This is a genomic window from Pseudomonas sp. CFBP 8771, assembly GCF_014841695.1.
Classification (GTDB): Bacteria; Pseudomonadota; Gammaproteobacteria; order Pseudomonadales; family Pseudomonadaceae; genus Aquipseudomonas; species Aquipseudomonas baltica.
Map to the genome: position 1 here is coordinate 969145 of NZ_JACYUJ010000001.1, position 54121 is coordinate 1023265.

The 54121-nt window shown below is 52.5% G+C and carries 50 protein-coding genes and 4 pseudogenes; 28 read left to right on the forward strand and 26 right to left on the reverse strand.

Annotation, left to right across the window (positions count from 1 at the left end; genetic code table 11):
• The first annotated feature begins 28 nt into the window (after positions 1 to 28).
• Positions 29 to 847, forward strand: a complete 819-nt coding sequence (locus tag IFT80_RS04280; RefSeq protein ID WP_192136830.1) for a WYL domain-containing protein — start codon at positions 29 to 31, stop codon at positions 845 to 847.
• Between the two features lie 51 nt (positions 848 to 898).
• Positions 899 to 2425: a phosphorylase family protein gene (locus IFT80_RS04285; protein WP_192136831.1), complete on the forward strand. Its 1527-nt coding sequence runs from the start codon at positions 899 to 901 to the stop codon at positions 2423 to 2425.
• Positions 2426 to 3042: 617 nt separating this feature from the next.
• Here the strand turns inward: IFT80_RS04285 and IFT80_RS04290 are convergent.
• Positions 3043 to 4005: a hypothetical protein gene (locus IFT80_RS04290; protein WP_192136832.1), complete on the reverse strand. Its 963-nt coding sequence runs from the start codon at positions 4003 to 4005 to the stop codon at positions 3043 to 3045.
• Between the two features lie 349 nt (positions 4006 to 4354).
• Between IFT80_RS04290 and mauJ the strand changes: the two genes are divergently transcribed.
• From mauJ to IFT80_RS04305, 3 genes are all read left to right on the forward strand, one after another.
• Positions 4355 to 5695, forward strand: coding sequence for a methylamine utilization protein MauJ (mauJ, locus tag IFT80_RS04295; RefSeq protein ID WP_192136833.1), 1341 nt, complete (start codon positions 4355 to 4357; stop codon positions 5693 to 5695).
• Between the two features lie 380 nt (positions 5696 to 6075).
• Entirely contained in the window at positions 6076 to 7281 is a 1206-nt protein-coding gene (locus IFT80_RS04300; RefSeq protein ID WP_192136834.1) for a HEPN domain-containing protein, read from the forward strand.
• Positions 7282 to 7496: 215 nt separating this feature from the next.
• On the forward strand, positions 7497 to 7883 hold the full coding sequence (locus IFT80_RS04305) for a hypothetical protein (protein ID WP_192136835.1): 387 nt from the start codon (positions 7497 to 7499) through the stop codon (positions 7881 to 7883).
• Positions 7884 to 8474: 591 nt separating this feature from the next.
• Here IFT80_RS04305 and IFT80_RS04310 read toward each other — a convergent pair.
• From IFT80_RS04310 to IFT80_RS04320, 4 genes are all read right to left on the reverse strand, one after another.
• Positions 8475 to 9041 carry a hypothetical protein gene (locus IFT80_RS04310; RefSeq protein WP_192136836.1) on the reverse strand — a complete coding sequence of 189 codons (567 nt, stop codon included), beginning with the start codon at positions 9039 to 9041 and terminating at the stop codon, positions 8475 to 8477.
• The gene (locus IFT80_RS04315) at positions 9038 to 9637 is read right to left on the reverse strand and encodes a hypothetical protein (protein WP_192136837.1); all 600 of its coding nucleotides are present in this window, start codon (positions 9635 to 9637) and stop codon (positions 9038 to 9040) included. Before IFT80_RS04315 ends, IFT80_RS04310 begins: the two co-directional genes overlap by 4 nt.
• Before the next feature lie 786 nt (positions 9638 to 10423).
• Positions 10424 to 10642, reverse strand: coding sequence for a hypothetical protein (locus tag IFT80_RS21615; protein WP_122389409.1), 219 nt, complete (start codon positions 10640 to 10642; stop codon positions 10424 to 10426).
• 541 nt (positions 10643 to 11183) lie between these two features.
• On the reverse strand, positions 11184 to 12740 hold the full coding sequence (locus tag IFT80_RS04320; protein WP_052507215.1) for a hypothetical protein: 1557 nt from the start codon (positions 12738 to 12740) through the stop codon (positions 11184 to 11186).
• A gap of 431 nt (positions 12741 to 13171) precedes the next feature.
• On the opposite strand from IFT80_RS04320, the gene IFT80_RS04325 reads away from it, so the two are divergent.
• The 4 genes and pseudogenes from IFT80_RS04325 to tnpC all read left to right on the forward strand — a co-directional run bounded on the left by IFT80_RS04325 (position 13172) and on the right by tnpC (position 16263).
• Positions 13172 to 13873 (forward strand): toll/interleukin-1 receptor domain-containing protein, encoded by a 702-nt coding sequence (locus IFT80_RS04325; RefSeq protein ID WP_080898799.1) that lies wholly within the window; start codon positions 13172 to 13174, stop codon positions 13871 to 13873.
• A gap of 139 nt (positions 13874 to 14012) precedes the next feature.
• Positions 14013 to 14345, forward strand: coding sequence for an IS66-like element accessory protein TnpA (gene tnpA / locus IFT80_RS04330; RefSeq protein WP_054096639.1), 333 nt, complete (start codon positions 14013 to 14015; stop codon positions 14343 to 14345).
• Positions 14342 to 14677: an IS66 family insertion sequence element accessory protein TnpB gene (gene tnpB / locus IFT80_RS21620; RefSeq protein ID WP_042561913.1), complete on the forward strand. Its 336-nt coding sequence runs from the start codon at positions 14342 to 14344 to the stop codon at positions 14675 to 14677. Before tnpA ends, tnpB begins: the two co-directional genes overlap by 4 nt.
• A 61-nt stretch (positions 14678 to 14738) precedes the next feature.
• Positions 14739 to 16263, forward strand: a pseudogene (tnpC, locus tag IFT80_RS04340) (IS66 family transposase).
• Between the two features lie 25 nt (positions 16264 to 16288).
• Here tnpC and IFT80_RS04345 read toward each other — a convergent pair.
• The gene (locus IFT80_RS04345; RefSeq protein WP_044393711.1) at positions 16289 to 17251 is read right to left on the reverse strand and encodes an arsenic resistance protein; all 963 of its coding nucleotides are present in this window, start codon (positions 17249 to 17251) and stop codon (positions 16289 to 16291) included.
• A 91-nt stretch (positions 17252 to 17342) separates the two neighbouring features.
• On the opposite strand from IFT80_RS04345, the gene IFT80_RS21835 reads away from it, so the two are divergent.
• The 4 genes from IFT80_RS21835 (at position 17343) to IFT80_RS04365 (ending at position 21010) form a co-directional block, all read left to right on the forward strand.
• Entirely contained in the window at positions 17343 to 17777 is a 435-nt protein-coding gene (locus tag IFT80_RS21835; protein WP_080898798.1) for a MerR family transcriptional regulator, read from the forward strand.
• A gap of 500 nt (positions 17778 to 18277) precedes the next feature.
• Positions 18278 to 19264, forward strand: a complete 987-nt coding sequence (locus IFT80_RS04355; protein WP_192136838.1) for a hypothetical protein — start codon at positions 18278 to 18280, stop codon at positions 19262 to 19264.
• Positions 19265 to 19509: 245 nt separating this feature from the next.
• Entirely contained in the window at positions 19510 to 20079 is a 570-nt protein-coding gene (locus tag IFT80_RS04360) for a hypothetical protein (protein WP_192136839.1), read from the forward strand.
• A gap of 136 nt (positions 20080 to 20215) precedes the next feature.
• Positions 20216 to 21010, forward strand: a complete 795-nt coding sequence (locus tag IFT80_RS04365; protein WP_192136840.1) for a hypothetical protein — start codon at positions 20216 to 20218, stop codon at positions 21008 to 21010.
• A 1323-nt stretch (positions 21011 to 22333) separates the two neighbouring features.
• Here the strand turns inward: IFT80_RS04365 and IFT80_RS04370 are convergent.
• The 4 genes and pseudogenes from IFT80_RS04370 to IFT80_RS04385 form a co-directional block, all read right to left on the reverse strand.
• Positions 22334 to 23484: pseudogene (locus IFT80_RS04370) on the reverse strand (IS3 family transposase).
• 134 nt (positions 23485 to 23618) lie between these two features.
• Entirely contained in the window at positions 23619 to 24077 is a 459-nt protein-coding gene (locus IFT80_RS04375) for a hypothetical protein (RefSeq protein ID WP_192136841.1), read from the reverse strand.
• Positions 24078 to 24129: 52 nt separating this feature from the next.
• Positions 24130 to 24447 (reverse strand): hypothetical protein, encoded by a 318-nt coding sequence (locus tag IFT80_RS04380; RefSeq protein WP_342214330.1) that lies wholly within the window; start codon positions 24445 to 24447, stop codon positions 24130 to 24132.
• Positions 24448 to 24732: 285 nt separating this feature from the next.
• A complete protein-coding gene (locus tag IFT80_RS04385) occupies positions 24733 to 25404 on the reverse strand; it encodes a hypothetical protein (RefSeq protein ID WP_342214331.1) in 672 nt (223 codons plus the stop codon).
• A 70-nt stretch (positions 25405 to 25474) separates the two neighbouring features.
• On the opposite strand from IFT80_RS04385, the gene IFT80_RS04390 reads away from it, so the two are divergent.
• Positions 25475 to 25921 carry a helix-turn-helix domain-containing protein gene (locus tag IFT80_RS04390; RefSeq protein ID WP_192136843.1) on the forward strand — a complete coding sequence of 149 codons (447 nt, stop codon included), beginning with the start codon at positions 25475 to 25477 and terminating at the stop codon, positions 25919 to 25921.
• A 123-nt stretch (positions 25922 to 26044) separates the two neighbouring features.
• Here IFT80_RS04390 and IFT80_RS04395 read toward each other — a convergent pair whose 3' ends face one another.
• The 3 genes from IFT80_RS04395 to IFT80_RS04405 form a co-directional block, all read right to left on the reverse strand.
• Positions 26045 to 27103 (reverse strand): DUF4238 domain-containing protein, encoded by a 1059-nt coding sequence (locus IFT80_RS04395; RefSeq protein WP_192052849.1) that lies wholly within the window; start codon positions 27101 to 27103, stop codon positions 26045 to 26047.
• A 297-nt stretch (positions 27104 to 27400) separates the two neighbouring features.
• On the reverse strand, positions 27401 to 28348 hold the full coding sequence (locus tag IFT80_RS04400) for an FRG domain-containing protein (RefSeq protein ID WP_192052847.1): 948 nt from the start codon (positions 28346 to 28348) through the stop codon (positions 27401 to 27403).
• Positions 28349 to 28399: 51 nt separating this feature from the next.
• Entirely contained in the window at positions 28400 to 29563 is a 1164-nt protein-coding gene (locus tag IFT80_RS04405; RefSeq protein ID WP_192136844.1) for a restriction endonuclease, read from the reverse strand.
• 393 nt (positions 29564 to 29956) lie between these two features.
• On the opposite strand from IFT80_RS04405, the gene IFT80_RS04410 reads away from it, so the two are divergent.
• Positions 29957 to 30433, forward strand: coding sequence for a hypothetical protein (locus IFT80_RS04410; protein WP_192052844.1), 477 nt, complete (start codon positions 29957 to 29959; stop codon positions 30431 to 30433).
• A 126-nt stretch (positions 30434 to 30559) separates the two neighbouring features.
• The gene (locus IFT80_RS04415; RefSeq protein WP_192053413.1) at positions 30560 to 31030 is read left to right on the forward strand and encodes an SH3 domain-containing protein; all 471 of its coding nucleotides are present in this window, start codon (positions 30560 to 30562) and stop codon (positions 31028 to 31030) included.
• A gap of 236 nt (positions 31031 to 31266) precedes the next feature.
• On the opposite strand, the gene IFT80_RS04420 is transcribed toward IFT80_RS04415, so the two are convergent.
• Positions 31267 to 31515 (reverse strand): CsbD family protein, encoded by a 249-nt coding sequence (locus IFT80_RS04420; protein ID WP_192051357.1) that lies wholly within the window; start codon positions 31513 to 31515, stop codon positions 31267 to 31269.
• A 191-nt stretch (positions 31516 to 31706) separates the two neighbouring features.
• Between IFT80_RS04420 and IFT80_RS04425 the strand changes: the two genes are divergently transcribed.
• The gene (locus IFT80_RS04425; protein ID WP_192051355.1) at positions 31707 to 32294 is read left to right on the forward strand and encodes an acyl carrier protein phosphodiesterase; all 588 of its coding nucleotides are present in this window, start codon (positions 31707 to 31709) and stop codon (positions 32292 to 32294) included.
• Positions 32295 to 32516: 222 nt separating this feature from the next.
• On the forward strand, positions 32517 to 33092 hold the full coding sequence (locus IFT80_RS04430) for a TetR/AcrR family transcriptional regulator (RefSeq protein WP_192051353.1): 576 nt from the start codon (positions 32517 to 32519) through the stop codon (positions 33090 to 33092).
• A 20-nt stretch (positions 33093 to 33112) separates the two neighbouring features.
• Here IFT80_RS04430 and IFT80_RS04435 read toward each other — a convergent pair whose 3' ends face one another.
• The 3 genes from IFT80_RS04435 to IFT80_RS04445 form a co-directional block, all read right to left on the reverse strand.
• On the reverse strand, positions 33113 to 34000 hold the full coding sequence (locus IFT80_RS04435; protein ID WP_192051351.1) for an EamA family transporter: 888 nt from the start codon (positions 33998 to 34000) through the stop codon (positions 33113 to 33115).
• Between the two features lie 95 nt (positions 34001 to 34095).
• Positions 34096 to 35268, reverse strand: coding sequence for a cystathionine beta-lyase (gene metC, locus IFT80_RS04440; protein ID WP_192051349.1), 1173 nt, complete (start codon positions 35266 to 35268; stop codon positions 34096 to 34098).
• 544 nt (positions 35269 to 35812) lie between these two features.
• Positions 35813 to 36502 (reverse strand): GntR family transcriptional regulator, encoded by a 690-nt coding sequence (locus tag IFT80_RS04445; protein ID WP_192051347.1) that lies wholly within the window; start codon positions 36500 to 36502, stop codon positions 35813 to 35815.
• Between the two features lie 186 nt (positions 36503 to 36688).
• On the opposite strand from IFT80_RS04445, the gene IFT80_RS04450 reads away from it, so the two are divergent.
• The 7 genes from IFT80_RS04450 (at position 36689) to IFT80_RS04480 (ending at position 42976) form a co-directional block, all read left to right on the forward strand.
• Positions 36689 to 37879 carry a mandelate racemase/muconate lactonizing enzyme family protein gene (locus IFT80_RS04450; RefSeq protein ID WP_192136845.1) on the forward strand — a complete coding sequence of 397 codons (1191 nt, stop codon included), beginning with the start codon at positions 36689 to 36691 and terminating at the stop codon, positions 37877 to 37879.
• A 154-nt stretch (positions 37880 to 38033) separates the two neighbouring features.
• A complete protein-coding gene (locus IFT80_RS04455; RefSeq protein WP_122797578.1) occupies positions 38034 to 39413 on the forward strand; it encodes an MFS transporter in 1380 nt (459 codons plus the stop codon).
• Between the two features lie 364 nt (positions 39414 to 39777).
• Entirely contained in the window at positions 39778 to 40332 is a 555-nt protein-coding gene (locus IFT80_RS04460) for an OsmC family protein (RefSeq protein ID WP_192052840.1), read from the forward strand.
• 91 nt (positions 40333 to 40423) lie between these two features.
• Positions 40424 to 41197 carry an SDR family NAD(P)-dependent oxidoreductase gene (locus tag IFT80_RS04465; RefSeq protein WP_192051342.1) on the forward strand — a complete coding sequence of 258 codons (774 nt, stop codon included), beginning with the start codon at positions 40424 to 40426 and terminating at the stop codon, positions 41195 to 41197.
• 93 nt (positions 41198 to 41290) lie between these two features.
• Positions 41291 to 41881, forward strand: coding sequence for a TetR/AcrR family transcriptional regulator (locus IFT80_RS04470; protein WP_192136846.1), 591 nt, complete (start codon positions 41291 to 41293; stop codon positions 41879 to 41881).
• 3 nt (positions 41882 to 41884) lie between these two features.
• Positions 41885 to 42583, forward strand: coding sequence for a DsbA family oxidoreductase (locus IFT80_RS04475; RefSeq protein WP_192136847.1), 699 nt, complete (start codon positions 41885 to 41887; stop codon positions 42581 to 42583).
• A gap of 63 nt (positions 42584 to 42646) precedes the next feature.
• The gene (locus tag IFT80_RS04480; protein WP_192051340.1) at positions 42647 to 42976 is read left to right on the forward strand and encodes a thioredoxin family protein; all 330 of its coding nucleotides are present in this window, start codon (positions 42647 to 42649) and stop codon (positions 42974 to 42976) included.
• A gap of 33 nt (positions 42977 to 43009) precedes the next feature.
• Here IFT80_RS04480 and kefC read toward each other — a convergent pair.
• The 8 genes and pseudogenes from kefC to IFT80_RS04520 form a co-directional block, all read right to left on the reverse strand.
• A pseudogene (gene kefC / locus IFT80_RS04485) lies at positions 43010 to 44833 on the reverse strand (glutathione-regulated potassium-efflux system protein KefC).
• A pseudogene (gene kefF, locus IFT80_RS04490) lies at positions 44834 to 45354 on the reverse strand (glutathione-regulated potassium-efflux system oxidoreductase KefF). It abuts the pseudogene before it with no gap.
• 109 nt (positions 45355 to 45463) lie between these two features.
• The gene (locus tag IFT80_RS04495; RefSeq protein ID WP_122797573.1) at positions 45464 to 45682 is read right to left on the reverse strand and encodes a tautomerase family protein; all 219 of its coding nucleotides are present in this window, start codon (positions 45680 to 45682) and stop codon (positions 45464 to 45466) included.
• A gap of 30 nt (positions 45683 to 45712) precedes the next feature.
• The gene (locus IFT80_RS04500) at positions 45713 to 46819 is read right to left on the reverse strand and encodes an alkene reductase (RefSeq protein ID WP_122797572.1); all 1107 of its coding nucleotides are present in this window, start codon (positions 46817 to 46819) and stop codon (positions 45713 to 45715) included.
• Between the two features lie 42 nt (positions 46820 to 46861).
• Positions 46862 to 47194, reverse strand: a complete 333-nt coding sequence (locus IFT80_RS04505; RefSeq protein ID WP_007252395.1) for a carboxymuconolactone decarboxylase family protein — start codon at positions 47192 to 47194, stop codon at positions 46862 to 46864.
• A 444-nt stretch (positions 47195 to 47638) separates the two neighbouring features.
• The gene (gorA, locus tag IFT80_RS04510; RefSeq protein WP_192136848.1) at positions 47639 to 48997 is read right to left on the reverse strand and encodes a glutathione-disulfide reductase; all 1359 of its coding nucleotides are present in this window, start codon (positions 48995 to 48997) and stop codon (positions 47639 to 47641) included.
• Positions 48998 to 49324: 327 nt separating this feature from the next.
• Positions 49325 to 50077 (reverse strand): alpha/beta hydrolase family protein, encoded by a 753-nt coding sequence (locus IFT80_RS04515; protein ID WP_192051332.1) that lies wholly within the window; start codon positions 50075 to 50077, stop codon positions 49325 to 49327.
• A gap of 595 nt (positions 50078 to 50672) precedes the next feature.
• Positions 50673 to 51128, reverse strand: a complete 456-nt coding sequence (locus tag IFT80_RS04520; RefSeq protein ID WP_192051330.1) for a helix-turn-helix domain-containing protein — start codon at positions 51126 to 51128, stop codon at positions 50673 to 50675.
• Positions 51129 to 51286: 158 nt separating this feature from the next.
• Between IFT80_RS04520 and IFT80_RS21750 the strand changes: the two genes are divergently transcribed.
• From IFT80_RS21750 to IFT80_RS04530, 3 genes are read left to right on the forward strand one after another with little or no spacing between them, the layout of a single operon-like run.
• Positions 51287 to 51682 carry a DUF6957 family protein gene (locus tag IFT80_RS21750; protein WP_342214196.1) on the forward strand — a complete coding sequence of 132 codons (396 nt, stop codon included), beginning with the start codon at positions 51287 to 51289 and terminating at the stop codon, positions 51680 to 51682.
• 42 nt (positions 51683 to 51724) lie between these two features.
• The gene (locus IFT80_RS04525; RefSeq protein WP_192051328.1) at positions 51725 to 52195 is read left to right on the forward strand and encodes a hypothetical protein; all 471 of its coding nucleotides are present in this window, start codon (positions 51725 to 51727) and stop codon (positions 52193 to 52195) included.
• Between the two features lie 2 nt (positions 52196 to 52197).
• Complete coding sequence (locus IFT80_RS04530; RefSeq protein WP_192051385.1) at positions 52198 to 52341, forward strand: hypothetical protein; 144 nt, start codon at positions 52198 to 52200, stop codon at positions 52339 to 52341.
• Between the two features lie 546 nt (positions 52342 to 52887).
• Here IFT80_RS04530 and IFT80_RS04535 read toward each other — a convergent pair.
• The gene (locus IFT80_RS04535) at positions 52888 to 53646 is read right to left on the reverse strand and encodes a hypothetical protein (protein ID WP_192051327.1); all 759 of its coding nucleotides are present in this window, start codon (positions 53644 to 53646) and stop codon (positions 52888 to 52890) included.
• Positions 53647 to 54121 lie beyond the last annotated feature (475 nt).

Sequence of the window (54121 nt, forward strand, 5' to 3'; positions counted from 1 at the left end):
AGGAGCACGTTGGGGACAGGAACGCCGATTGGAATTTATCGACTACCGACTGCGGTGGGATGGCCAGATCAACCGAAGCAGCCTCACTGACTTCTTTGGCATATCAGTGCCACAGGCATCATTGGATATCACGGAGTACGGCAAGCTTGCCGAGAACAACCTGGAGTACGACACCCGGGCGAGGGTTTATAGGGCGACCGACACATTCAAAGCGGTTTTCCGATCCACCTCGGTCGAGCGCTACCTGGATGATTTGCTTCGCGTGGCCGTGCAGCCAGAGATCCCATATGGAAACTTCTTGGGTTGGCAGTCCCCTGTAGCCGCAGTACCCAAACTGGGCCGTCGACTAAACGCAGGAGTTGTTGGGGAGATCCTGCGCGCAATTCGCGAAAAGGGTTTCGTAGAGGTCTTCTATCAGTCACTGACAGACCCTGAAGGTGGCGAGCGGCGACTTTCGCCTCATGCTTTGGTGCATGACGGGAACCGCTGGCACGTCCGGGCTTACTGCCACAAACGTCAGGCCTTCCGGGACTTCTCTTTGACCCGTATCAAGTATTGCAAATACGGCGGGCAAGATCGGGAGCGAGCTGATGATGACTTCGCGTGGAACACCATCGTGGATGTCGTTCTCGTCCCGCACCCTGGCCTTAGCTCGGCGCAGCGCCAACTGATTGAGGCCGACTTCCTGATGGAACAGGGCGAGATGCATATCGCATGTCGTCGCGCTCTGCTTATGTACCTGCTGTTCCAGCTTAACCTGAATGACGATCAGGCTGGCCAGAAGCCCGAAGTCATCCAGCTCGCCCTCAAAAACAGGGACGAGATCAGGGCACTCCTCCAGTATTAACCCATAAAAATTTAGCCAACACTTAACACCTCAGCTACCGGAATTGTCACGATGGCAAACCTTGAAAATGATTTCATTCTGATCACGGGCAGCATCTCTCACAAAACGGAGAAGCGTTTCGTCGATCGCGCCCACGCCTTCACCCGGGCGCTCACTAAAAGCATCTTGGACGCTAATGGCGGACTTGTTGTATACCTTGCCGGTGAACCCAAAAATGATGATGGTGACCTGCTTACCTTCGATTGGACGGTAGCTAACGAGGCAAGCGCGCTTGCCTCGAATTACACACCGGCACGCCAGATGAAGATCGTCACATCTCTCAAAGCCATGTCGGAGAAGATGTCCGAAGAGCAGCGGATGTTCATTCGGCGACTGCAGGCCAAGAAGTTCGCAGAGATCATCTATATCGATGATGACCTTGTGACCGGTGGCAATATCGGGGATGAGCAAGTCGAAGTGGCCACTGCGATGATTGCCATCGGTGGAGGCCGTGGGGTATCCGATCGGGCGCAAAAAATGCGCAGAAAACGCCTACCCGTTCTGCCCTTCGACTTGCAGGTCGGAGGCTTCAGCGATGATGGTGTCGGGGCGATCGGCTTGCATAAAGCGTTCTTCAGTGACCCACTGTCGATGTTTCCAATCACTGGGGAGCAAGTGAAAGGGGAACTGGGGACACTTTCTTTGCAAGAACCTATTTTCCCGCTGGAAGAGCTGGCAGAGATGACGGTGGGGCTATTCCAAGCAGAAAGAGAAGCTGAACAAGCCTCCCGGACTCCAGATGTTCTGATTTTGACTGCCCTGTCAGTTGAACTGGCCTCAGCCAAGCTTGCCTGCGGGATTCAGGATGAGACGCCGCATCGGCGCTCTGCGAACTACATCCACTATTGGACGACGATCCTGGACAGACACGATGGCCCTGTTTCGTGTGCGATCGCTTCGCTAGGTTCGGCAGGTAATGTGAACGCCGGCAACATAACCACCCAGCTTTTTTCAGAGCTGAAGCCAAAAAAAGTGCTGATGATGGGCATCGCTGGCGGGCTGCGAGGGAAGATGACCTTGGGTGAGGCCATCGTATCGGAGCGTGTTGTGTATTACGAAAGCGCTGCCGCGTTGGCAGATGGCGTCCTGGCGGCGCGCCCTGAGATGCAACGGCCTGGAATGGCGACGCTTCAGGATCTCAGCACCTACTTCTCTTCTCCATCACTCTCCGACCGCTTGCAGGAGCGCGCAAAGGCGCTAGGTGTGAGCATGCCGAAAGAGTCCGCAGCTGGCGAAGTCGCACCAAAATTCAAAGCTTCCACTGCAACGATCGTGTCCGGGGAAAAACTCATTAGGGACTCCGAATTCTTCGCACGGCTACGACAGATCCACGATAAAGCCTGTGTCGCGGAGATGGAGGCTTATGGTGTCGTGGATGCCTGCGAGAAACAAAACGTCCCGGTCTTGGTCGTCCGAGGAATCAGCGATTTCGGCGACGACAAAAAGGATGATCTTTTCCACAAAGTTGCGTCCGATGCTGCTGCCATTGTGGTCGTTGACTACATCATTCATGGCTGGAGTCGGGCTCCAGGTCACTGAATACCAGGCCCAAAATGTCGAGCCCCCTATATGAGGCGTTCGGTGCGAAAGCACGTCGGTGACGTATCTTCCGCCACTATCCATACTTAAGTGTTGATGGTGGCTCGGGGCTGGAGGCATCTGACTTTAGTAAGGAGCCCTCACCCCTTACGTGCGAAAATAAAGGACGGATAGGTGGACGCATCAGCGTTCTCATTGTACCGACGCTCATACAGCCGCTCCCCCGCAAACGCCTGCGGGCCAGCGACGATGAGGGCATTCTCTGGATTTGTACTCACCCATAGGGCGCGTCCTCCAGGCATGAAACCGACGAGGTTAGCCTCCGAGGTGTCCCCTACAAGCAGCTTCCCTTCTCCTGTCAGATAGCCTCGTAGCACGCCAAGTCCGATGTTGTGAACCGCCAGGGGCTCCCACTTTACGTCCTTGGGCTCGGTGATACCTCTTCATTGCCTTAGGCACGGCGCCGGTGGCGTCGTATCATTCGGCCGCTCGAGCTGGACTGGACAGTTGTTATCACTAGGCACGGGAAAACCAGTCTGTACTTTGGCTCGCGTCTCTGAACCTGCACCCCACGCTGAGCCCTGAGTAACCCCCCAAGGCCCACAAGGTAGGCAAAGCTAAACCTCGTTACGATTTTGCTGGAGAATTGTACGCTCCCCGATTTGCCTGATCATCTCGTTAAATTCTTTTCTGGCTTGAATCGCCTCTAGGGTAGCCTGCATCTCCAAATCTACGAGATTGGCAGCCGGATCAATAACATACGTCTGCGCTTCTCTGTATTTCAAGATTGCTGGCAGAATCAAATAGGCCGGATAAAAACGAAGCGTTCCATTTCCAGCTTTCTGTATCATACCCACCCACCGCGTCTGCTCAGCGTTAGGTTCTACATTTGTAACAACTCCACCGCTCACCCCATTCATCTCTTCATGAGTGTATTCACGCTCAAACCTGAGGTAGGGGTTTCCGTTCTCCATTGTGGAGAAACCAGGATAGGTAAAACGATGAAGGTTGGTGGTAAAGTCATGCTCGCCATTTTCAGCAGGCATTACATGATTTTCCTCGATGGGATACCCTGCTGCTAGGAATATCAATCCTTCCTGGAATTCATCTCGCCTCAGGTAACCAAAACTATCTGGGGTATCAAAGTCCAAGAAGTGTTCGGGGTATCCCCCTGGCATCGGTTGCCCCATCTCTACCAGCACAATATCCTCATCATCAATCCATGGGATATCGCTCTTAATCAACGAGCCGATTTCCCAACCTCGAATTGGATACAGGAGCTTGCTCACGTCATCCCACTGACTTTCCGCTAAGGCGTTGGTGAAAAATGGCGACTCATTCTGAGGCTCCGAGTAATGAGCTTTTATAACATGCTGCGCCGTAAGAAGAAAAAATTTCTCCTCATATTTTATCAACAGCCCCGTGCCGCCAAAGTTATAAAGTACATCTGCAAAGAAAAATCCCCGCCTCTCCAGCTCTTCATTGCAGTGGGTGAATATAAGCCGCCTAGACGCTTGAATCATATTGCCTTGTATAGCCCTGGATATAAAGCCATCAGGCTCCGGCCAACTGATTGACATCTCTCCACTCCCTCAATCTAAGCTAATAACATAAATTTAAATTTCAGTGACGCACTTACTCATATCGACGCGCACACATCATCCTTTGTAACGACCAAGCAATCAATGCTCTAATCCAGCCATCAAGCTATAGGAATCAGCAAACGAGTCATCACCTCTAGAGATACTCATATGAAGCTTAACTTTTACTATTTGCCGCTCCCCTATTACATATTGACTCAGCACGACTATGCCCATTTGTCCATTAGATAACTTGCTTTCGCTCGAAGCAAGCACATCGCCCCGCTGATGGATATTGAATACAATCTGGAGTGGCGCACCGCTGCCACCAACTTTTAGGAGCTCTTCAATGCTGGCGACCGACGATCCTTTCGAACTGGCCGAGCGGTACCAGAACCAGCGAGGGCAATGGGTGGTAGGTGGACTAGAGCCCCAGGTTTTCTGGCCAAACCGTCCTCAAATCGTCAGATTCGAGGGTCTTGATTTCCTCCTGCAGCCAGCAGTAATCGACGGCCAGCACCGTAGCCTCCCGGCGATTGCGATTCGAGCAAACGGCTATGGGCTATCTGTAAATGAGGGTCGTGCAGCTGTCATGCGCTTGGCGACGGCTATCGCTTGGCGCGAAGGCAAAAAGGTTGACATTGTCATGTGGGGAGGCGGTAGCAGCCCATTCCGCGTGGGCAGGATGCTGAACAACGCTATCACCGAGTATTTCTCAGACGAGAACCTTCATGTTCCGCAGAGCGATGAGGCTCGGAAGGCGCTGGCCTACTACCGTGAAGGGCTGTCACTCGGCAATCCCTTTTACTCGTTTCTAGGTTTCTATAAGGCTTTCGCACGCTCTCTTCCAAATGGCCGGGAACGAGGGCCATGGATCGAGCAGACATTGCCCCAAATGACGGATAGAGATGCGATCTCTCGGCGTGAAGAGCTGGAGGCGCATGGCGAAAATATCTCCCAATACCTGGCCACACAAGGACGCCATGCGATCGCTCATGCTGAGCGCGAGGATATCGTCGATCCAGACGATCCAGATGACCACCAACGAATCCATTTCGATAATCCGCTGATGCGCCATCTCGCGGAGCTGGCAATGGATGAACGGCTTGGTGTACGGCCTCCCTCGTCATATGAGCGCGATCACCTTTACGAGCTGGAGGGTTTTCGAACCCTGTTCGACAACGAGCAATTGGAGGCACTTCGGAGAGGTGAGCTTGCCGAGGGCCGCGAGTACATACTTCCAGATGACTTCTACGTAATGGCTCGAAAAGGTAAGTCGTGTGTTCACCTCGGTGGAATGCGCATGACAGACGGAGGGATGAACGAAGGAAGGCTTGGCGTCAAACTCGAATCTCCTAATGGCAAAGTGGCGATTGAATTTTGGATGGACTTCAGAAATGAGCGGCTCATTATCGACCCCATCCGAGGATGCGTATTGCTTAACACAAGGCGCGAGAGCCGGAGCGACATTCAGGCCGAGATTGCTCTTGAGCAGTTCAAATTCTTCATGTACTGCAATGGCTCGGTGGAGATTTGGTCTTCCGACCGAGAGCACCGAATGGGCAAATCAGAAGCCTACATGTTGCCCGTCAATTGGAGCCCAGATTTCACTGGCCACCAACAAAGCCTTATTGGGCTGCAGGAGCTCTTGAAGGACGTGCCCGAAACGGGAGACGAGGCTGCCGGTTGATCAGGCAACGCAGGGCCAAGCCGCACGCACCGAGCTTCTTGATATGACCCGGGGCACGCCAGAACTTTTTCGGCAGTAAGACCTCGCTTCATTGCCCTCGAAGGACAACACCTTCCAGCGGGTTGCCTCTGAAGCTGCAGCGATTGTGGCGAGAGACTATGCGAAATACTGATGGAGCCGCCGCTGACAGGCCCCAGCTTTTGTGTTTACAGATGATTTTCACTAAGAAGCGCCCTCCGCTGGGTGAGACCTACCCGGCCGTTCTGTAAATCTCGAAATTACATCGCGTCAACCTGTAACGACCAGATGATATGGTTACGGCGGGAGCCTAGTAGGCAAGCGAACGGCAATTGAAGGATGATCAGCAAGGGAGTGTTGCGATGAGTTTTACAGAAAAAATGAGCGCCATGATGGAGCTCTTGAGGCTGATCAACACCGATGACCTGATCAAGGAAACATCGTATAAGTCTTGGACATCGCTAGACGGCACATCGATTGTTGCAACGGATAGCAATACCTATTTTATAGTGCTCGAGCTTTTAGCAATCGAAAATTCGACAATAGCAAGTAGATTCAGTCGCAAGACTATTTACAAGTTCATTGAAGACCGCTTACCAAAAATCAAACGTTCTGGAGAGATCCCCGTTTCCGCTGAGGTATTTTTTTTAGAACTCCTGGAGCAACAACCGACGTCGATGACGATCACAGTTCCCATTTCGGGCATTCGCCTAGACGATGGCATACGTGAGTTCGAGCTGGCGTGCTTTAATTTTGGATATTTGCAAGATTTGGAAATGCCTTTGGCCAACCAGAAAGGCATTTACATCAGCACGATTATAAGCGAAGTTTACGATAAAGAAATCGCTTATGAAAAGGCCGAAAACGCATTCCTTAACTTTGGCAAGCTGATCGTTTTTCTGGCGGGAAAACAGGACAAAAGCATATTGATTGAGACCGGGCTTCCGCTAAAGCCAGATATGTCTCATGAGCTAATGTATGTGAGCACTAACTCTTATCAAATTCGCGACGCCAAAGGTTTTATGTCGACGGGCGATATCCGGAACAAAACGATAGAGAAAATTCCGGTAAACAATCCGTTCTTTACTTCGCGTGAAGAGCTAGGAAAGCTTTGGGGGCTATACGAACGCAAGCATACAGGCGCTAAGCTTCAGGATCTGGAAGCAAGGATTTTGAATACTGCCCTCGCCCTAGGTGAGTCGGCGTCAACCAAGGACATGCGCAACTCAATACTCTACACCTGTATAGCACTGGAAGTTTTGTTCTCCCACAATGACGCATCGCTCTTCCAGAAAAGCATTGGTCAAAACGTTGCCGACCTGTTTGCATTTATCGTAGCGAAGGATGTTAGCGGACGGAAGCACGTTGCGAAGCTAACCAAGAAGGTTTATGGGATGCGGTCAGCGATTGTCCACGGTGGGGATAAGGAATTGTCTAACGACAACATTACTGTAAACCACTTCATGCGTGGTGCGCTTACAGAGCTTTTGACTGCCGAGCGCTTCAAAGATACAAAGCGACTTTCCACTATCTACGACATGATGCAAGACGCTCAATACTCTTACTGAGGTCAATTAACGTGAGCGTAGCTATCGTGCGCTCACGTTTATCAAATAATCCAGAATCTTTCTACCCAGCATCTCCTTACGTAAGTGCGGCTAAATTTTTAAGGGTATGCCTAGAGGTTACGCTTTTTCGTCGGAAACGCTTCCCCCCCGAGCTGCTCATCACCTTGACCTCCCTGGTCATCTTTAATTTCCCGACTACATCCAGAGGAAATGAGATGACCAATTCATCCTTGCCTAGCCTCCAAAAACACACGTTGTCTGACCCTGCAAGCCGCACGATGGTCACGTGGATTGTGTGGCGAGAGCTGTCCGACGATGGGAACAGCACGTACAAAGCAAGCATCCATGACGACAGTCTTGATCTGCTTCTGGTCGGCTTTCTAGGGCAAGATTTAGAGCTTACGCATGACATGCTCTTGTTTAACGATGAGTGGGCGCCAGAAAATATCTGCGGGCTTGCCCGTGCTGGCGAACCCGAGGCGGAGGCGGAGCATGCGCAAAATGTCTTATGGATGTCTTTGACGATGACTTGGATTTGTGGCGAGAGTCGGCTACCGGTTGCAAATCGATTCCAAAGAAGCTGGTGCTGTCCCGTGAGGTGAACATAACGTTTGCGTGCCCTGCCGGGACGGCTGTCGTAAATCAGGCCCGGCGATGCTCGCCGTTGTCCTGACCCTGCCGGGCTTCCATCCTCACGTCCGCGCGCTCCGCTTGCATAGAGATCGAGGTCACTAGCTAGCTTGGACATTCCCTGCGGCTACCACATACTAGCTTCCATCCATCGTGGAGTGAGGTTACGCAAAAAATGGCATGGTCATTTTGGAAGGACAAACGCCCTGCCTGGATACAGGCGGAGGAACGAGATTTCATCAGAGCAGCCAACAGCCTGAAGACATTGCAGGTGACACCACGAGGCGGCATGAGGATTGACCCCGAAGAACTGAGGGATCAGATCCTCGCCGCACGAGAATTGTACAAAGATTTGGTTGAGAAATAGTGATGCTGGATCTCCTGCCTATGCTGTAGCTGTAGCTGAATCCTGCCCGTGTCGCAAGACGCGTGGTGACCTAACGAACGAGGTTCGGCAGGATTCGAATGGTGACCTCTGCGATACCGAGCACCTGCGCCACTACTACCCCCAGCTAGGCCCACACTGGTGAATCCTATTCACCAGTCAAGTACGTCGTAAATGCTTAGGGTTTCCAGGCACTATATCCTGCCTCGAGCAAGCGTACTCGGGGGCACTGCTTTGGAGGCTGCTGTCTAACTTCGAGCAGCTTCTCTTGCAACCAAAACGCATCCTGCGGTGAAAATGAGTACCACGTCTCCTCAAGCTCAAGTTCGAACCCACCCTCTTCAATCGTTCGAACGCCTACTACGATGCCTGCGCCTTCTGTACCTTCAAAGAGCTCAGGACTTGCATTCTCTACGTGTACAACACCTACGGCACTGAACTGCCATGCACCACACGATAATCGATACTTCCTGGCGAGCGAGCCGTCGTACCGTACTGCAGCAGTCGCGCTTTCAACATCCGTCTGCTCCGCGATAGCCAAAGCTTCGGACAAGCAAAAGGCGATCTCTTCCGCAACCTCTGCACTGACGTCTACCCCTTCAGACTCAAATTCAATTCTCGCACCTCTCCGATTAGTGCCTGCAACACGGCATTCATAGCGCTCATCGGATTCCCGGCCGCGCCAGCAGAGAAAGTCGCGTTTGAAATCTAGTACACCAGCGGTATCTACGTTGGATGAGCTCACTGATAGTTCCTTCCGTTCTTCTTAGATTCTTTTTCTGTTTGTTCTATCTGTGCAAGCAGATAGCCTCCAACGCATAACTGCTCGATTAGCCAGGACGCTTCGTCAAAGCAGAAGGTGTACACCCAGTCCTCGATACCCAAAAATGGAAGGCAAAGCTCATCATTGAACCCTACGAATAGCTTGTAGGAATCACGCGTACCGGGATATCGGAAAGATCCAGAAGCACCAAAGAGCACAAGGTCAGAGTCGTAATCATAGCCGTATAGTCGATCGCATCCGCTCGCCGAACTTCTCGATAAAATCAACTGGTAGAAAATCTTACAAAAATCGAGTTTGAGCGGAAGCCCAATTTTTACTTGGCTGGCGGCGCGTTCAGTACTGATTTTCAATAAGGTGGCAAGGCTGTCCGCAAGCTCTCCACATTGTTGCGCTGTAAAGGAGTATTCAGAATCGTCCAAAATACACGTGACGACGTTCCCGGTTAACTCAATCGAGGCTGTGAATACCCTTTCTTCAGTGAACGCCCGACACATCATTGAACGTTCAGCTTTGAAGATTGTGCTGATCGGCAAACAACTTTTATCCAACACCCGCATATACCATGCACCTAAATACAAATTTAAACGGCTCGTCGCTTAAAAAACTTTAGGAGAAACTAAAAATATTTATTCTGATGTCGCGTATCACGTAAAAATGCCTGGAAAAATTGCAGTGCGCGCCCTTCGGGACGGCTGTCGTGAACCAAGCCACCGCCAAGTCGGCGTCTTGTCCCGGTGGGCTTCCATCCTCGCGCCTCGGCCTCGCGGCCAGCGCGCTCCGCTTGCCATAGATTCCCAGCCGGCAATCGATAGTAGTGTGGGTTGATGTTGGCCTGGGCGATAGATGTGATCCAGTACCGCAGTAAAACAGGGAGCGGGGGTACCACCGCAAGGAAGGTGATATGTGGGTCGGCGATCAACTGCAGGCAGGCGAAATGCCAATATCTTACGCGAAACGTTTATTTGCGCCAGCCCTCAAGTTTTCTTAAGAACTTCCGTTTAACAATTAAGCGGCTTATTTATGAGAGAAAACGCATGAGCATAAAACTACCACCAAACAGATTTTATACTTTCAAGGATCCTTCGCTCGACAATGGATCGCTTGAGATTACGTATGCTGTATTCACTCGACCCGGCACACCTGAAGTTGGAACAATAGACGAGACGAATAGCTATGGGGTCTTCTTGAACAGGGAGCTCGACGGCATTATTTCCTTGGACATCGATGACTGCCGTTTTAGTTTGACGCAGAAACAAGCGAGTGTGTTGGCCTCAAGACTTACAGAGCTAACACAGGTTGATGAATGAATACCTGCGCTTCTCAGTGCTAGAGCCTTCAGCATCCTAGGATAGTCGCCGGCCGAATCCAGTCTCACCCCGGAGCTGTTCCTCAACGAACTCTATCGACGAATTTAGCTCGTCCTGTATTTCTTTGAAGACTGAGTCGAGGTCAGGATGATTGCCTGACGACCGCAGCTCAGCCACTAATCTGGATAGCTCCCGTCCCTTGGCCATGGGCATCTGGATGTTGCAGTACACAGTCTCTTCGTCGTGACGAGTCATAGATCCTCCGGTCTGTTTGGGGCGCCATTTCTTGCTTCTTGAGACAACAAATATTTTGAGCTTGAAGATTGGAAAACGTTGACCGTTGGTGCTGTGCGCGCCCTTCGGGATGGCCGTCGTGAACCGAGCCGCTCGCCATGGCGGCGTCTCGGCCCAGTGGGTTTCCATCCTCGCGCCTCGGCCTTGCGGCCTGCGCGCTCCGCTTGCCATCTGAGAGCCATTTAATTCTTGAAAACCTTCATCGTTTGGCGGCTGCCAGTAGGATGGATAGGTTCTGGGGCATAGCAACAAACCTATCTTTCGATAGCAATGTGCTTTTTGCACATGGCTGTCGGCCTTGAATTCGAGAGGTCGGCGAGGAATAGACCCAATGCAGAAGCACCAAGCACAAAGCCCTTTGAGGAGCTTTAAACATAGATCTTATTTATGTCAAACGGCGGGGTATGCAGTCCAGTTCTCAGAAAGTCACGCGCCTTGGCCGGATTAAACTTTTTCTTGGAAATCGTTTCTTTTGTCACCTTAGGGTAAACAGCCCGAAAGATCATTTTTTCCGATTCGCTCTCCTAGCTTTTTTTTGGCTTTTATTTTTTGATTTTTTAGTAGTTGGTCGCGGTCGTTTGCTCAAAGTTTGGTTGAATACGAAGGTAGCGTCATCGCCAAGTTGACGATCACCTACAGCCGGAAACTGATAGCTTGTTTTTTCAGCCGGGACAGTGGAGTCCGCATAGATCCCAAGCGTAGCTCTCAGGTTTTCGACCTCTACCCGCTCCTCCTCGGTGTACTCGTCGCGGATGAAGACGCATAGATCCTCGGAGCCTCCTTCGTAGTTTTTGAGTGGGTGATCAAAGCCGAGTGCAATGATGGTCTTAGCACCAGGGAACCTCAGCTTTGCGCACTGAGCGTATGACAACAACAGCGCGCTTCGGTATTGCCTATATTCCGCACCGGGCTGCCCTGCAGGCTTGGGGCACGCCAGGAAAATGTAAAGTATATCGGGTGCTTGCTGGGTAGTTAAAGTGCGAGCCCTGCGTACATATTCCCCCGCCTTAGCTAGCTTCATCATCTCCAAGAAATGGCGGGACAGTTCGCGCCTCATGAACCTGGTCTCACCCGCCATCAATCGCAAAGCGAGTTCGGTTTCATGATTCGCTTGTTCAGCGCCAAAATTAGTAATGGTGGGGTCGCCTACCGTGATAAATTTTTCGATTAGCGCGTCCCAAAATCCACTCACTCTATTTTGGTGGTGCATCTCCCGATACTCCGGGAGTGATAACAGTTGAGGGTAAAGCGTCTCGTCAAAGCTGACATGGTTAGGGACACCCTCCATCTCCGGTAGGAATCCATGCTGATTGTCATCAGTGTGTTGTAGGTAAGACGCAATTAATTGCTCTTCACCTGCACTCGTTACCACTGTATTCGGATTGAGCAGGAATGCCTTGCGCGTTCCTAGGTAATCGATGAAATCTTTGACCGTGCTCATCTCGTGCATCAGCACTTCCAGCGAGATCTCGTCGAAGATGTGAACAAACTCTTTACTGGGGTCTAGCGGCCCTGTAGTAAACGGAAGCTCTGCATAGGCATTGTGATCCAAGCCGGTCTGGATCATGTGTGAGCCAACGCTGCCTGAGAAATGCTTCGCACAAGCTTCAGCACTCCCCCGTGTCACAGCCACAAGGTGATAACGCACCCTTGGTATGTCTGGAATCTGCACAGGCAGTGATCGGGTGCATTTTGAGTCCAAAAACACCCTATGAGGAAACCGCTCCAACCAGCTTTTGGCACCATATAACTGCTTCGCAGAACTTGTAATGGCGCGTTTGTACCAGCGCTTCCAAGCAACCGCAGTGTCAGCCTCCGACTGATATGTAATGTGCTTGTCGGAAAAAATGATGACGTCCTCACCGAACACCACCATTACATCGGCAAATTCCTTCGCGCTCCCCTTCCCTTGGCGCATGTCTTGGTCAGTATGCAGATTGGCATGTGCCCACAAACTTAAGAAGGATTTCCGGCATAGCCTCATCAGTAATCGCTCGGAGTCGTTGACACCCTCCGCATCTGATATGTCGAAAACACCTGATCTTTCCGAGCTGGACATCGCGACACTCCCTAGTTATCTAAAATCTATCAAAATTCGAGGCTTGGCGTAATGGCGATCTGGTACCCGACGAAGCGATACCCCTGCCGAAAAAAGGGAAGCGCGTGCAACGGCTGGGTGTCGTCACGTTCGGCTGACTGGGCAGGCTTGAGCAAGCAAAGTCAGCTGTACGCACTCCGATTTTTGAAAGCAGGTGATTTGTAGAGAAAATGACGCCAGCTATCGATTCACATCAATGCTCCGAGCGCACCTAATCCCAAGGTTGCATGGCAGATTAATATCAGTAATCCTTCAGTCTAGGCGCTTCAAAAATGCATGACTTTCTAGCGCTGAACCTTATGGGATTGTCCCGCTAATGCCACTGACCTTGCCGTTGACTGAGGCAGGGCACGTACAAGGCGCACGTTTGCGCTTGGGGAGCCAGAATCGATATGGCGACATGCACCGCACCGAGTAAGGGTCACCGCTCCGCAAGCGCGGCAGCCAATTGTCCTGCGTGTAGAAACCGTTATGGCGGCTATGGAGCACGCTCGTATTCTTCCCCCTCCTACTCTTCTCCGTCATCGTCCTCTTCATCTAGCGGCGGTGGGGGGCGGACGTCACGTGCACTGCCCAGTGGGGTTCCGGAAATCTACCGTCGTCCGCTATCTGAGGTACCAAGCCTCGTCCGCAGCGAGGTTCCAGCTCCGGCGCAGTCGAACGGACAAACCTATGACGTGTTCATATCTCATGCGTCTGAGGACAAGGACGAGTTTGTCAGGCCGTTGGCCAATGCGTTAGTTGCAGTTGGGCTCAAGGTATGGTTTGACGAAATGACCCTTCGTATCGGGGACAGCTTGCGCCAAAAGATTGATAAGGGCTTGGTTAGTAGCCGCGTTGGACTTGTGGTTCTGTCCCCAGCGTTTATCAAGAAGGGTTGGACGAACTACGAATTGGACGGGATCGTTACCCGCTCAGTGTCAGGCGAACAGATCTTGCTGCCGATTTGGCACAACATCACCAAGCAGCAAGTGATGGATTTCAGTTCTTCGATCGCGGACAAGGTGGCGCGCAGCACAGCGGTGCACACCATTGATGAGATCGCTGCTGAGATCGCAGATTTGCTGAAGTCTAATGGTGCCCAAGCATCCTAACGCCAACGCATCCACAGGGCAGGCCTGGAGATAATCGGTAACCGTCCGGCCAAGTCATCTACCCAGCCCTGCAAAGCGAAGACATGGTGTGCACTTAAATTAAGTGGACACCAGTTCTAGCCTTTCAAGCGGGTATTTCATGCAGCCAACACGCCGTTCCTATTCCAAATCCTTTAAAGCCCAGATCATTCAAGAGTGCGCCCAACCGGGCGCTTCGATTGCCAGCGTCGCGCTCGGTCATAGCCTCAACGCAAACCTCGTCCACAAATGGATTCGGCTGCAAGCGCAGAAAATCCCGGCGCCGCCACCTGCATTTATTCCGTTAGCCATGCCGCTGGCCGGGGCGAACTCCCATCCAGCATCATCGAATATCTGCGTTGAAATACAGCACCCGCGCGGCATCATCAAAGTGAACTGGCCCACTGAAAGTGCTGCCGCCTGCGCGACTTTTCTTCGAGATATTCTGCGATGATTCGCATCGACTCTATCTGGCTCGCCACCGAACCGATGGACATGCGCGCAGGCACCGAAACGGCGCTAGCCAAGGTGATCGCGGTGTTCGGTGCGGCGCAGCCGCACTGCGCTTATCTGTTCGCCAACCGCCGCGCCAATCGCATGAAAGTGCTGGTGCATGACGGCTTCGGAATATGGCTGGCGGCGCGCCGGTTAAACCAAGGCAAGTTCCACTGGCCTGGCATTCGCCATGGTTCTGAGATGGAACTGGATGCCGAGCAACTTCAGGCATTGGTGCTGGGGCTGCCATGGCAACGCGCAGGTTCTGGAGGCTCGATCATACTGCTTTAACGGCTGCCATTAGCCTATCGGTCTATCGTCGCGAAACGCCTGCTCTGGCAAAGTCCGGCGTATGACTTCTTCGCCCAATCGACCAACTGTCTCCCACTCAACTGCGCGTCCTCGCAGCGCAGTTGCTCTCGCAAGTCGACACTATGGGCAAGAAAATCAACCGTGATCAAACAGTCATTGAGAAACTGACCCATGAGATCGCCCAGCTCAAGCGTTTGAAGTTTGCCAAGCGCAGCGAGCAGATGAATCCTGAACAGGCCAGCCTGCTAGATGACCTGATCGATACTGATATCGCGGCGATTGAGGCCGAGCTTCAGGCGTTGCAAATAGCACCAACGGCGACCGAGGAAAAGCAAAAGCCCAAGCGCACGGCATTGCCGGCAGAATTTCCGCGAACGTTGATCCATCACGAACCGGACAACACTCACTGCCCATGCGGCTGCGCCCTCAAGCGCATCGGTGAGGACGTTAGCGAGAAGCTGGACTACACGCCCGGCGTGTTCACCGTCGAGCGCCATGTCCGTGGCAAGTGGGTCTGCGATAACTGCGAAACGCTGATCCAGGCACCGGTTCCGGCGCAGGTCATTGATAAGGGCATCCCGACTTCGGGCCTGCTCGCACAGGTCATGATCGCCAAGTTTGCTGACCATCTGCCGCTTTACCGTCAGGAATCGATCTTCGGTCGAGCGGGCCTGGCGATTCCACGTTCAACCTTGGCTCAATGGGTTGGCGTGACCGGAGTTCAGTTGCAGCCGCTGGTCGATGCGCTGCGCGAAGTAGTGCTTGGGCAACAAGTCATCCACGCAGATGAAACACCGGTGCAGATGCTCATGCCGGGAACAAAAAAAACCCATCGCTCCTATGTGTGGGCCTACGCTACCAGCCAGTTCTCGGATGTGGCAGCGGTGGTTTATGACTTCAGCTCCAGTCGCGCCGGAGAGCATGCTCGCAACTTCCTTCAGGACTGGAAGGGCAAGTTGGTCTGCGACGATTTTGGCGGCTACAAGGCCAGCTTTGAACTCGGCGTGACAGAGATCGGCTGCATGGCCCATACACGGCGCAAGTTCTTCGAACTGCACGCTACGAATAAAAGCACGCTCGCCGAGCAAGCCCTGCGCTATATCCAGTTGTTGTAAGAAATCGAAAGAGAAGTCAGAGACCTGGAGCCGGATTTACGGCGCCGAATACGGCAAGAAAAAGCCGTACCGGTGATGGATAGGCTGCATGCCTGGATGATCGCGCAGCGTGATCTTGTGCCCGAAGGTTCGGCCATCAGCAGAGCACTCGATTACAGCCTTAAACGCTGGGCAGCGCTGTCGCGCTACCTCGATGACGGGGCGGTTCCCATTGATAATAATTGGGCGGAGAACCAGATCCGGCAATGGGCTCTTGGGCGCAAGAACTGGCTCTTCGCCGGGTCGCTACGCAGCGGAAAACGGGCTGCGGCGATCATGAGCTTGATCCAGTCAGGGCGGCTGAATGGCCATGATCCGTACGCCTATCTAAAGGATGTTCTCATGCGCCTGCCGACGCAGCGCGCGAGTGAGATTAACAAGCTGCTGCCGCACATGTGGGCGCCTGTTTAATCGCGCAGGGTGTCTGCCCTGGCATCTACATTTTGCGCCACACCAAAGCAGGAATTGCTCGGATGTAAATTAGTTCGCTGACCAACTCAATCAGCGTTTGAGTAATGACTGCTGCCGCAGCGAGCCCTCTGATTTCCTCGGGCAAGGCCAGTGCCAATGGCAGAACCACTAATGAGTTTCGTGTCGAGCTGCTGAAAGCTACTGATCTTGCCGTGCTGGCCGGTAACTTAAACGCCCGAGCCACCAGCGCACCTACCACTGGTGCCAAGAGCATGAAACCAATGTAGGCGGGAATAACAGGCAGCAGCCTGTCCATGTCTCTGACCACCGTTGAAATCTGAGAGCCGATCACTACGACCAATACAGCCGCCATAGCCGGTACAGGCATCCAGGCCCATGCGTTGTTCCAGCTTTCAACGATGCGTGATCTCTTTGCCCCGGCAGCTGTTGCTACCGCTAAGACCAAAGGCAAAGCGATCAGCATCACAAAGGCCTCAACAAATGGGCCTATAGAAATGACCACTGCTGAGTCGTTACCCAGCATGAAGGTCAGGTACACCGGCAGCAGCACAAGCTGCATCAAAAGAAGCAATGGGGTGGCCGCCAGAGTGAGTTTGGAGTCGCCTTTGCCGATGTGGGTAAAAACCACCACATAGTCGATACAAGGCGTCAGCAAGACCAACAGGGCACCCACTAAAATCGCCGGGTGATTGGTTATCCCCATAGTCAATGCCCAAACCAGCAAGGGGATGGCCACGAAGTTGGCTGTGAGCAGCGCCGCCATGAAACGCTTATTTGCGAGGCCATTACGGAGATCCAAGAACGGGATCTGTAGAAACATGGCGTACATCAGCACTGCGATGGTGGGTGTCACCGTCGACCCTAATGCTTCAGACGCATTGGGGGCGAGCAGGCCTCCGAGGGCCGCGACAATGACCGCGATGAAGTAAATGGGAATCTGGTTCGTCTCTAGCTGTTCTCTGTCCACAAAATGCCCTTCAAGCGCGTGAAGTTATTTTCTGAAGACAGGTTAATATCTGTAGCTACTACAGGTTCAAGAAAATGCTTGGAGAATTTGCATGTCAGGAATCGGGGCGCTGTCGAAATCAACGGGTTGCCACATTGAAACGATTCGCTACTACGAGAAAATAGGCCTTCTACCTCCCGCCCTGCGGTCGGCTGGGCGGCATCGAATCTATACTGAAAAGCATCGATCAAGACTCGTCTTCATCCGGCAGAATCGTGAATTGGGTTTCCCGCTCGAAGATATCCGAGAACTCATCGCGCTCGCAGCAGATGCTGATCGTCCGTGCGCTGACGCGCTTTCTGTGGTCAAAAAGCACCTAGCGGAAGTAGAGTCGAAGGTAGCAAAGCTTCAGCAAATCCGGGTAGAGCTGCTCTCAATGGCAAGTATGTGTGAGTCAACATGCCTAGGTTCAAACACTCCAGACTGCACGATTGTTGAGTCACTTTTTGAACCCGCTGCTGGGGTTCGCTCTGGTTGCTGCTCCTAGACGAGTCAAGAGCATAGGGGGAGCAAGCTGCCATCGAAACCGAATAGCGCGATAGCCTCGACAGGGTGTTTCGAGCGTCTGTCTACACCAAACGGGCTGGTACAAGATGTGTTCGGCAGACGCTTACTACCCAAAAATTTCCGCATCAGGCTCAAGGTTTTTCTGAGCCAGCCCTTTCCCATAAGTCAGCGCCTTTAGAGCACCGCTTTTGCCTCTTCGACAGATGACTTTGCAGAGCGTCTAGCCTTACGGGGACAGCTATCGTTAACCAGGCCCTACGCAGGACAGGCCTGGCCCTACGGGCTTCCATTCTCGCGTCTGTAGCCCTCCAGACAGCTCAACTAGACAATCGCGGTGGTTGTGCTAAGTTTTGGCCTATCGGTTCACTGGATCGAGCGGTCGGTTCGCAAAAGGCCATGGGCCTCAGGTTGTCACTCCCCACCAAGCAGGCTTTCGACAAGTGTCAGAGAGCAGCCGACATCCTGACCCTGGAGAATGCCATGCGCGTTCCTATCTATCCGTTCGACCTCGTGCCGAATCGCCGCTTCAAACGTCTTGCCAACACCCTGCGTTCGACCTGGCCTATCACTGATGGCCTTAGCCTCATGGTCGCCCACGAAGTCCTCGCCTCAGGGCTCGGCTATCGTGACTTTCACGACCTCTTGAAGTCATCAAAAACTTGCTTGCCCGAAGCCCCCGTTCCCTCATTAGCAGAGGTACGGGACTCTGTCAGTACGGCGATCTACCTGCACCTGAAACGCCACAACATCGTCGAGATTAATGATGTGGCGATCAACTCGTTGGTGATGGCATTGCCACTGCACGAGCTCTTGGCCTTCAAGAGCTTTCGCATGGATCAAGCAGCGACTGCGACCTCAAAAACCGTGCGTAGCGAACCAGGTCGCCTTGACTACGAGTTCTCGCACGCCCCGAAGCTCTCCTCCTCGATCACGCCATTGAGCAAAGAAGACTTCAGGGCCCTCGCAGAGGCAGTAGATCGCATCGCCAACCTACGCAATCGTGCGCTGTGCGTCATCGCGCTGTCAGGGGTTCGGCAAGCTGAACTACTGCACCTCAAAGCAGGAGACATTCAAAGTGATGGCTTCGTTGTCGATAGTTACAAGGCTTCGATTTGCAGCACCAGGCAAATGACGCGCAGGCTGCCCGTAATGAGTGCAGCAGTGCTGTCTCAGTACGTGAAAGAAAGTGGGCTTTCAAACGAGGACTACCTGTTCCCCTCCCACAAGAACCGAAATGATCTTATGACCCAATTTGAGCTAAAAAGGATTCTGCGAGCCTGGTGGATGGAGGCTCAACTCAACCCTCAGACCGTATCCATGAGGGCGCCGCGTGAGGCTCTCATCGGCGGTATCTTCCGAAATCACTCAACTCCATCGCTGGACGCGCCGGCTGCTGCAATGGGCCATCCTGGGCCTAGGCTGTTGTCGCAATACATTCGCGGGATCGATAAAACGCCCAAGGCGTAAAGTATATCTATGAGCGCTGGGCTTCGTTCATCGAGGCCCAACTGCTCAACGTTTTTGCTCCACGCCATCCCGATTGCGTAGTCGATTTCTCGTGCATGGCTCTGAGGCAAACTTCGACCGTGGATGTTATCGGTATACTCGTAAGATACTGATATTCCGTCGGAAAAATTATTTTTCGCGGCTCATCAGCTTGACCAAACCCATGCCGACGGCTTCATTTCCCCCATCATAGAGGAGAAATGCTTATGCCAGCTCTGTTCCATCCCGAGTGCGATCCTCCGTCACCCAGTGACGCTCCTAATCACATCATCTGCAGCTGTCTGCAGTGGAAGGGCCCGAATCTCGAGGCGCTACCGCAAGCAGCCAAGCAGACTTTCTGTTTGCTGTATGGCGACTATCTGGATGAGCGCCTCCTCACAGCCTTGGAGCACATGCACATTCGCGGCGCCATGTCCCCGGTGAAACTGATTGCGTTTCACGACGACTGCCTCAGCGTCTTTCTCGACAGCGCCACCACGAGCGACACGATTCCTGCCCTTGAGGCGATGTGGGAAAAGTTCGTGGCGATTGATCCTATTCGGTTTTATCACGTCAGTTTTTCTAGCGAGGCTGACGTTTATTCAGGCCGTTCGGACTATCCATATTGGGGGGTTGTGAAGGAAATTTTGAAGTCGAACTCGCTGGGTATCGACGACTATGAACCGCCTGTGTTTGATCATGGCATCGAGGCTAACGATGACGACTGGCCGTTCTTTCCTACATCAGGTGTGTGCGTTCATTCCGGACTCGCAGCCCCCTCCTCCAAGTCCGAATAGTCACAAGGTCGGTGCCTCACATGCGGCCCGTTCAAATTCCAGATCAATCCGAAGACCTGATCCTACCAAGGACGTCTCCGAATAATCTCTGCGTACTGCCGTAGCTTCGTCAGTCGAACCACACGCGGGCATCAGCATGCTGACAGCAGAACAAATCAAGCTTAACGGGATGCGCTACTTCAGCCAAGCATCCCTAGATAAAATGCTCAAACGTACAGTCGCCAAGGGCCGTTGTGGAGGTCATGACAGTCTCGACTGCCTGGCTCTCTACGATGCATTCCTGGTGATCGTTGGGGCGGCTGAGAGCTATGCATGTAGTCCCGCCGCTTTCCAGGCGTTCACAGGATTTTTGGCGGTCGAGTTGCAGCAGGATCCGATGCAGGTGGTGACTACCCTTTGGGGTACGTGCAGTTTCTTCAAAGACCTAGGCGTACTGGGTGACAAAGACGTACTCTGCATCATGAGTTCCCCTATGCGGAGTTGGGAGGAAAGCTACCGAGCCTGTAACCCATCCGCAGCAGCGCTGGAGCACTACCGATCCTGGTTTGCGACATCGGAGCCTGGCATTGGAGTGCACTTTAACCTAGCCGCGATCCACCCACATCTGAGTAAACAATCCCAAGATCACCTCAGACCACTACTCGCCGCATACTTCGCCGGCTTGGGCGGTTATCAAGCATCGTTGGATGCAGGCCTGATCCAAGGACTGCTCCAGGGACTTGTGCATCAAAATCCTCGGATTGTACTCAGTGAACTGCGCTTGGGTGCCAAGGCAAGTAAACGATTCGTTTCAGATGCCAAGCATCACTCTGATCAGCAGATGGAATGGGCTGGCTACTCCGTACGCGAGCAAAGGCAAAATTGGAAATTCAATCTTGATGTGATTGTGAGGTTTTTCGTAGCAAACGGTTTTCTTGCTCCAACAAGGTAGAGGCTGCAGGGCCATCTGCTGTTTTCTTCGTTGATGCTTGTTTTGGCATGCTCCTCCGGAGCCGGCTGTCGTGAACCAAGCCTCTGCTATCGCATCGTCTTGGCCCGCTGGGCTTCCATCCTCATGCCTGCGCGCTCCGCTTGCCCAGCTTACTGCTCGGTGACCACCAGTAGTGCAGCCTGCCTCATCCGCTCAGCTAACTACCATGCCTCGTGGAGCTATGCTGGTTGAAAGCGTCTGCCACACGTCGTGCGCCCTGAAGCTACAGATTTGGCTGCGCGCGTGTAGTGGGGTAACTTTAAATGCTGAATTCATGTTTGCAGCTGTCCTTCAGGCATTTGTAGTTATCCAAGATGTGCTCATCCACCATCTCACCGGCCTTGGTGCCTATCATTCCGCCCGTTGCGCTCCCGAATAGTGCACCTAGAATGCCCCCAGCAGCTGCACCCACTGCGGCACCAAAGGCGGCACCAACTGGGCCTGCGGCTAGTCCTAACATTGCACCAACTTCGCCACCCGCTGCTGCGCCTCCAGCAGCGCCGGTGTAACCTCCTATTCCGCCTGCCACAGCGCCGGTAGCTGTCCCGGCGCGCTTTCCGTAGTTAAGCTTATCGATATTTGTTCCGCTGCATTTTGGACACTGAATCATTTAGAAATTTCTCGAATTGCTATCTATCAGAGAATAGTTTTTCCTGATAAGTAGGGTTGGCCGCTATGAAATAGGCCGCAACGGTGACTGTCAGCCTAAGTGTCCTGAATCCTATCGGCAGAGGATTTCGCGACTTGAGCACCTTGCTATGCCGAAATGGCTTTTTGCGGCTCTTGTAAAATCGGTGCATCAACAGCTCAACACGCAGATAGCAGGACATTTCACCTCTTTTTCCCAGCAAATACCTCCAGGTTCTGATCGACAATGTCTCCTATAAGCGCAACGAAGCTACATCAGATGGGTCATGAGGAGTAAGTTCTCTCTGCTGCGGAGAAGCGGTATCTGTAGATTTCAGAACACGGTGTCGGCTTAGGTCTGAGCTATGAGGTCGTCCAACTGCGTAGTCATTTTGGTAGGCCATATGAGGACAGCTTTTGCGAACCACGCCACCTGCCAACGCCAATGTCTTGGCCCTTCGGGCCCCCAGCCTCATGGCGGCGCGCTCAGCTTGCATCTAGCGCCCTGTACAGTCAGCCCCGACAGGTAAAATCTTCCTGGAAGCCATCCCCAATCTCATACTCACCGACAAATGCGCACTAAAGTTGAGATCTATGTACCAACTTTGTGAATGGTGAGGGCGTGCGATATCACTTATGTGAATCGCCCCGGATTCTCTAGACACCTTGCAAGCTCATTGCGTAACGTTTTTCAAACTCTACCAGTGACAGCTGACTGTTGAAACCATGGCGGCGTTTTGGGTTGTAGAACATCTCGATGTAATCGAACACATCACTACGAGCATCTTGCCGTGAGGTGTAGATTTTCCGCTTGATTCGTTCCCGTTTCAGAAGCTGGAAAAAGCTCTCAGCCACGGCGTTGTCATGACAATTGCCTCGGCGGCTCATGCTGGCAACCAAATTGTTTGCCTTCAAAAAACTGCGCCAATCGGAGCTGCTGTACTGGCTGCCCTGGTCGGAGTGAACCATCACCTCTTGTTTCGGTTTTCGCCTCCAAACCGCCATCAATAACGCATCAATGGCCAAATCACTGGTCATCTGCGACTTCATTGACCAGCCAACGACCTGACGAGAAAACAGATCCAGCACCACCGCCAAATACAGCCAGCCTTCATACGTACGAATGTAGGTGATGTCGGTGACCCAAACCTTGTTGGGTTCCACGACATCGAACTCGCGCTTCAGTAAATTGGGTGAGGCGACCGCTGGCTTACCGCCGTACTTTCCAGGGCAACGTCGATACCCTGTCTGAGAGCGCAGACCTTCAAGACGCATCAACCTCGCCACACGATGCCGACCACAATCTTCACCGACCTCGCGCAGGTCGTCATGGATTTTGCGATAGCCATAAACTCCGCCGCTCTCCTGCCACGAGTGCTTGATCAAACCCAGCAATCGCTGGTCGTCTTTAGCGCGTGCAGATTGCGGCTCAGACAACCAAGCGTAATAACCACTGGGATGGACTTTCAGCGTCAGGCAAAGCCGTCGAATGGAGTAGTCGCCCGCGCGCTGCTTGATAAAGGCGTACTTCAGCCGCACTCCTTGGCAAAGTACGCGGCGGCCTTTTTTAAGATGTCTCGCTCTTCAGTGACCCGCTTGAGTTCCGCTCGCAGACGACGCAGTTCAGCGTGCTGATCATCGTCTTGCTGCCGTTCTGCCTAAGGTTTGCTGTAGCGCTTTATCCAGGCATAGAGGCTATGCGTCGACACGCCAAGACGCGCCGCCACATCAGCGACAGGCAGCTTCTTTTCGGTCACTTGATTGACCGCTTGGATTTTGAATTCTTCGGGATAACATGGGTTGCTCATGGCACCTCCTGATTGGCCTCAGTTTAAGGCATGGAGGTGTCTACGAAACCCGGGGCGATTCATTCCCCCAGGTAATGTCTCGCGAGTTAATGGGTATAGCAGGAAGTGACAACCACCTCTTTCAAGGCTCAACCTTAGAAAAACGCGCGGCAGGCACTCATCAAAGCGCTCGCGTCGTCGAGGGCGCGATGGTGCTTGATTGTTGGCAGTAGGCGGTAGATCTCACTGGCAGCTTCCCGCCCTACAAACACCTCCAGAGGCTTCAGTTGGAAGGTGGGCAACAGGTCTGCTGCTTCGTAAAGAACATCGAGCCAGAATCCGTCTTGAGGTGAGTCGCTGCAAAGCATCTGCCCTGAGAACAACTGGTTCATATGCCTCGCCACGACGTCGGCGGGATCACCTTGCTGATGCAACTGATCCTGACAGAGGCCATGCATGTCTTGGGCATCAAACGACCAGTGCGTCCAGTAGCGAGCAGGCTTGATCAGAGAGCTGAAAGAGGTGTCACGCGACACGACCGCGACTTCGATGGGATAGCTATCAGGGGCTATTCCCGAGGCCTCGAAATCGATGAAAAAAGCAGGACATTCCACCTTGATGCTCCTGTCTGGAGATAGCGATTCCAGCTAAGCCGGGCCAGTCGATTTAGCCGCGAGCTGCCTTCGCTACTCGGTGATTGTGCAGGTGCTGCATCTCACGCTCCCACTCAACCAGAAATTTCTGCCAGTCGTGCGCATATGGGCCTTCGGGGAGTCGCGTTGATCCAACGCTGGCCTGCAGAAAGCGCTCTCTCCAGGGCTGCGGGATTTCTAATTCCAAGACAATATCGATGCCGGAGGGATGGCTTTTTATACGGACAACGTCACGAACCTCGTTCAGCTTAAGTGGCCAATGGGTGCAGGCTGAGCTGCTTCGCTCCTGGCCGTCGACATCGTCAAGGATGGCTAAGACATCAAGTGCCATTGAATCACCTGGATGGAGGCTGGCAAGTGCCCAGAGAGTCCTTCGTCTTGCTCTCTCAAGCTCGCTGAGCTCCTTACTGGCCATTGCAGGCTCCTCTGAGGTGGTTCAAAGCCGAGTAGCGACAACGGCGTGCCGCCTAACGGCGGATGGGTGGCGTGAACCGAGCCATAGCAAGCCGTGTCTCGGCCCTCCGGGCGCTCATCCTGCACGCCTGCGCGCTCCGCTTGCGATAGGTAGTAACAAATGGAAGTGCTTAAGGGCGTTGATGAAATCCGCCCGACTCCCTCACTTATGGAGTTTGCTAAAACGACTGGACAGCGTTGCAGGATCCATGGCCGTCCAAGATTTAGGATCAGATGTGGCATTAAGCATTCGCCAAGCAGCGTGCAGGAAAAATGCTGCAGCCAAGCAGGCTTCTACAAAAGCCCAAGTCGTGATTTGGGTGAGACCGCTGCCCGGCTCTGCCAAATGTAGAAACAGGAGTAAGTAAAGTGAAATCGGCCATCCAACAACGAACACTACTGCGAAAGCTATGAATGCATAGATAAGAAGTAAAAATGGTACCTGCAAGCGATACTTGGTAGCGAAATTTTTCACACCGCTACCGTTCTCAAAGCCGTATAAAACGCCAAAATTCTTTTCTTTACTTTTAGAGTTTTTGACGATGGTGTACAGCGTGACGTTGTCACCCTCATTCAATTCCTCGAAGAACTCTGTCTCCATCTGGATGTTGGGTATTTTCTGACCATCAAGACTCACGGTCGCTTTAATCCCTTTGTTCATGCGATTAGTCACTTTGACATAATCAAGCTTCCCAGAGACTTTAGCGCAGTCGAATTTAATCACTACATATCCTATGAATTTAGCCATTCGTAAAATTTGAAGCAGCCGCACCAGGTTGATCAGCCAAGCTGGAAGTATCGTTCCAGACGTCCCGCGCACCGGTGCCAGCCCCACAAGGGGGACTATAGACCGTAGAGTGGGGCATGGCAATCTGACTTCATGCTCCATTTCTTGGAGCTGTCTTATGCTACCCCGCTCCGCACTCGCGGCTGTGATCCGCGCTCTTAGAACGCTGAAGGGTGTAAGCCAGGCGGAATTGCCCGCTGATCGAAAGCACCTCTACAAGCTCGAAGCCGGCTTTTCAAATATCAGTCTAGAGATGCTCGTCCTGTTGGCTGAAACGCTGAAGGTGGAACCGTCCACGCTCATGGTTCTGCTGCAGTCTGCTGACCAAGAGGCGTCGACGGATTCCATCCTGGAAAGGATCAAATCTGATTTGAACGAGTTTGGTCGTCTCGGCGGGCATGCAGAATTGGCTCGACAGCTTGAACTGGGAGGACAGCAAGCCAAGAACGCCGCCAGGGACGACCGGACTGCTGCCATTCAGGCATGCAAAGCTAGAGGTCTCACTCAGCGCGAAACTGCCGCCGCGCTCTTCTTATCAAAATCCACGGTCGCTAGGGCTTGGTGACGGGAGGCTATGGCGTCCTGATGCCTTAGAGAATATTTGTACCCCACGTCCAGCTACTTACTCTGCCACTCTCTTGCGCGTTGCGGGAGGCTGGTAATCCAACTGCAGCGTTTCCTGTACAGGTCAGCGGTTTGGCGTCCTTTGCGCAGCCGTAAACCCTAGGAGCACTTCGCCCAGTAACGTGCTCATCTCTCTCGGTGAAAGCCAGCTGGCATTGCTCCCTATCTCCGCTTGAAGATCGGCAGCTTGATCGTTCTGATGTGCGCAGATGAAATACCGCATTGAGCACCTAGCTATTTCCAGTGGCAATTTGTGGGGAGGCAATGAACGAGCCGCATCTTTTGCCCCCAGAAGGTATCTGTCTGACGCAAGTGGCAGCACCACGTGAACAAGCTCATCATCCTTGTCCAAAAATGGCTTGAAGGATCGCTCACCGCTAACATGAAACAGAAGGACAGAGTCCCCCAAAGGAAGATCGCCAGGCTCAAATTTGTGAAATGCATAGTGAAGCGAGCTGAAGCGATAGGCGCGCGCGGCTGGCGAGATAGACTCGTTAAGCATGCGGACATGGCTACCTTTTATCATGTTGGGAATCGCGGACTTGATACGACTCAAATGGGCTGGAATCAGAGATGCAAAATTATCTACGAGGGGTTCGAATATCCGTTCAAGCGCTGATTCATCCATGGCGAGCAAAGCCTGAATCTGCTGCTGACTGATGCCTTGCTCGGCCAAAGCCTTGTCAAAGATGGCTGAGTCTGGTCTGAAATGCTTTCTGCTCAACGCGCCGATGTTTACAGGATCGGAGAGATGATCAAGGACGCGGGTGGCGCACTCATCGACCATGTTTTGCATATTCAGGCGGACGTGGCGGCTTCTGATTTCTAAGTGAGCCAACAATCCTGGAATGTTCTCGATCACGGCAGCGTTGAGGTTGCCGGCACGTAGGTGGTCTACCAAAGGTGCGTATACGTCCTGTTCCGCGTCTGTAATCTTATCGTCAAGATCTGGCTCACCGTCAACGGCATAGAAATACCTCTCAAGTCCCACGTCCTGAATATTCGCGGATCTGGGGGGCTTATTCTTTTCGTATACCCAACACCGGACTATCTTGCCATTACATGTAGATCTGAACCCCTTCTGCAAAAACTTTGGAATGAAGTGCTGCCGTATCCCTGACATATCCCATCCTTACCTTGAGCGATAAAACCCGCATGGAGACATAAGCATCACATCATTAGCCCCAAGGAGCATTATTAAACAGCGTGGTGACATTGCATCGCACTGACTGAAGCCCTGTTCGGATGCTGAACTTGGCAACGTCGCCCGTGTTTGGGTTTGGGTTTGGGTTTGGGTTTGGGTTTGGGTTTGACCATAGTGGCCTGCGCGCCGGCTGCTAAAGCTAGGGTGAGTCGAATTATAATTTTTCATACTTACCAAGCCCAACAAACTAAAAGCAGACGCATCATGATTGAAAAACTAATAGCTTTTTATGTGGGGGGCAGCAAATGAGGCAAAACCAGAAAAATCAGGATATATAGTCGCGTGCTTATACCCAAATAGTTTTTCCAGTCGCTGCCTTATGTCCGCCTTAGCAGCTGCCCTAATCCTAAAAGTGTAAAGTGCACCCGGCCCAGGACGTTTACCTTTAATCGATTCAAAAACATGAGGCCTGGCAGCAATACAACAGGCTTTTCGCCCCTCCTCAATCGACCACCATCCATCGTTACAATTGGGGGATTTGGGGAACTGAAACTTTTTATTATCCGGCTTACTACTTGCAGGAACACCTCCAAAAAGGAAGCCTCCATTTTGAGCTGCAATTCGTGCATCCAAACTCGAAGGCTTCCAGGCGTAAACTGACGTAGTCCACTCCTTTCTATCTAGATCGTCGATGGCACCACTCTTCCATGGTCGATGATAGGAGTCTTCCCAAGGCCTAAACTCTGCCTTCTCATTGATCAGTCTGTCTGTAATATCGAATGCAAAAAGCCTGGAGTCCACGTCTTCATTCAGAACTCCGTTACTCCATTTTTCCTCTACTGCAAACCATACACCAACCCAAGCATTGAACGTAATGTCAATTAACCTCGTAGGCGCACCATAGTGCTGCAGCATAGCGAGTTGCTTTAGCACTGATAGCCTGCCACCATGATTGGATGAATGGAGACCCCACCGATGTAATTCAACGAGTATTTCCCCTTCAGCCCTTTCAATATCATCTTCTGGAAGAACCCTATCTCGAGTAATATTCATTCTGCGGTACAGAGAACTATGTAGTGCCCAACTAGCGTCGACTTGCCCGCGCCAAGCGAAATTTATGTTTTTCTCTACTGCTTTGTCCATCACCTGATTAATAACCTGCACCAGGCCGTCGAAGTCCTTTATCTCTACTTCAAATGGCTTCCAAAAAGCATCTGCTGTCATAGCGCATCTCCGTTGCGTTGTTTTTGGTTGATGTATTGGATTAAGTTGAGGTTATGCTCCTTCTTCAGCCTGGAAGACCTCAATAAGCTTCTGGTTGTAGTCATCAAGATAGCTCTGGAGCCCATCGCGGTCGATTAGTCGCACGCCCGCAGTGCTGGCCAACTCCTTCGCTGATTTCGTGTAATAGGAGTTAGTGACGACCATCGCTTCGTCACATCCGTAGAAGGCTTTAGCAGAGATTGCTTGCTGCACTGCTGCGTTGTTTACAGAGCCCGAATAGTTTTTTGCCTGGATCACCATGTTTTTACCGAACCGGGTAACGAAAAGATCGGCGCCCTGGTCAGCAGTTTTCTTCGTCTCTTTAACGTCATAGCCAATGGTCTGGAAGATCTCAACCAGGAAGGCTTCAAACTGAAACCCATCCATGGCATCTACCAGGTACATAGTGATGAACTGATTAGGGTTGAAATGCTCCAGCCGAGACCCTAGCCGCTCCACGAGAATGTCGAAATAGATCTCCTCGCAGAGGCTCAGGCCAGTCCTAAATACCTGTAGCGGGAGAAGTGGCACACCAGATGTCGAAGCCGCTTGGGGATTGCATTGGACATTTGGGAATGTAATGTCATTTTCCCACAGGTAGTAATAGAACAGAGCCAGATCAGACCTAAACGTCGTCCCAGCCTCTTCAATCCAAAAGCGTAAGGTGTCGGCCAGGTCTGCACGGATGTGGCGCGTGAGTTCTCTCGAAAAACCCAGGTAGACTGAGTTGAAGGCGGTTGTTTGCAACAGCTTGTCCATGAGAGATGGAAGGCCTTCGAGCTCATCAAAGCCTTTGCGAATTAAAACCTCCCTGAACAGTTCTCTTTCGCTATAGACACCATCCAAGCGTGGGCCAGGCACGCCGGCGTCATCACCGCTACCTGCACTCTCGCGGGTCGTGTGGATGAAGTTTGTGAAATATGGATGCTTCAGCTCCGCGTATTTTCTCAAGACATTGTTCAAGAGGTCGTTGAGCTGGGCTTGCTCTTTCTTCTTACCAAAGAAGTCCTGAATCAAACCTTTAGATCTGTACTGAAAATCAGGGTAGAACGAAGGATCCAGCGGTGTGAGGTGTCGCAGAGTGAGCTCTGATGATGGAGAAACCTGGGAGCCCATGCACCATGGACATGCCGTCTCGAAAGTAGTCCTGCTGCATCCATTGCATTGATAAATCATCGCGTCGATTCCTTTCCTGAGTCATCGCGGGGTCTCGCGTTTCTCTTGCAAGCGAACATAGCTCAGTGCTTTCAGCTCGTCCATCCTGCCGAGCGTGACACAGCCGTCTTGGATCAAGTCTTGAGGATACCGTAGAAGCGCCCAATCACGGACAGAGCGATCAGAGTATCGCCTGCTCCTAGCTGGTCGACATGATTCCTATGGAGGCCCCTTGCTTGTTCAGCGTGCAATCGATTTACTGAACTATACGACCTGGAATCGCATACTCCCTGCTGCCGGCCTGAGCACGGAGATAGTGAAGAGCCAGATCATGCTGAACGTACCTATCGCCTCTTTACGGCTGGCGAGTAGCGGCCTACGGTAGGTCTCTAAACGAAGGAAGCGAGCCTACTCATGACCCAGCCACTCTTCGATTTTGGCTTCAGACGCGTTTCTCGCCTGCACTACATAACTGGTAAGGCCGCTATCAATTTCCCTCACTCAGGGTGCACCACTGGTGGATGGCATTTCCTGTCTTACTTCGACCGAGATTCGGGCGTTGCAAAGGTGTCGCTTGCAGGGATTCACTATCCAGACACCGATGCGTTTTTTGGCGACACGGGCATCACTGACGTGACCGAACAACTGAAGGAGCGTGGCTGGCTCGTCGAGGACAGAAGACTCTTCATGGCTGACCACTACAGAGCCGCAGCAGACATGGTAGTGAAATGGGCGATCAGTGATTCAAGGCACTGCAACGTGGAGGTCGTCGAATGGTTTCCATCCCTTGAGGCGAGAAGTCGGCTACTTGAATTACTGGATCTTGGCAAGCCCAAGCTTTCGGAACTGGACAGGCTGCAAAAAGTGGAAGCTTGGCTAAGCTCGCAATAGCTGATGACGTCAGGTTGGTCAGGAAGACAGCTGTGTAACACGTGCTGAATGAGAGCAATGGATATGCGCAAGAAGTCCCAACCATGGTTTGTCCCGCTTCTGATTCTTTTTGCGGTTCTGTGGGGAATGGGGAAGAAAGACGCCCCTCCTGCGCCGGTACAACCGAGCGTCCCAAGCACGCCAAATACGCTAACGTCAATTTCGCCAGCTCAGTCCTCTGCGCCGGCTCTTGCCTCTGCGACTGAGCACTTTGTAAGTGCTGATAATCTCAATGTCCGGGATCAACCAGGCGGTAAGGTCGTCTCGAAGCTGAAGCGTGGGGAAAAGGTTCAGGTCTTCGAGACCCGGAATGAATGGGCGCGCATCAGCACTGATAGTCAGTCTTCCCAATGGCTTTCGTTGAAAAGCCTTTGCAGCGGGTCGGGCTGCTACGTAGTTTCGAAACCCAAACCAGTGACTCAGCCAGTACAGCCTTCTCGCCAAAAGATTCCCGCGTACGGCTCGTCCTGTCCTTGTTCATCGGGCAACGTGTGCATCGGGCCTCGCGGTGGTCGGTACTGCATAACGTCGGGAGGAAACAAACGCTACGGCGTTTGAGCCATTATCTGATGACGGTCTTCACGAAGATCAGTGATTTCGCAGACCCGTTGGCAGAGCGCCCAATAGATCATGCTGTAACGTCACGATAAACTTCCCTGCCGATCACGGGGTATTGGCTTTGGATCGGTACAACCGCCCCCGTTGCCGACCGATGGGCAGGATCAACGGGCGGGAGGATGAGCGCAGGAGGCAGCTCTCTATTGGAGAGTCCTTTCTGCCTGAATCAACCTGGATCAGCGGCGCAGGAGCCGGTTAAGTACCAGCAGGGCTACTGCACCAATCGCGATTGCAGCCACTGGTTTTTCTTTCGCGAATTTGGACACGCTATCAAGCGCATCGCCATAGGTTTGAGTCAGCTGGCCAGCAGCTTGGCGTCCCGCACCTTCGGCTTCAATCTTCGAATCACCCAGTAGTTTTCCCACTGCGCTTTGAGCTTTGCCGGCAACCTTCTCTATAACGCCTTCAACCTGTTCGCTTTTCATGATTTCAATACCTTCGTGAGTGAGCAGCTCAGATTCAGCTGAGCTAGCGGCGATGTGCAGAGCTTTAGGGGGATGAGCTTCAAAATACGTTCAAAGTTGATAAAGCCCTGGGACGTACCCATCTAGTAGATAGGACATTTGCGAGTCTGCTATCTTGACTGTCGACCGCTACCTGCATGGAGGGGCATTGGATGAATTATTTGGCTCATCTGCACCTTGGGGGGCAGTCGTCTGACGAGCTCCTGGGTAGCCTTTACGGGGACTTTGTTAAAGGCCCACTCGCAGGGCGCTTTTCTCCTAAAATTGAGGCGGCGATTCAGCTGCATCGCACGATTGATGCATTCACTGACGCCCACCGGGTCGTCAAGCGAGCGCTGTCACGATTTCCCAGCGAGAAAAGGCGCTATGCCGGGATCGCTCTCGATATGTTTTTTGACCACTGCCTCGCGCGCGATTGGGAGCAATACTCTAACGTCCCGCTGGATGACTTCGCGCAGCAGATCTACGGGATCTTGGAGGCAGAGCCTAACCTTCCTTCGTCACTGGCGCAGGTCGAGCCCTTGATGATCTCGGAGGACTGGCTGTGCGCCTACAGAGACATTGAAATGATTGGATATGGCCTGGGCGTAATCTCGAAGCGCCTCTCCAGACCAGAGGGCCTTGATGGGTTGTTCGAACATCTAGAAGGTAACTATGAGCTGCTGAGCGCAGACTTCAGCGATTTTTACCCAGCACTCCAAGCTTTTACGCGTGTGCCTGGAGACGCAAAAGTCATGTGAGGACGCTGGGGGCAGCGAGCAGTCTCTTCAAAGCGGAGCTTGGGCGACCGACATCGCTTGATGATCTCGGCCAGCAATGAACGCTCACAGCCGCTAACCTGTTGTGGCTGGCATTTCAGAGCGCTTCACACATCAGGTAGCGCGGTGCTGCTCATTGCGAAAGCTGTCTTATGAGGAGTGACTAATTTATGATGTCCGGATGACAAATTCGGATGCCGCATCATGAGTACACGTTCAGACCTTTTGACCAGCGCTGAAATCCTGTTGCGCACAAAGGGCTATGCGGCCTTCAGCTATGCCGATCTGGCAGAAGACATCGGTATCAAGAAGGCAAGTATTCACCACCACTTTCCTACCAAGGAAGGCATGGCGGTTGCCATCGTCGAAAGCTACCTGTTTCGTTTCAAAAATCAGCTAGACGCTATCAATGACGAAAATACCTGCGTCGTCGACCGACTTAAAGCCTTTGCCTTGATGTTCTCGAATAGCAGTGAGAATGGAATGCTTCCCCTCTGTGGTGCTTTGGCCGCAGAGCTTTTGGCCCTGCCGGAAAGTCTACGGACATTGACCAAGGATTTTTTTGAAATCCATCTCACCTGGCTCCAAGGGAACCTTGCTCATGGCCAAGCGTTGGGTGAGTTCAAAGCCGATCTGGATGTTACGAAGGTGTCGAGGTTCATGCTGAACACTCTTGAGGGTGCAAGCTTTGTCTCGTGGGCCATGAACGATGATTATCAGAAGTCTTCTGGGTTTGATTTGATTCTGGCCGGGCTTTTAGCTCCTCAATCTAAGCATTGAGAGCCTTATTGGCAGGCTCTTCACCGGCGTGATTCCGCTGAACGTTTACCGCTCAGTATTAGACCGATGCCTCCCAGTACGGCAAGTGATGTGATCACTAAACGAGAGGTGAGGCTTTCGTCTAAAACTAGAGCTCCCGCCAGCGATGCTAATACAGGAACGCTCAGCTGGATGGAGGCGGCCTGGAATGAGGAAAGCGTACGCAAGGCTGCGTACCAAATCGCATAACCTAGTCCCGAAGCAATCGCGCCTGAACCAATCGCACAAAGAACACCTGTAAGATCGATGGACAGGTGACCTAGGAAAGGTGTTGAGGCCAAAAGCATGAAGGGGATGGATCTCAGGAAGTTCCATGCGCTTGAAGCGAGCGGGTCATTCGATTGCCTGCCAATTAAGGAGTAGATGGCCCATGCAACACCTGAAAGCGCCATTAGTGCAGCACTAGCCGGTGCAGGCGATGTCGCTCCTGGGAGCAGTAAGGCAACCAGCCCTCCTATGGCGAGTACGAGGCCCAGAATCGCTACGGCTTGCATCCTTTCGCCTTTGTAGTACCCGTATCCTAGCATGGTGAGTTGTACTGCACCGAACAGCAGGAGTGCGCCTGCTCCAGTTTCCAAATGTACGTACGCGTATGAAAAAGCGAAAGCGTAGACAAATAATGTGAAGGCACCAAGCCAAGTTCCAGAGCGGCGGGCGCGAACACCTTTAATTGCTACAATGACCCAGAGCATAACAGCCCCGCTTAATAACCGTATCAGTGTAAAAGATGTAGGATCTATTTCAGTGTGACGGAGTGCAAGTCGGCATAGTAGCGAGTTGGCTGCAAAGGCTAGCATGGCCAGAATCGTAAGGGGAATTACTTTTCTGGTGCCATTGAAAGAGAACTTCTTAATTGTTTGCTGCGGCACCAAACGCTCCTAACTGAACGAATACGGTATTACCTGTCTTGGAGCGCAGTCCGGTTGAAACTGTGCCTGATGCACTTTTCAAGAAATATCAGCTACTACTGACTACGCAACTTGTTAAATTGCGCAAAGCCATTCTCAAGATCCGCGATAAGGTCGTATGGATCCTCAAGGCCAATGTGGAGTCGGATCAAATGACCATCAATTTCCCAGCGTGTAGCGCTTCTGACAGGCTTTGGATCTGCCATCATTGCCAAGCTTTCAAAGCCACCCCAGGAGTAACCAATTGAAAACAGCGATAGGCTGTCCAGGATAGCGTCAGCAGCTAACTGCGAAGAAGGCGTTGTCGTAAACGACAGCAAACCAGATGCCCCTTTAAAATCTCGCTTCCACAATTCGTGTTGGGGATGAGACTCCAATGCAGGATAATAGACCCCGGTTACTTCCTCTCGGCTCTCCAGCCACTTGGCTACTATTGTTGCATTTATATAGTGTCGCTCCAGTCGCACATCAAGCGTCCTCATTCCCCGAAGAGCTAGCGTCACATCGTCAGGGCTAGCAAATAAACCCATGCTGAAATGGTATTGCTTAAGACTCTCCCATGCACGTTTGGATGCGGACACGGTGCCAAGAACTGCGTCTGAGTGGCCAACGATGTATTTGGTTGCTGCCATGATTGATAGGTCTACGCCAAGCTCTAACGATTGGCAGTAAAGCGGCGTGCCCCATGTATTATCTGCAATGACGAGAATGTCATTGTCATGAGCAACTTTGGCTATCGCTGGGATATCCTGTATTTCTAACGTCAGTGAGCCTGGCGATTCAAGGTAGATGGCTCTGGTATTGAATCGAAGGAGATCATTGATGCCTGACCCTATCGTGGGGTCGTAAAACGACACTTCGATCCCCATACGCTCACCCACCTGCTTACAAAAGGCTCTGATAGGAGCATACACGTTGTCAGCGATCAAAATATGATCACCCATTCCCACTACTGAAAGTATGGCAGTTGTACAAGCCGAGAGCCCTGAAGGGCATAGAACAGTGCCTTCTGCCCCTTCCAAAAGCTGGATGGCTTGGGTGAGAGCCTCGGTAGAGGGATTGTTCCAGCGTCCGTAGGCGTATTTCTGACGCCCTTCACGCATCGATTCACATGTGGGAAACGCGACGGTGGAGCCTCGGTAGACAGGTGTATTCACAAAACCGTGATGCTGCTCCGGGTCAATTGACGCGTGGGCCAAAAGGGTTGATGCATTCTTGTAGGTATTCATACGAGCTTCCGGATGACCACGATTGTGGGTGAGTGTCGGCTGAGATTCCTATCGCTTCCTTCGCATACTAATCTACATTTTTTAAATGTCTACCATTAGGTAGTCTTTTAGCGCCTTTTGACTAAGTTCATCCTCGGCAGCGCTTCGGCGATGGGTTGGTGGGCACGCGGTGATGTGGAGCATGCTTCGGCGGATTGGGCAGGTTGGTTCGTGATGAACGTAGCCCACACGGCGGAACTGGATATGAACTCGGGTATTCCTGACTCGATGTCAGGGAATGAGGGAGCGGAGGATCGATCTGAAATTACGATGGGGTGGCTAGAGGAAGTCGAGGATTCGCCTAGGGGGCCGTGAGCTTTTACACGTGATTCGATGCCAATCCAATAAGGCGTTGCTGGTTACGCAATCCTGAACGGAGATCTGCTGGCGCTTTTAGTCTGATGGTCGGTCTATGGTGACAGTGAGTTCCGCTCGCAGCATGAAACCGGTTAGAGGGCCAGAAGCCACAGTTACATTTCGATCTTCAGAGCTACGCAGGGCAAGCTCAATGCCCGGTAGCCTCCAAGGATTTCGCAAGCCTTTGTCCGTGGGAAGTGACGTGGTCTGCCGCTAAGCGCTCAGCCAAAATGCTGTCACCAGACACAATTGCGTCTACTAAAGCCCTGTGTTCTGGGTAGATCGACTCTGCACTCTCGACCATCCTGTTGGTGTGGAGGATATAGAGTAACACTGTATCAATGATCAGCGCGTACTGTTCGAGAAGCCGACGATGGCCGGCAATCGATACGATCAGCTTGTGCACCGCCAGATCTGCCTCAGCAATCCCGCGCCAGTCTTTGACTTCAATTGCGACCTCAAGAGTCTTGAGTGCTGCCAGCAAGGTGGTCTTACCGACCGCATCGATAGTTTCCGCAGCAAGCCTGGCAGCCAGACCTTCGAGGCAGCTCCGCAGGGTGTACAGTTCGCGCGCATCGTGAGATGAGAGCGAAAACACCTCCCACCCCGTATACGCGTGCTGAACCACCAATCCTTCTCCGCTTAACCGGTGCAAAGCCGCTCGTATCGTCGAGCGGGATAGGCCGACCTGTGTCGCCAAGCCGATCTCGGTAAGACGAGACCCAAGGGGAAGCTGTCCAGAAATTATGGCATCCCGGATGCAGTCTGCTGCTTTACGGTCGAGGCTGCGGCGGTCGATATTTTCGCCGGAAATGGACAGGGCATTTTTCTGGTTCATGCCACGATAGTGGCAACCGAGGTGGTGGCTGTCAACAGTTAACTATTCGCTTTTCTAGCATCCGTCCCCGCTGGGAATGGGGATCATCGAGAGGGTGTTGACGAGCCAAAGCTTTGGGCCTAGGATCGATTTCGTCGATTGTTAACAATTAACTGTTGGACGATATGGCCTTGGAGAACAATAAAAATGCGTATTGAACAGATCGAAACTATTGCTTGTGACGCAGGTTGGCGGAATTACCATTACCTCAAGATCGTTGCTGACGATGGGACTGTAGGGTGGGCCGAGTACGATGAAGCATTCGGGCCCGCTGGCCTCACTGGCGTGATCGAAAAAATTGCGCCCAGACTTATAGGGCAGTCAGTTTTGGGTCACGAAGCGGTGATTGGCCCACTTGCTGCGACCTTGAGACCAGCTCCCCACGGACTGGCGGCAGAAGCTCTCGGGGCTTTCGAGAATGCGCTTCTTGATCTCAAAGGGAAGGCGCTGGGAGTACCGTGCTACGAGCTTCTGGGCGGAAAGCACAGAGATAGCATCCCTGTGTACTGGTCGCATTGCGCTACCTGGCGCATCAACCATCCAAAATTTTACAGTCCGGTCATCACCGATCTGGATGGGGTTACGCAGGCTGGCGTGGACGCACGCGAGCTGGGAGTCCCGGCGGTTAAGACAAATTTGTTCGTCCATGACGAGCGCGGTATTCGGCAGTGGATGCCAGGATTCGCGGCCCCGTACGAGCCTTCCCTGAACCTGGATAAGAAGCTGGTCACGAGTGTGCGCTCCCACCTTGATGCCTTGATAGCAGGTGCGGGCCCAGACACGGAGCTCTTGATCGACTTAAACTTCAACTTCAAAACTGAAGGGTTCGTGAAGATCATCAAAGCGCTGCGTGACTATGATTTTTTTTGGATAGAACTGGACAGTTATAATCCCCAAGCCCTCGCATACATACGCTCGCAAAGCCACGCACCAGTCGCAGCCTGCGAAACGCTGTTCGGCATACGTCAGTTCCTACCGTATCTACAAGCTCAAGCCGTTGACGTTGCGATCATTGATGCAGTTTGGAATGGAGTGTGGCAATCCATGAAGATTGCGCATGTGGCCGATGCACTAGACGTAAATGTCGCGCCTCATAATTTTTATAGCCATCAAGCAACAATGATGAACGTGCACTTCGCGGCTGCGGTTCCGAACCTCAGGATCATGGAGCATGATATTGATCGCTTGGCGTGGGACAAGGATCTTTTTAGTTATATACCGGAGATCAAAAATGGCGCAATGGTTGTGCCTGACACTCCAGGTTGGGGATGTGATCCAATCGAAGACATGATGCGAGCCCGCCCTGCTCGAGCTTTTAAAGGATACCTAGGCTTGTAACAGCTAATTAAAGCGAGGGGGATCACTCCTCGCAATCAAACTAACGGGAGAATAAAAATGACAACCTCTCAATTTACAGCGACAAGAATCTTCAAGCCTACGAACTCAAAACCGCACTCTTCTTTGATGCCTTTCGGTTCAGGTGGGCATCATCATGAATAAATCAAATGCTGTGAGCGGCCAAGAGAAATGTAACGCGGATGGCTGCGTGCAGGCGCCCGATATCTACAGAAAAATCACGCTCCGCCTAATTCCGTTTCTTTTTATATGTTACGTCTTCGCCTATCTTGATCGTGTGAACATCGGATTTGCGGCCATTCATATAAAACAGGATTTGAATTTTTCAGACGCTGTATACGGGTTGGGTGCTGGAATTTTCTTCCTAGGCTATTTTCTGTTCGAAATACCTAGCAATCTGATTCTGGAGAAAATTGGCGCCCGGCTTACGCTAATGCGCATCATGATTGTTTGGGGACTAATCTCGGGCAGCTTTGCGTTTATCCAGACACCAATGCAATTCTATATTGCACGATTTCTTCTAGGTGCGTTTGAGGCTGGGTTCTTCCCAGGAATCGTCCTTTACCTGACATTCTGGTATCCGTCTGCAATGAGGGGAAAAATCATTGCGATGTTCATGTCCGCAATCGCAGTTGCAGGAATCATCGGCGGGCCCGTTTCGGGTTGGCTGCTAGCCCACATGGATGGTGTGCTCGGCTACCGGGGCTGGCAGTGGATGTTCGTGATTGAGGCAATCCCCACTCTTATATTGGGTATCTCTGTATTCTTTGTGCTCTCGAATAGTCCTAACGAAGCCAGCTGGCTCAGTAACAGCGAGAAGAGCATTGTTGTTGACGCCTTGGCGGAAGAGAACTCAAGTGATAAAGGGAAGACTCATCATTTTGGTGCAGCACTGAAGGATTATCGACTTTATATTCTCGGCGCTGTTTACTTCTCTATCTCGGCTAGCTTGTACATTATAAGCTTTTGGTTGCCGTCTCTGATTCGAGAGCACGGAATTTCCGACGCAGTAAATATAGGCCTGCTGACTGCAATACCCTATATCGTAGGCGTAATTGGAATGATCTTGATTTGCAAACACTCTGACAAGAAACAGGAGCGCCGTTGGCATTTGGCTGTGTGTATGTTCGGTGGTTGCATCGGGCTTTTAATGGTTGTGTGGTTCGGCCAAAGCTTGGTGGTTTCTTTGGGCGCGATCACGCTAGCAGCTACGTGCATACTCACTGCGATGCCCGTTTTCTGGACAATTCCAACCTCCTACATGTCCGGTTCTGCGGCAGCAGGTGGAATCGCCGCAATTAATTCCATTGGCTTGCTGGGCGGTTTCACCAGTCCAGCTGTGATCGGTTGGATCAAGATCACTACCGGATCCATAAACTACGGCCTATGCATTTTCTCAGCTGTACTTGCATGCGGAGCTGTTCTCTTGTTGAAGGGCATTCCTGCAGCACTGATACCGCGTAAAGACTTTCAAGCTACTGTAGGTAGAAATTTGCACGCGGGGCAGACCCACTGAAATCGTGCAGTGCCAAGACAGCGTATGGCTTGGCACTGCACGGCTCGGGCAAGAACAGAGCACATCCCTGTCAGCATTTTCTAATCGTTATTTCCCTTTCAAACAGCCGCTCAGCGGATGTGGAAGCCGCTGATTTCCTCCCGCGCTATCTCTCTGATTCTTGACCAGTCATCGCCCTATCCCATTGATTAGCCTGGATTTACTCGCGGGGAGAGGCCTCGATGCGCACTCCAATATGCTGGTCTCTACAGCTACCTGCTTAAGAATTTTGGCTAAACTCCTTGCAAGCAAACCATCTAGTTGGTAGGTTTGTTTGGTCAGCGATTCATTCAAGCGACCTTACGTAACCTAGAGGATTTACCAAATGACTAACAACCTGAACGGTATTGACGTAGCTGCCCTGCAACAGTTTGCTCAAGGTGTTGCTGAGAATGCGAACAAGCGCCACGCCAGCTTCAACGTTAAGACCGCGTGGAAAGGCCAGACCCGCTCCGTGGCCAAAGTAAGCCGCTACAGCCTCGCCGGTGAAACCTACTCGCGTGATTTCGAAATCGTTGCCGACGAGCCAAATGAATTGCTGGGTGAAAACACTGCGCCGAACCCTCAGGAGCTGCTGATGGCTGCTCTCAACGCCTGCATGTCGGTCGGCTATGCCGCCAATGCCGCGATGATGGGCATCAAAATTCACAGCCTGGAGATCGAGACTGACGGCACCCTCGACCTGCGCGGCTTCCTGGGCATCGACGAAAGCGTTAACCCAGGCTACGACGAAGTCAGTGTTGTCATTCGCCTGCACACCGACGCCTCGCGTGAGCGTGTGGAAGAGCTGCACAACTTGGTGCTCAAGACATCGGTCAACTACGCAAACTTCTCCAGAGCCATTCGCATGGTGCCAACCCTCGAAGTGCGTGAGGGCTGATCCCAAGCCTTGTCACATCCGAGCCAGGCGTGCACCGGCAGTTTGCTTGCCGGTGCCACCCTCAATGAAATCTGGATAAACGGAGTCTGCAATGAACGATTTTTTTAAAGGCAAAAAACTGTTGGTCGTCGGCGGCACGAGTGGCATGGGCTTGGAAACAGCTCGCCAGTTCTTGAAGTCGGGCGGGAGCGTGGTTATCACCGGCAGCAAACAGGATAAAGCCGAGACTGTGCGTGCCGAGCTGAGTCCGCTGGGGAACGTATCCGTGATCGTTGCCAACCTCATGACGGAGGAAGGGATGAATCATGTACGCAACGAGATCAATGCCAACCATAGCGACATTGGTTTCATGGTGAACTCTGCAGGCATATTCATTCCCAAGCCTTTCATCGAGCACGATGAGGCTGACTACGACATGTACCTGGATCTGAACCGCGCCACATTCTTCATCACTCAGGCTGTGGTCAAGAACATGCTTGCCGCCAAACGCGAAGGTTCCATTGTCAACGTTGGTTCGATTGGTGCCCAAGCCGCCCTGGCAGGCTCTCCTGCGACTGCTTATTCGATGGCCAAGGCGGGTCTGCATGCAGTTACCCGAAACCTCGCAGTTGAATTGGCTCACTCAGGTATCCGGGTCAATGCCGTTTCACCTGGCATTGTTCACACCTCGATCTATGAAGGCTTCATGGACAAGGATGCAATCCCGGATGCGATGAAGTCGCTGAATGATTTCCACCCGTTGGGTCGAGTGGGTGTTCCCGAAGACGTCGCCAACACCATCCTCTTTTTGCTCTCCGATAAAACGTCCTGGGTGACCGGCGCTATCTGGGATGTGGACGCAGGGGTGATGGCGGTACGCGCCTAATACCGTAGCAAGCACTGCGTGTAGCGCCTCCTAGCTAGGCGCTTTTCCAGTGCACTGCTTCGGTGGAAAGGGTGCTGGCTGTAGGAGTTCTGAATGTCTATCACGACAAAAGCTGCGCTTATGAGTTATGCGGAAACCCAGATGCGTTCCAAGGGTTATTCAGCATTTAGTTACGCTGATCTCGCCGCGAAGATCGGTATCAAAAAAGCCAGCATTCACCATCACTTTCCTACCAAGGAGTGCCTGGGCGCGGAGCTGATCAACGACTACATCGCTCGATTCAATGAGACGTTGCTCTCAATCGAGAGCATGCATTCCGAGCCACTGCAGCGCTTACAGGCTTTTTCCCGACTTTTCGTGATCAGCGCGAATGAGGGGCTGCTGCCGTTATGCGGCGCCTTGGCAGCGGAAATGGCTGCGTTGCCTTTATCGCTCCAAGGGCTTACCAGGGATTTCTTCAATTCGCAGCTCGCCTGGCTTCAAAGCACCCTCGAGGACGCCGTCCGGCAGCACAACTGGTCACTGGGAACAACCGCTGAAAACTTCGCCCTCATGCTGCTGAGCATGTTGGAGGGAGCCAGCCTCATTGATTGGACACTCGGTCGATCAACCGACCCTTTGGCTGGTTTTAACCATTTGCTTGAAATGGTGGCAATTCAGTCTTCATTTCTTCGTGCAGGATAAATCATGAAAACTCCTTCGAAAAAATACGTTGTCGATATCTGGTCTGATTATGTGTGTCCTTGGTGCTGGATTGCCAAGCGCCGCTTTGAGAAAGCACTTGAATGCTTCCCAGAGAAGGACGAGGTACAGGTCAACGTTCGGGCCTATCGGCTAGCTGCCAACCATGCTCCGGAGCCGATGATTCCGGCCTTGAAGCGTAAGCTCGGTAACGCAAACTCCGCTTTATCGATGATGAGTACCGTCAGTAAATATGGCGAGGCCGACGGGCTGGATTACCGTTTTGACACCATGATGTTTGGCGATACTGCGGATGCTCATGTGCTGGTAAAAGCTGTTGAAGACTCGGAGGTAAAAAAGCGTCTTGTGGAAGCGCTGTACGAGCAGAGTACCAGCCACGGTAAGTCCCTTTTTGATCGCGCCAGCTTGGCGGCGATTGCTAAAGGCGCAGGTGTGTCGGATGAGTCCATCCAACTGGCTTGGTCATCTGCAGAGCTGCGCGCTGAGATGAAAGCGGATGAACAGTTTGCCGCCCAATTGGGTTCCGGCGTACCGCTGTTCGTCTTCAATAATGCGCTCTCGGTATCAGGGGCACAGACAGACGCCTCCTTCCTTCAGGCGTTGAATCAGATGGCAGCTGAGGCGAAATCCCTGGATAGCGCATCAATGGGCCAGGTCTGCGGGATCGATGGCTGCGAAATTTGACTGGCATTGGATGGCGGCACTCTCAAGGTGCCGCCTTTCCCTGACACAGAACGAGAGACCCAGATGAGCCGTATCGTTGAGTTGAGTGCTCCCCAATTTGCTCGCTTCGTAGCCAAAGGCAGCAGTGTCGTTATGTTCTCCGCCTCTTGGTGCAAACCCTGTAAAGAAATGAGGCCGGTCTTTCTTGAGCTCGAAGCAAAACTCCATTCGATAGCATCTTTTGGGAAGATTGATATCGCTGTGTCTCCGACGATTGCGCAGATGTACGGCATCCGCTCTGTGCCGTCCTTGGCCGTGTTTAACGAAGGCCGGTTGTTGAAAGTCTTCGCAGGGTCTAAATCGGTCTCAGCCTTGAAGAAAGCGATCATCGCTGAGCTGGAAGACGCCAGCTAATCGGGCGTCCTCCATGCTCATCAGTCTGGTCGCCTATGCACCTGGTGATGTCGAAGACTCGTTTTTACCTGGGCCAGCGTCAATTGGATGAGCGCGATCCTCATTGAAGATCTCAGTTAGTAAAGCGTTCGCTCGCTTGTAAGCGTCGTATCTGAAGTCGGTATCCTCATCGGGTTGAGCGGCCATCTCCTCCAGCATTTCCAGGTTCAGACGGCGGAACCGATCCGCACGCTCACGGGCCTCGTAGCGTCCTATCCCTAGTTGCTCCAAAGCTCTGCGCCCGAGAGAAAGTGCGCTTTCAAAGGTCTCTCGCTCTACGTCTTCAATACCCATCTGACGCAGCGTGATGATGTGTCCCATATCACGAGCGCGCACGACCAGCTTCAAGGATGGAAAATGCTCTTGGGCCAGCTTGGTCAGTGCCAGGTTATCTCCCTGATCGTCGATGGCATTGATAAGCACCACGGCCTGTGCGGCACCCGCAGCGTGCAGTAAATCGAGACGAGTGGCATCCCCGTAGAATACCTTCACCCCAAACTTGCGAAGTGTCTCGATGTGGTCTGGGTCGTGATCCAAGACCACTACCTCGAAACCACAGGACATCAGCAGACGTCCCGCGATCTGACCAAATCTTCCGAAGCCGGCGATGATCACTCGAGGATTACTTTGGTCAATGCTGTCCACTTCCTTGCTGCCCTGTTTGTTCGCTGACTCCAGGTGATTGAGCAAGAGGATCAATAAAGGCGTTACACCCATGGACAGCGCCACCGCCAGCGTCAAGCTTTTACCCCAAGGGTCGACTAGGATTCCGGCGACCGTGGCGGCACTAAATACGACAAAGGCAAACTCACTGCCTTGACCGAGAAATACCGCCTGCCATGAACGCTGGTCATTTGGGACATTCAGGAATCGACCCAAAAGCTTGATCACGAGTAGCTTGATCAGGATGAAGCCCAACGTCAGGGTGATGACTTTCAGAGGGGCGTCGATCAGCGTTCCGAAGTCAATCGACATACCCACGCCGATGAAGAACAAACCCAGCAACAGCCCTTTGAAAGGTTCGATATCGCTCTCCAGTGCATGACGATACTCCGAGCTGGCCAACAGGACGCCGGCTAGGAAAGCGCCCATGGCCATGGATAAGCCCGCCTCTTCCAACAAGAGGCCAAACCCGAACACCAGGAACAGTGCGACGGCGCTAAAGATTTCTCTCAGGCCAGAGCGCGCTACGAAGCGAAGGACGGGCCGAGAGACGTACTGACCCAAGAGAACCACTGCGACAATTGCACCGACGATTTTGGCGATAGACAGGGCCAGCGCTGCCCCTGAGGGCGTACCACCATCTGCGGCCAGCAGTGGAATCATTGCCACCAAGGGAATCGCTGCGATGTCCTGGAATAACAACACCGCAAAGCTGCTACGACCTACAGCGGTGGAGTTCATGTTTCGCTCGCTCATGGCCTGCATGGCGATAGCAGTCGACGACAGGCTCAGCGTCAGGCCGACCAGCTATGCAGCCGTCCAGTTCAAGCCTAGGGCTGCGCAAAATATTGCGATGGCAATACCGCACGCCAGCATCTGTAACGCGCCGCCCCCGAAGACCATACGGCGCATTGCCCAAAGACGCTTGGGGTCGAGTTCCAGACCAATGATGAACAGCATCAAGACCACGCCAATTTCGGCGAAGTGCAGGATGGACTCGACGTCAGTCACGAGCTTCAAGCCCCAGGGGCCGATCACGCAGCCGGCTATCAGGTAGCCCAGAACAGGCCCCAATCCCAACCGGACGGCAATCGGGACTATCAAAGCAGCCGAGCCTAGGTAGATGAGCATTTCAATCAGGCTGTGGGTTTCCATTCAGTCTTCCTTCCATGAGGCCAGGCGCTCGCCGTAACGACGAATTTGCTTGAGTAGTGCAGTTTGATCTGCTCTGTATGCGCCGTGAATTGCTACAGGACTCAACCAGTTCATCGCGCAGTAGTTCGCGGTCGCCTGAAGGGGTTGGGACAACACCGCGAAGCCTGGGTGGTCGCCGCCTTGAAATGATCGTGCTCTCCGCCCGTGGTTACGGCCCACAGCAGACTCTTGTTTTTCAACGCAGTAGCGCCCGCACCGTAGGCCCAGCCCTGCGTGAAGACCTTATCGATCCACAGCTTCAAAAGTGGCGGGTAGCTATACCAATATAGAGGGTGTTGGAGAACCAACAGGTCTGCTTGCTCCACGGCCTTTTGCTCGGCTTCAACGTCGATATTGAAATCGGGGTAAAGGTCGTACAGGGAGCGGATTACAACATTAGGATTAGTTGCTGTGAACCTGAGCATCAGCTCGTTTACGTTGGATTTCTCAGGGTAAGGATGGGCGTAAATGATCAGAATCACGGCGTGATCCCCCACAAGCTGGGCGTTCTTTTAGAACGGAAAAAGCCCCCTGACCGTTGAGCGTAGATGCACTCAGCAATCAGGGAGCTAGTAGTTAAGCGATGAAGCCTTATTGACCTGCTTGCAGCTTCAAAACATCCTGTGCAGTCACGGGGTTGCCAGCGATGCCCCAGTCTCCGCTCTTAACCTCTTCGAAAATGACCCAGGTCAGGGCACGCATGTTTTCGCCCTCCACCGACACCATAGCGTCGGTTACCTTGCGAATGACCTCTGCTTTTTGCTCGTCGGTAAAAACGCCTTCGATGCCTTTGATAGTCACGAGTGGCATGGTGTTCTCCTAAGGTCTTGAACGGGAGTATTAGGCTTTCGCAGCTGAGTATTCCGGGTAGTCGGTGTAACCCTTATCAATGGAATCGCTAACCCCGTAGTAGGTCTCGCGATCACCCTCGGCCAGCGGCCAATCGTTCTGCATGCGCTCTACCAGATCCGGGTTGGCGATGTAGGCGGTGCCGAAAGCGATCAGGTCGAGTTCGCCTTTGGCCAGCTCAGACTCTGCGATCTCTTTGGTGAAGCCGCCAGCAGCCATCAAGGTGCCTTTGTAAGCTTCACGGAACGCAGCGCCGAAACCTGGTGGTGTTTGCGCGGCCAGGATGGTCGGCTGGTAGTTCAGGTGAACAAATGCCAGCTCTCGTTCGTTGAGGGCAGCCGCCATGCTCATCCAGGTTTCTTCTTCGCCTTCGTACACACCGAAGTCGTACAGTCGACCGAACGGAGAGAAACGCACGCCAATTTTCGATCCACCGATTTCAGCTGCAATCGCGTCAATCGTTTCCAGGAGGAAGCGCTGACGGTTCGCAATGGAGCCACCGTACTGATCAGTACGAGTGTTCAAGGCGCTGCTCAGGAATTGGTCGAACAGGAAGCCGTTGGCTGCCATGATTTCGATACCGTCAAAACCGGCATCCATCGCCATACGCGCAGACTTAACAAAGTCCGCGATGACGCGTTTTACTTCTTCGGTTTCTAGGGCGCGTGGCGCACTAGGCTGTACAGGGCCAGATTTGCCGGGCTCGATCCAGGCATACACCGTGGTATCCACCGCAGGCACCGTGCCCGAAGACACGGGCGCCATGCCATGTACAGACACGTGGGACATGCGGCCAACGTGCCAGAGCTGTGCAAAAATCTTCCCGCCTTTGGCGTGCACCGCGTCAGTCACGTTGCGCCAACCCGGCAGATGCACATCCTCGTAGATACCAGGGGTGTACAGATAGCCACGAGCCTCATCGGAGATGGGCAGGCCTTCGGTGATCAGCAAGCCAGCAGAAGCACGTTGCGCGTAGTACAGCGCGTTCGATTCATTTGGAATGTTGTTCAACGTTCGGGTGCGGGTCATGGGCGCCATGACAACGCGGTTTTTTAGCGGGATACCGGCCAAATCGTAAGGGGTGAACAGCTCATTCATGATTGCTCTCGAAATCGTCTAAGAGGAAAGTCTGCGTAATGCTTAGGACTTATCGAAAGCGTCGAGTACATGGGTGCTGTAGACAAGAGCGGCACCGGCGTTCATGTTGATGGCTACGCCCAGTGCTTCGGCCACTTCTTCGCTGGTAACACCGAGCTTTTTGGCTTCCGCTGCGTGGAATGCAATACAGCCATCACACCGGGTTGTCACAGCTACTGCGAGGGAGATCAGTTCGCGAGTTTTCGCATCCAGGTGATTTGTCTTGCTGCCGGCAGCACCGAGAGCAGCCATGCCCTTCATGGTTTCAGGGGAAAGGCCGTTCAGCTCTACCAGACGAGTGTTGATGTCTTTGCGGGTTTGCTTCCAATCTTGCATGGGGGCTCTCACGTGGGCGTTCAACGCCCTGCAGGTTCGTGGGTGATTTCTGAATCTGGATATAAGCTACCATCTAGTTGGTAGGCTTTCAACAGATCATTAGAAAATCATGTCACTCGACAAGATCTTGGTGACAATTTCGGTACGGGATTTTCTAGGATTGGTTGGAAGATTCTTCCAAATAAAAATGCCTACCTATAGGTAGCCTTTCTAAGGATGAGAATCTTATTTGGTTGGAAAAAGCAGCGCGCCCGCTCGAATGGATGCATGTGCCGAATGCTTGGGGGATAAAGCTTGCCGTATCAAGGTTGAGATTCTTTGTACGGAGCTGGGGACAACCATGCTCAGGTGCGTGTCGTCCACGGCGAGACGGCGCGGCAAACGTTTACACCCAGCTGCTGCCATTGCGACAGAGCTGAGTGCATAAAAACTGCCTGAAACCGATCAGCCTCCAACCGGGGTGCGCATGGTGACAAATTCTTCAGCGGATGTCGGATGCACAGCGATGGTCTCGTCGAAAATGCGTTTGGTCGCCCCCGACTTCAGCGCAATCGCTAACCCCTGCACAAGCTCTCCGGCATCAGGGCCTACCATATGACAGCCCAAAACCTTATCGGACTTGGCATCCACCACGAGCTTCATCAACGTGCGCTCCTGGCACTCGGTCAACGACAGTTTCATAGGGCGGAAGCGGGTTTCAAAGATTACTACCTCGTGCCCTGCCTCACGTGCCTCCTCTTCGGTCAACCCGACAGTTCCGATATTAGGCTGGCTGAAGACTGCCGTCGGGATCATCTGGTAGTCAACCGGACGGTATTGCTCAGGCTTGAATAAGCGACGTGCCACTGACATACCCTCGGCCAGTGCGACAGGCGTAAGCTGGACTCTCCCTATCACGTCTCCCAAAGCTAGGATTGACGGCTCAGCAGTTTGATATAGCTCATCGACCTCAACAAAACCTCTTTCGTCTAGTTTTACACCCGTATTTTCCAAGCCCAGGTTGTCGAGCATCGGGCGTCTACCCGTAGCGAAGAGGACACAATCTGTCTCAAGCTGCCGACCATCCTTTAGGGTTACTTTCAGGCTGCCGTCAGGTTGCTTGTCGATACGCACAATGTCGGAATTGAATTGCAGATCCATCCCACGCTTGGTCAACTCTTCCTGCAAATGCTTGCGTACCGTACCGTCGAAGCCGCGCAGGAACAGATCACCGCGATACATCAGCGTGGTGCTGGCACCTAAGCCATGGAAGATCCCGGCAAACTCAACGGCAATGTAGCCGCCACCGACTACAAGAACGCGCTTGGGCAGACCTTTGAGAAAGAATGCTTGATTGGAGCTGATCGCGTACTCGTGACCGGGGATTTCGGCGATCTTTGGCCAGCCACCGGTAGTAATCAGGATGTTGTTAGCCGTGAAGCGCTCGCCATTGACCTCGACGGTATGCGGATCAACGATTTTCGCGTGTCCCTCATGGAGGGTGACGCCGCTGCTGACCAGCAGATCGCGATAGATATTGTTCAGACGATTGATCTCACGATCTTTGTTGGCGATCAGCGTCGCCCAATCAAATTTCGCGTCACCAGGAGTCCAGCCAAAGCCCTGCGACTGCTCGAAGTCTTCGGCGAAATGTGCGCCGTAAACCAGTAGCTTTTTCGGCACGCAACCAACGTTCACACACGTACCGCCTAAGTAACGACTTTCGGCCACTGCCACCCTCGCGCCAAATCCGGCAGAAAAGCGAGCAGCACGCACGCCACCAGAACCTGCGCCGATTACATATAGATCAAAGTCGTAAGACATAGATAATCTCCGAATGGGTTGGCACCATTTCACAGTCTGTATGACAAGTGGTGCTGGCTGATTTAAAGGTCAACTAAATTAATTTTAAAACCGCGCTACTGCTTCCATAGATCGGCTATTAACGCTGCAGTAAGCGAGACGACTACAATCGACAGAAAAATATTCGGCCAAAGGTTGCTGTCATCACTGCCCTGTTGGCGGTGCGCGAACTCACTGTCACAACAAAACGGTTGTTTTTTCTCTCTTTCTCTAGCTGCTTTCAGAGCCAGTATTGAGCAATACCGCATAGAATTAACCTCTATAGGATTTAAGGTAATAAAATGCGTCCTACAAGTATCTCGAACTCCACGCTGTAATGCATGACGCTACATAGCTTGCGTCTTTGCTGTTGGTAAGCAGGTGGTCTGCTGAGTCCAATGAGATGAAACTTTTTGGATGCTTAGCTTTGAGATAGATCTTCTGCGCTTGCTCTATCGATACAACGTTGTCTACTGGTGAGTGGAAAATAAGCAATGCGCGCTGCAGGTTGGCGATGTTTTGATCCTGCTGCTGCGATTCGATGTCGTCAAGGAACTGCTTCTTTATCGTGAACTCTCGTCCTGCGAGCGTAACTTTGAATTCACCAATATCCCTAATCGCGTCAACGTCTCTCCTGAATTGTTTCATTACATGGGCAGCTTCTGCGGGTGCCCCAATGGTGACAACTCCCTTTGCTTCCAGGATGTGCTTAGCCGCAGAGATGACCGCCGCACCGCCCAGACTATGACCAATCAATATGGAGGGAGCCTGGTACGTCGTACGCAAGAAATCAGCCGCCGCGACTAGGTCGGCTACATTGGATGAAAAGTTACTATTCGAAAAGTCACCATCACTACCACCTAGGCCAGTAAAGTCGAAGCGAAGCACTGCCACGTTATTGTCGACCAGAGCTTTCGAAATCCTCGCTGCGGCTTTGATATCCTTTCCGCACGTAAAGCAATGGGCGAACAAAGCGTATGCGCTAGGCGCATCGGGGGCTTCAAGCAGGCCAGATAGACTGATGCCTTGGGGGTTTTGGAACGTGATCTTTTGCTTTTTCATAGGGAGTCTTCCTTAGCACGTAGGCCTCCGCTCTCAGGCTGAACCGCCGCATGACTAATGCGTCCGAGGCGTAAAAGGCTTTGACCGTCAGTATAGGCCGCCCGCTGAAAGGCTACCATTCAGTTGGTAGGGTATCAATGCGTCCGTCTAGATTTCCAGTCTCCTCCGGGCGGAGTAGGAACTTCTGAAAGTTTTGAAAAAAATGTGCAGGGGGGGTAGCTGTCAAACGTCTTGCTGATTCGCGCGCCCTGTTTTGACAGGTGCGCCTGAAGCCAATATCAGTTTTGCGTGGGGCGGGATCGCAATCGCGGAGAGAAGATTCTCTGCCGTACTACACCGCGAAACGCGGGGGTCTGAGGTTTCGCTAGCAGGTACTCACTATTGTGAGACCACCTGTTACTTCGGGCGATGTAGGTCACTCGATGGAACTCACCGCCTCGCGACGCGGGGCTGGTAATCGGCAGTTACCGCCTGCCTCGTGGCTAAATCATTAGCTCACCACAGAATCAGCGGCGTTGATACCGTGCTGGGATCATGACAAATGTAATGGTCGGAGTAGTGACCCCATAGGAGCTATGCGATCAGTTCGCAGCAATCAATTTTGAGCATGCCACAGTCGCCGAACGGTGGTTCTGGGCATTCCTAGCTGCACGCTGATTTCAGTTTGCGAAAGCCCTGCGCGCTTCAGTTCCTGTACCTGTCTCAGTTTTCCTTCCACCGCCGCTGTTTGAGGAGGGGTAAGCGTTTGAGGCTCACGTGGCAGAAACTCGTCCAATACACCGAGCTGGTGCAATTCGGCCAGGACTTCTTCCAGGGCGGAGCGCGCTGTTTTACCTTCATCCGCCGCAGCCACAAGCGTCAGAAACGACAAAGGCCGAAGATCAAGAGCCTGAGCTAGATCTGCACTGAGATCGACGCTGGCTGAGACCGACGAGGCTTCCAGCCGACTGATGTGACCTTGATCAGCTTTATCCTGAAAATCAGCCTGCGATAAACCACGCCTCACCCTCAGCCACTGCAACGTCGCCGCGTAAGCCTTGCGCAATGACATCAGACAATTCCCTCCCAAAAAGAGGACGGTATGCCGGGTTTGATTGAGGCCAAACAAATGTATATAGTCATGGCGATGGTCTTTTAGCCGTAATCGCTGGCTGATTAGCGCCCGGTGGAAGCTCCATTTCTCTCCGCTGTTTTTAGGAGCTGCAATTTATGGGTAATTCTTCAGATCCTGGACTGCTTCGGGAGGGGGAGATTTCCTCTTTCGGAACTCAGCTACCCACGGCCGAAATCGAAGCGTTGGTGGAGGATCGCTTCGGTCGCAAGCCGTATTGCCTCGTCGAGGATTGGCTCATTTTTCACGTCGACGAGTCTCCCGAGTCGCTCGCGAAGGTACGAGCCACAGGCCTGCAACCGATGTTCATGTACGCACATTGCGTGATCCATGACCAACAAGGCCGATTTCCCCCAGGAGGATGGGTGCGCTCAACTCTGTGCAAATCTTTCGACGGTGTTTGCCTGTTTGAGACGCGGAACACCGTTTACGTGCTGGTAGGCGAAGGGCGCGAGATGAAGGCCTCGCTAAAGACAATATTTGGCTTATGTTAATCGCAGGCGCGCTAGGCGGGCCTGCATCACTCGAGAAAGAAGATGTTCAGGATTAGCATGCAAGACCAAGCCGGCCCAGTAGGGATGTTCGGTGACGGTTTGGCTCATTTTCACGCGGTCTCACGATCTCTCGCGACGCATTGGTATCACGTCAGTCTCAAGCGCCGGCATGAAGGGCGATTCGTGGCCTTTGAGGAGATGGTCAGCGATGAGCCCCGCCTTGTAGAGCTACTCATTGCTCAGGATGAGAGCTTGGTTGTCCTGGATGTCCAAGTCGTAACACCTGGCTGGATGAACAAAGGTTCGGGCTGGAGGATGGAAAAGCTGACTTCGCTCTCGATGGGCTTCAATCAGGTTGAGGTGCCGATCTGCGTGCTCGAGGTCGAGGGCGGTCAGGTGTACGTGAATACTCATCAGCGTGACCTCGATGTTAATTCCCTGACTGACGTGAAGAAGTTCTACCGGCGCAGTGCTGCGACCTCTGATATGGGTTCAGCGGCGGAGGTTGTGTAGCCATGGCCGAGATCAACACTGTTGCGGTCGACTTGCACGTAAAGCGCTACTCGGACTTTGACCTCCTTCGTATCGCGAAGGCTGTCAGCCAAGATTACGAGGTTTTGATCACCGCATACCTTGCATCTGGCCGTTTGACCCTTTGACCCTACATCGTAGATATGGTAATCGGGCAATTGGATGAGAGTGTTTTAGAGTATAGGTCTGAGGTGAAGAAGAGAGCTCCCAGCTTTCGTGCAGGTGGGTACGACGAGTCGGAGGTTGTTGAGGTGTGTTGGCCACGTCAATTCTCCTCATCAGCACGATTTGCCCAGTCTTCTAGGCGCTCGTCTTAAACACGTGATTGCCAGTGCGCGTCATTGTTCTCGTTGAATTAGTTGGCGCGGTTGTCATCCCATCTGAAGGTGGTGCGAGACGAGGGGTCACAATATTCGAATAGGCCTGATCCACACTGATATAACGGCTTGCCTTCTCCAACGCAGGTACCTTTTCGTCCCAGAAAACACACCAGTAGCAGTGGGTGAAGGCCCGAGTGATGACGACGTAGGCTGTTCGCAGCACCTCCTGCTGTGCCCTGCCGTAACCGCAGGGTTCGGCCGGAATAGCCATACGGGCCTGGGTATAAAAATCGTGTCTCGAAGGCGATGATGTGATGACCTCGGAATCCCTCAGCCTGCCACGCCATTTATTGATTAGGCAGTTCTGCCTCTCATCTCCTTTTGAAGCCTCCGAATGAAATTCCTCCGCCGATCTGTATCGTGCATCACATCCTCAATCAATCTCATAGCTAGCGCTTTTGGGTTGCGTATAGCCTTATTGATCGCTTTCCCGTAGCCCGCCATTTTCACACCATCGGCAGCTAAGTCTCTACCGACTTTAGCTCTTAGCTTTGCTCGGGAAAACCTTGGATCGATGGCGACTAGCGTTCTCGGCGCCGTTTCCATCATGATCACGTGCGCAATGGCATCGATGGCATGCTCATACTCATAAAAGCAGGAAAGCTCCAAAACCTTTTCTTGAAGTGTCTCGCCTCCATTACGGAGCAAGGACTCATATAGAATTTTGGTCTCTTCTTCTACAATGCCTGCGCTGATCTCGTTTGCATAACCAAAATAGAACGCGAAAGGTAGTTTTTCCTTCTTACCTTTGAGCATCGGCTTGACCGCTAGTGAGTAGCAAAAAGCCGCGATCACCGTCAATTCTCCGCGCGCAGCGTAGGTTATAGCCTTGAGATCCCGCAGATAGATTTCCCAAGAGACAGACTCACCTGAGGGCATGAGAAGCCCTCTTCGCTTGTCCCCATGACCATCTATGAACAGGAGTGGAGAAAGACCGTTTTTGCAAACGTCTCGAATTTGGTTTAGTCCTTTATCCCAGTCTCCGCGAGTCTGGCAACGTAAATGAATGACTCGTGAAGTATCGGCTTGGAATCCGATTTGAGGCAAAGACATCAACTCGTCACATATCCCTTCATGCCTTCGCCTAGCGGTTTGCAGATCCTCCGCACTCAAGCAATCAATGATAAATATAGTATTCGCCGAGACGTTACGGTCATAGCCAATGTGATAGTTGTGTTTTCTAGCGTATCAGATTTCATAGTATTAACCTATCGCTGCAGCGGTTCTTATAAGCATTCTTATGCATGCTGATGCAAAGATCTCAGTAAAAAATTAGGTTTCAGATTCAGTGCAGACTGCAATTTCATCGTATTTCCCCACTGCTCACCCGAGTCGCTAAACTACAGCGCCAGTGCTTGCCTAGGCAACCCATTAAGAATCACCAGAATCCAAGCGTCATTGGTAGCAAATTTGGGCCCACTTCACACCTACCGGCAAGCTTTGGTAGGGACACATGTAGTGGTCAACTGATCCCGGACACTGAATTGAGTTTTTCTTCAGCGACCGCAGGCGCTAGCCCTTCGTTGAA

Coding starts and splice junctions, on each gene's coding strand:
- IFT80_RS04465 (WP_192051342.1), top strand. CDS start 40,424: ATGAACGATTTTTTTAAAGGCAAAAAACTGTTGGTCGTCGGCGGCACG.
- mauJ (WP_192136833.1), top strand. CDS start 4,355: ATGCTGGCGACCGACGATCCTTTCGAACTGGCCGAGCGGTACCAGAAC.
- tnpA (WP_054096639.1), top strand. CDS start 14,013: ATGCAGCCAACACGCCGTTCCTATTCCAAATCCTTTAAAGCCCAGATC.
- IFT80_RS04325 (WP_080898799.1), top strand. CDS start 13,172: ATGGCGACATGCACCGCACCGAGTAAGGGTCACCGCTCCGCAAGCGCG.
- IFT80_RS04495 (WP_122797573.1), bottom strand. CDS start 45,682: ATGCCACTCGTGACTATCAAAGGCATCGAAGGCGTTTTTACCGACGAG.
- IFT80_RS04365 (WP_192136840.1), top strand. CDS start 20,216: ATGCTGACAGCAGAACAAATCAAGCTTAACGGGATGCGCTACTTCAGC.
- IFT80_RS04410 (WP_192052844.1), top strand. CDS start 29,957: ATGACCCAGCCACTCTTCGATTTTGGCTTCAGACGCGTTTCTCGCCTG.
- IFT80_RS04305 (WP_192136835.1), top strand. CDS start 7,497: ATGACCAATTCATCCTTGCCTAGCCTCCAAAAACACACGTTGTCTGAC.
- IFT80_RS04450 (WP_192136845.1), top strand. CDS start 36,689: ATGCGTATTGAACAGATCGAAACTATTGCTTGTGACGCAGGTTGGCGG.
- IFT80_RS04455 (WP_122797578.1), top strand. CDS start 38,034: ATGAATAAATCAAATGCTGTGAGCGGCCAAGAGAAATGTAACGCGGAT.
- IFT80_RS21615 (WP_122389409.1), bottom strand. CDS start 10,642: ATGACTCGTCACGACGAAGAGACTGTGTACTGCAACATCCAGATGCCC.
- IFT80_RS04320 (WP_052507215.1), bottom strand. CDS start 12,740: ATGTCCAGCTCGGAAAGATCAGGTGTTTTCGACATATCAGATGCGGAG.
- IFT80_RS04480 (WP_192051340.1), top strand. CDS start 42,647: ATGAGCCGTATCGTTGAGTTGAGTGCTCCCCAATTTGCTCGCTTCGTA.
- IFT80_RS21835 (WP_080898798.1), top strand. CDS start 17,343: ATGTCAGGAATCGGGGCGCTGTCGAAATCAACGGGTTGCCACATTGAA.
- IFT80_RS04430 (WP_192051353.1), top strand. CDS start 32,517: ATGAGTACACGTTCAGACCTTTTGACCAGCGCTGAAATCCTGTTGCGC.
- IFT80_RS04500 (WP_122797572.1), bottom strand. CDS start 46,819: ATGAATGAGCTGTTCACCCCTTACGATTTGGCCGGTATCCCGCTAAAA.
- IFT80_RS04405 (WP_192136844.1), bottom strand. CDS start 29,563: ATGATTTATCAATGCAATGGATGCAGCAGGACTACTTTCGAGACGGCA.
- IFT80_RS04285 (WP_192136831.1), top strand. CDS start 899: ATGGCAAACCTTGAAAATGATTTCATTCTGATCACGGGCAGCATCTCT.
- IFT80_RS04290 (WP_192136832.1), bottom strand. CDS start 4,005: ATGTCAATCAGTTGGCCGGAGCCTGATGGCTTTATATCCAGGGCTATA.
- IFT80_RS04460 (WP_192052840.1), top strand. CDS start 39,778: ATGACTAACAACCTGAACGGTATTGACGTAGCTGCCCTGCAACAGTTT.
- IFT80_RS04420 (WP_192051357.1), bottom strand. CDS start 31,515: ATGAAAAGCGAACAGGTTGAAGGCGTTATAGAGAAGGTTGCCGGCAAA.
- IFT80_RS04390 (WP_192136843.1), top strand. CDS start 25,475: ATGCTACCCCGCTCCGCACTCGCGGCTGTGATCCGCGCTCTTAGAACG.
- IFT80_RS04445 (WP_192051347.1), bottom strand. CDS start 36,502: ATGAACCAGAAAAATGCCCTGTCCATTTCCGGCGAAAATATCGACCGC.
- metC (WP_192051349.1), bottom strand. CDS start 35,268: ATGAATACCTACAAGAATGCATCAACCCTTTTGGCCCACGCGTCAATT.
- IFT80_RS04315 (WP_192136837.1), bottom strand. CDS start 9,637: ATGCGGGTGTTGGATAAAAGTTGTTTGCCGATCAGCACAATCTTCAAA.
- IFT80_RS04475 (WP_192136847.1), top strand. CDS start 41,885: ATGAAAACTCCTTCGAAAAAATACGTTGTCGATATCTGGTCTGATTAT.
- IFT80_RS04530 (WP_192051385.1), top strand. CDS start 52,198: ATGGCCGAGATCAACACTGTTGCGGTCGACTTGCACGTAAAGCGCTAC.
- IFT80_RS04505 (WP_007252395.1), bottom strand. CDS start 47,194: ATGCAAGATTGGAAGCAAACCCGCAAAGACATCAACACTCGTCTGGTA.
- IFT80_RS04355 (WP_192136838.1), top strand. CDS start 18,278: ATGCGCGTTCCTATCTATCCGTTCGACCTCGTGCCGAATCGCCGCTTC.
- IFT80_RS04525 (WP_192051328.1), top strand. CDS start 51,725: ATGTTCAGGATTAGCATGCAAGACCAAGCCGGCCCAGTAGGGATGTTC.
- IFT80_RS04360 (WP_192136839.1), top strand. CDS start 19,510: ATGCCAGCTCTGTTCCATCCCGAGTGCGATCCTCCGTCACCCAGTGAC.
- tnpB (WP_042561913.1), top strand. CDS start 14,342: ATGATTCGCATCGACTCTATCTGGCTCGCCACCGAACCGATGGACATG.
- gorA (WP_192136848.1), bottom strand. CDS start 48,997: ATGTCTTACGACTTTGATCTATATGTAATCGGCGCAGGTTCTGGTGGC.
- IFT80_RS04470 (WP_192136846.1), top strand. CDS start 41,291: ATGTCTATCACGACAAAAGCTGCGCTTATGAGTTATGCGGAAACCCAG.
- IFT80_RS04395 (WP_192052849.1), bottom strand. CDS start 27,103: ATGTCAGGGATACGGCAGCACTTCATTCCAAAGTTTTTGCAGAAGGGG.
- IFT80_RS04300 (WP_192136834.1), top strand. CDS start 6,076: ATGAGTTTTACAGAAAAAATGAGCGCCATGATGGAGCTCTTGAGGCTG.
- IFT80_RS04520 (WP_192051330.1), bottom strand. CDS start 51,128: ATGTCATTGCGCAAGGCTTACGCGGCGACGTTGCAGTGGCTGAGGGTG.
- IFT80_RS04400 (WP_192052847.1), bottom strand. CDS start 28,348: ATGACAGCAGATGCTTTTTGGAAGCCATTTGAAGTAGAGATAAAGGAC.
- IFT80_RS04425 (WP_192051355.1), top strand. CDS start 31,707: ATGAATTATTTGGCTCATCTGCACCTTGGGGGGCAGTCGTCTGACGAG.
- IFT80_RS04515 (WP_192051332.1), bottom strand. CDS start 50,077: ATGAAAAAGCAAAAGATCACGTTCCAAAACCCCCAAGGCATCAGTCTA.
- IFT80_RS21750 (WP_342214196.1), top strand. CDS start 51,287: ATGGGTAATTCTTCAGATCCTGGACTGCTTCGGGAGGGGGAGATTTCC.
- IFT80_RS04380 (WP_342214330.1), bottom strand. CDS start 24,447: ATGGCACTTGATGTCTTAGCCATCCTTGACGATGTCGACGGCCAGGAG.
- IFT80_RS04535 (WP_192051327.1), bottom strand. CDS start 53,646: ATGTCTTTGCCTCAAATCGGATTCCAAGCCGATACTTCACGAGTCATT.
- IFT80_RS04415 (WP_192053413.1), top strand. CDS start 30,560: ATGGGGAAGAAAGACGCCCCTCCTGCGCCGGTACAACCGAGCGTCCCA.